A 57,671-nucleotide genomic window follows, 5' to 3' on the forward strand; every position below is an offset into this window, starting at 1 on the left:
GTGCTGAGGCCGAAGGTATTGATCGTGGCGTTGTTGGTGAGGTTGACGTCACCGGCATTGCTTGTGCTGTTGGCAGCAATGGTGGAGCCAAGGGTGAGGACATTGCCGGTTGTGCGTCCTGTGAAGCCACCACCACCGGCGATGGCCTGGGTAAGGATGCCAGTGGAATTGATGCCAGTGGTTTGGATGGCTGTGTAGTTGATCGCAGCATCAATGGAGCCAGCGTTGGTGGAGCCAATTTGTGTAGCGCCGAGGTTGGCATTGCCGCCGACATCACCAATCCAGCCGCCACCACCACCGACAGATTGGAGAAGGATTGCAGGGGCGTCATTGCCGGTGGTGACGACCTGATCACCGAAGCCTCTGAAGTTGATGGAGCCTGCATTGGCGGTGCCCGATGCCGAGCTGGTCATGCCGAGAGTGGCGTTGCCGATGACTTGAGCACCAAAGCCACCACCACCAGCGATGGATTGAATGACCAGAGCGGATGAGTTGTTGCCGGTTGTGGTGACGTTGCCGGTGAGAGAGGCCTTGACGTTTCCTGCGTTGAGGTTGCCGCTGACTTGGAGTGCGCCAAAGACGGCATCACCAAAGGCACTGCCGGTGTAACCACCACCACCACCGATGGATTGAGCGGTGAGAGCAGTGGAGAAATCGCCCTGAGTTTGGAGAAGAGAGTTAACGGTGAGATCAACGTTGCCGGCAGTGGAGGTGCCTGAGTTGTTTCTGCTGCCGAGTTGTGTTGTGCCTGTACCGCTACCAGTTAGTAGCGCGAAGCCACCGCCACCGCCGATGGATTGAGCGACGAGTGTGGGAGAGGAATTGGCGGTGGTGATGATCTGAGCACTGGTGTTTCTGAGGGTGACATCACCAGCGGCGGCATTGATACGTCCATTGCTGCCGTAAACGACGGCATATTCATTGTTCTCGCCTGTCTGTGATATGTAGCCGCCTCCCCCTGCAATTGACTGGGCGATTAGACCAGCGGAGCCCACCGAGCTCGTGTTGATGATTCCGCGATTGGTGACGGAAACAGCGCCGGATTGAATGATGGGCAGGCTGCTATTGGCTGCTGCCGTTGAGATCGTTCCGAGGCTGATTGTCTCACCTGTCTTGGTCGCCGATGCACCACCACCACCACTGATTGATTGGGCGATGATTCCTGCAGAGTTGATACCAGCAGTGTTATCAACACCTGCTGAAGTGATGATGACAGCTTCATTGGTGAGGTTGACATCACCGGCATTGCTTGTGCTGTTGCTTGCAATCGTGCCGCCAAGGGTGAGGCTATTGCCTGTGGTACTACCGGTGAAACCGCCACCACCAGCAATGGCTTGGGCCAAGATGCCTGTGGAGTTAGCACCAGTGGTTTGGATCGCTTGGTAATTCACCCTGGCATTGATTGATCCAGCGTTGGTGGATCCAATTTGTGTGGCGCCGAGGCTTGCATTTCCACCAACATTGCCAATCCAACCACCACCACCGCCGATGGATTGGATCACGAGCGCCGGTGCATCGATTCCCTTTGTTTGAGCGAGTTCACCATTGCCTGTGAAGGTCACGGAACCTGCGTCGGCGGTTCCTGCAGCAGCACTGGTCATGCCGAGTACCGCATCACCTGTTATTTCTGCGCCGAACCCACCACCACCGGCGATGCTTTGAACGACCATGCCTGCGGAGTTTTTACCTTCGGTGATGGCGTTCCCTGTGAGCGTGGCTCTGATCGATCCAGAACTGAGGTTGCCGCTGACTTTTGAAGCTCCGAGGCTGACGTTGCCGAGTGCATTGCCGGTGACGCCACCACCACCACCGACGGACTGAATCACCGCACCGGTGGAGTAATCAGCTGCGCTTCCGATCGTGCTCGTGCTTGTCAGGGTGACATTGCCGCCCTGGAGTGAGGAACCCGCTTCACTGCCGAGCTGTGCGTTGGGTGTGCTGCGTAGCAGAGACCAACCACCCCCACCACCGATGGATTGGACGACGAGTGCTGGGCTGTAGGCACCAACGGTGACAAGGGATGCGCCGAGGTTGGTGAGGTTGACGTCACCGGCATTGGCCTCGGTGAGATTGCTTCCAGCGAGCGTGACGTTGTAGCTCGAGAGTGCGTTGGTTTCTGCGATGTAGCCACCACCACCGGCGATGGATTGAACCATCAGAGCCGGTGAGCCGTTACCAGCGGTTTGTAAAACGCCGCGGTTGGCAACAGAGACAGAATCGGCGTTGGTGATGTTTCCAGCGCTTGCACCGAGGCGACTGAGGGTGCCTAAAGATTTGGCAGCTGCACCACCACCGCCACCGATGGATTGGGCGAGCAGTGCAGCGGCATTGATGCCCGTGGTTGTGATGTCACCTGTGTTGGTGACAGAGACCCTGCTACCCGAGGCATTGCCGATTAGGGAGCCGCCAAGGATGACGGCGTCACCCGCGGAGAGGCCGGCGACACCACCACCACCACCAATGGACTGAGCTAGCAGACCGATGGAGTTGTTGCCGGAGGTTTGGATCTTGCTGGAGTTGGTGACGCGCACCGAGCCGGCGTTGGCGATGCCAATGCCGCTGGCACCCATCGTCACGTTGCCGGTGACCTCAGCTACGGCACCGCCGCCACCACCGATGGATTGGGCGAGCAGTGCTGGAGAGCTGAGGCCTTGGCTGATCAAGCGGTCAGCGGTGTTGTTGACGGTGACATCACCGCCATTGGCCGATGCGCCAATGAGGTTGACGGCACCGAGGTTGAGGGTGGTGCCGATGTCGCCAGCGCGGCCACCACCACCACCGATGGATTGGACGTTGATCAGTGGGCTGAAGTTGCCGTTGGTTTGAACAGATCCGGAGTTGTTGAGAGAGACTCTGCCTGCGTTTTGGCTACCGGAGCTGCTGATGCTGCCGAATTGCGCGGAACCGTCGACCTGGCCGGTGTAACCACCACCACCACCAATGGACTGGAGGCTGATGCCAGGTGAGCTGTTGCCGGTGGTGAGAATGACGGCACGGTTCCTGACCGTGATGGCGCCACCATCCATCAGGGAAGCACTGTTTTGCGCCCCGAGGGTGAGAGTCCCCTCGATTGGACCGACCCAGCCACCGCCACCGCCGATGGATTGAGCGGACAGAGCTTGGCTGTAATCGCCTGTTGTGGAGAGGCTTGCTCCTAAAGAGGCGATGGAGATGCCACCACCTGAAAGATCTGCGCCAGCCTTGGCAGCGATGCTGCCGATGGTGACATTGCCGCCGGAGGTTTGGCCGACGCGGCCACCACCACCACCGATGGCTTGGGCAACGATTGCGGGCGAATAGCGACCGAGGGTGGCGAGGCTTCCTTGGTTGAGGAGCGTCATCGCCTGGGCGGACTGGAGTCCATTGGCATTGCGTGATCCGAGTTGGACCGTGCCATTGGCGCTGTCCGCGGAACCACCACCACCGCCGATGGCTTGATACAAGATCGCCGGTGAGAAGTCTGACTGGGACTGCAGAGTTCCGGTGTTGGTCAGCTTGGTAGTCCCCGAGCGACCGGTGGCGCCGTTGCTGCCAAGGGTTGCATCACCGAAACCGGATTGGACGTCACCACCACCACCACCAATGCTGTGGAGATAGACGGGGATGGACGAGCTACCACTGGTGATGATGTTTCCGGTGTTGCGGAGGGTGACGTCTCCGGAATCGCCGCCAGAACCTCCGGAACCTCCAAGGTTGAGGCTGCCTTGGTTGATGTTGACCGTGGCGCGACCACCACCACCGCCGATCGATTGGGCAACAACGCCGTAGGAACCGCTGCCGAAGGTGGTGATATTGCCGTTGTTGGTGACGGTGATCGTGCCGCTACGGCCACCTTCACCACCTGAAGCACCGAGGCTGAGGGCGCCTTGGCTGCTACCAATGTCACCACCGCCGCCGCCGATGGCGAGTGCATAGACACCGATGCCGTTGTCTCCGCGGGTGACGATCTCACCATCCACCGTGTTGTTGATGGTGATGTTGCCGGAATTACCTCCGGAGCCTCCTGAGCCCCCGAGGGACGCTTTCATAGCGGCGGTGCTGGAGAGGGAGCCACCACCACCGCCGACAGACTGGGCATAGATGCCATAGGCAGCAGCGCCGCTGATATCGATGACCCCTGAGTTAGTCACGGAAACATTGCCACCATTGCCTCCGTCGCCGCCGGATCCACCAAAGCTGATGAAGGCATCCGTGCCGGTCGTTCCGCTTGGAGTGGCAATGCTGATGCGACCACCCCCACCACCAATGGATTGGGAGAAGATCCCGTGAGATTGGCTTTTATTGGTGACGACGATGCCGTCGTTGCTGACGGAGACGTTCCCGGCGTTGCCGCCACTACCGCCTGTGCCACCGACTTGGAGGGTGCCGCCGATCGTGTTGCCTCCGCCGGATGAAGGCGTGGCCAGGGAGACCTCACCACCACCACCGCCGACCGACTGGGCGTAGATGCCGACAGCATTGTCGCCAAGGGTCTGGATGTCAGCGGCGTTGCTGATGGTGATGCGTCCGGAGTTGCCGCCGGAACCACCAGAGCCGCCGACCGTTCCATTGATTGTGATCGTGGAAGAGGAGGTGCCGCCAACAAAACTGCTGGAACTACCGCCACCACCGCCCACAGATTGAACGTAGAGGGCTGTGGCGTTATCGCCAGAGGTGAGGATGGTGCCGTCTTGGATGTTGAGGTTGACGGCACCGCTGTTGCCGCCGTTACCACCGCTGGCGCCAATGGCTGCATTGACGTTGACGTTCCCGGCTTGAACGTCGCTGACGTTGTTGACCACACTTCCGCCGCCACCCCCGACTGACTGAGCCATCAGAGCGATGGCGTTGTTGCCCGTGGTGGTGATGACGAGGTCTTCGGAAATCAGGCTCACTGAGCCGCTGTTTCCACCTCCACCGCCAGCGCCGGTCGCACCTGCAGTGAAGCCACCGAGGGTGGCATTGGTGGTGCTATTTGCTGCTTTGTTGTGGATGGCACCGGCTTGGCCACCCCCACCACCAATGGACTGAAGCAGGATGCCGGTGGCTGACTCACCTGCGGTGGCAACGCCCAGTGTCTTGGAGCCATTGGTCGTGAGAGACACGTCACCTGCGTTTGATCCGCCACCTCCCTTGCCACCCATCGCGAAGGTGGCAGAGGCGGAATAGGTGGTGTTGCCACTGTCGGTTGCTGTGGTGGTCATGGAGCCACCCGCACCACCGCCACCACCGATGGATTGGAGAAGAACACCCGTGGACTGGATCCCTGTGGTGAAGACGTTCCCTGACAGAAGAGCCGTGACGTTATCGGCTGCACCGCTTACGCCGTTGCCACCCCTCTGGGCGTCATTGGCACCAAAGGCAAAGGTGGAATTGACGTCTGTTGCAGAAGGAGATGCATTGGCGGTGATCGAGCCACCTTGGCCACCACCACCACTGATCGATTGGAGAAGCAGGCCGTAGGAACCAGCCCCTTCGGTGATGAAGGTGCCATCAGCAAAGAGCTTGACGGCGCCAGCGCGTCCGCCTGTGCCACCTGCACCACCCATCGTCATGGAGGTTGAAAGGTCGCCGCTAGCTGCGCCTTCATTGATGGCGCCAACAGCACCACCACCACCTCCAACGGACTGGAGGAAGAGTGCGTGGGCGCCATCACCACCAGTGGCGATAGAGAGATCAGCGACCTGCGAAGCGCTGCCAAGGGTGACTGAGGAGGCACGACCTCCATCGCCACCGTTCGTGGTGAGTGAGCCAGTTGCGCCAAGCGCGTAGTTGAAGGTTGAGGAGCTCGAGAGCAGGTTCGCACCGAATACGGATCCGCTTTGACCACCACCACCACCGATGGATTGGAGCAGAAGACCATGGGCACCAGCTCCGGCACCAGTTGTTGCATTGCCGGTGACGATGGTGAGGGGAGCGGGAACGCTGATGTTGATGGCTCCGCCTGAACCACCAGGCCCCCCAATTCCGCCCAAGTTGACCGCTGTTGAGACTGGAACTTGGACGGTGCCTGCTGATTGGTCTGTATTGGCAACAAAACTACCGATACCGCCGCCACCACCAATCGATTGGGCGAGATAGCCGATCGAGTTTTCTCCAGAAGTAAAGATGTTCCCTGAAATGCTGCCTTGAACGGTTTGCCCCCAGGAGCGGCTTGTACCCACAAGACTGCCCATGTTGAAGATTGCATTCCCCGTTTCAGCGGATGCCGAAGCATTGGAGATCAGCGCGCCGGCTTGACCACCACCACCGCCGATGGATTGAAGAAGAACGCCATAAGCGAGATCTCCTTGGGTGATGAAGGTGCCGTCGAGATACCCGGATACAACGCCCGCAGCTCCTGCCCTTCCACCTCGACTGCCCATGGAGAAGACTGCGCCAAGATTTCCTTCAGCTGAAGCTTTATTGATGATTTGACCGATGCCACCACCGCCACCAACGGACTGGAGGAAGACAGCATTGGCTCCATCACCAACTGTCTGAATTGCTAAATCTGCGACCTGACTGGACGATCCCAAAGCAACATTGCCGCCGGCGCCACCGCCACCTCCAAAACTCCTGGTAGCCGATCCACCTAATTCAAATGATGAGGCACTTGAGGACGTGTTGATCGCGCCATTGATGACGGAACTTGCCAATCCACCACCACCGCCAATGGATTGAAGTAGCAGACCGTGGGCTCCTGTGCCCTGCCCGAGTGAGACATTTCCAGTGCTGATTGTGAGTTGTTGGGGAACATTGAAAGTGATGGATCCACCGTTTCCACCATTGCCTCCATTGGCACCCATTTCGAGGAATGTGGATGAAGTGAGGGAAACTGATTGTGGTGAGTTGATGATTGAGCTTCCAGCGCCACCGCCACCACCAATGGTTTGGGCAAGGAAACCGACAGCGCCATCACCTTGGGTCAGGACGTTCCCGGAGAGGGAAACAGAAATGTCACCACCGCGACCACCTGAATACCCCGTCAACGGCGTTCCAATTGAGCCCAATGAAAATGAGGACTGGGCGGAGGAGGCAGAGGGTGAAGCATTACTGATGACTGCACTGGCTTGACCACCACCACTACCAATGGATTGGAGCAGGACGCCATAGGAAGAGACCCCAGAGGTGATGAAAGTACCCTTTGCGTTGAAATTCACCTTGGAAGCTGTACCTCCATTGCTACCGTCACCTCCGATCGCAAACGTGGAGGAAAGATTGCCGCCAGCATCAGCGTTGTTGACGTAACCCGCGATACCACCACCTCCACCAATGGATTGGAGGAATACTGCATTGGCGTTATCACCCAGAGTTTGGATTGCTAAATCGGCGATTTGATTGGGAGTTCCGAGTGAGACAGATCCAGCACTACCGCCGCCATTCCCTCCGCCTGAGGTAGCTGTAGCACCGAGGGAAAAGGAGGAGTTTGATAACGTTGTTGCCATATCTCCGCCGATCACGGAACTGGCGATACCACCACCACCTCCGATCGATTGAAGCAGCAGACCATGGGCACCGGTGCCTGTCGCTAGTGAACTATTCCCTGTTTTGATTGTGAGTTTTTCGGGTGTTGTTAATGAAATGGATTGACCATTTCCACCCTTGCCTCCTTCAGAGCCGAGATTGATGGAAGATTGAGCGCTCAAGGCGACGGAATCAGCTGCCGATTTAGTTCCGGTGACGGTGCTTGCTGCACCACCACCACCACCGATGGATTGCGCTAGGTAGCCAATCGATGCTTCACCCCAAGTCTCCACATTTCCGGAGAAGGACGAAGTTATCGCTCCACCGGAGCCGCCAGCGCTGCCGGTTTTTGCGTTGCCGGATGAGCCAAAGGAGAACAGTGAATCAGCAGTGGAAGCGGAAGTGGATGCATTGGCAATGGCTGTTCCAGCTTGACCACCACCACCACCAATGGATTGGAGAAGAACCGCATATGAATTTGTTCCAGATGTGAAGTAATTACCGTCTGCATAGAAGTTGATCGATGATGCGGAGCCTCCTTTTCCACCATCGCTGCCAAACAGGAATGATGAATTCAGATTGCCTCCGGCCTGACTCTCACTAACTGTGGCTCCGCTTCCACCCCCACCGCCGAGGGATTGGAGAAGAGCGCCAATCGAGTTAGCACCAGTGGTGGTAATCGAAAGATCAGCCGGATTGAGTGCAGATCCAAACGTGATTGATCCGCCAGATCCACCTGATCCAAAGGATCCATTTTCGCTTGAAAGTGTATTAACAGTTGATCCAAATGCCGCTGTCGTGTTGGCTGTTGCAGATTTGATATTTGCACCAATTACTGCTCCGCCTGATCCACCACCACCACCGATGGCTTGAAGCAACATTCCGTGTGAAGCACTTCCAGATGTTCGAATTGTGAGTTGATCTTGCGTCGTGAGGTTGATTGTTCCGGAATTTCCACCATTTCCGCCGTCTCCTCCCATGGAGATATTGGTCATGTTGGCGTAACCGATCACGCCTGCAGAGCTATCGGCTGCAGATTCAGTGACTGTGCCTCCGATGCCGCCACCACCACCAATGGATTGCGCGAATAGACCAACGGAGTTTTCCCCAAACGTGGTGATCGAACCTTGCAATTCACCAGATATGTCGCCGGCGGAACCTCCACCACCGCCGCTAGCGGCCTTCCCGTAGGAACCACCAAACGTAAGCTTGGTTACAGAGGAAATAAAACCAGTTGGAGACATATAGGTCCCCATTTTTGTGAACACATCCCGCGGGTTTGAGTTCGATGCGTCTGTTTTGACAGATCCGGCTTGGCCTCCACCTCCGCCAATGCTTTGCAGCGTAATTCCATCGGAGCTTTCCCCCTTGGTGACAATATTGACGCCGCCCAAAAATGTGACGTTACCTCCATCTCCTCCATTGCCGCCTTGGCTTCCAAACAACGATGAGACATCAAGAACCCCAGTCGCCTGACCGGTGGTGGTGTCATCACCAATACCGCCACCCCCACCAATTGACTGCAAGAAGATTCCAGTTGAATTATCTCCCGTCGTGGTGACTTTAAGTGGAGCTAACTTGTTGAATGAGCTTATCAGCTTTACGTTCCCTGCCTTTCCGCCCGATCCCCCGTCTCCAGCCTTGGCTGTTGCTGAACCAAGGTTTAACTTTGCATCGGTTCCTTCTGTTGTTGTTGTTTTGACAGCCCCTGCACGACCGCCGCCACCTCCAACACTTTGAAGAACGATTCCTTTAGATGCCACTCCTGAAGTCGTAACCGTGAGAGTGTCAAATACCCGTCCAGGACCTGTCATTGTGAGAGTGACATTTCCAGCATCTCCACCACCGCCACCAGTGCCACCAAGGCCTACGGCAACAGCGCCTGTAACGCTACCTCCGCCACTGGTTGAGGATGCACTTTCTGAAAGACCAGCGGCTCCACCGCCACCACCAACAGATTGAAGGAAAATTGCATCTGAGGAGTTACCCGTAGTCCTGACTGTTCCAGTGAAATCGACATTGACATCTCCCGAGTTGCCGCCGCCGCCACCTTCACCAGCTTTACTAACGCCAGCACCTAAAGCCATATTTTTTTGCTTCGCCCAAGATTGTGTACCACCCTTCAGCGTTCCCATCACAGATCTGCTGCCGGAATAATCAAATTGATTGGCGGATGGTGCTGAGGCACTCGTGCTGGATTTAGCTACACCTCCAAGCCCACCACCACCGCCGACAGATTGTGCAAAGAGACCAGCAGCGTTATTCCCGGATGTTGTGATATTTCCTGTTGCTTTAACAATCACCGATTTTGAATCGCCACCAGCACCACCTTTGGCTCCCATTGAGAAGCCAAGGTTCATTGCTCCACCACTATTATTATTTTGTGAAGCACCTCCCGCACCGCCACCGCCACCGACCGCTTGAGCTAGAAATCCTGTAGCGCTATCGCCCTTGGTTGTGATATCGAAATCATAAAGTTCAATTGTCACGTTGCCAGAATTACCTGCAGTTCCTCCCTCTCCACCGACCTGTGCCGCTGCACCAAAACTAAGTTCTGAACCAACCGAGTTGAAACTGGTATTGCTAGTGCTACCACCATTACCACCACCACCACCAACTGATTGGGCAATGAACCCCATCGCAAGATTGCCCTGGGTATTGATCTCTAGCTTTTCATTTGGAATGCTAAAGACTTCAACGTCACCAGCAACTCCGCCGGTGCCTCCCTTGCCACCAAAACCAAGGTTGACACTACCCATTAGTTTTGGACCTGCCTGAGCTCCCTTTTTTGCAGTTGTATCTTCAGCAGATTTGTAGTTGTAGTAGAGATTGACTGCGTTGTTGTAATAACTTCCGCATGATTCTGGAAGTGCACCAAAACATTTTGAGTCTTTTGTTGCTGCAGCCGCGAGGCTTCCGCTCAATTTGAGAGCGTTATTTGATGTGAAGTTAAAGGATGTTGTGCTGCCACCAGCACCACCACCGCCACCAACTGATTGAGCAAGAAAACCCGTCGCCGAATCACCAAAGGTATTGATTTTGCCAGAAACGCTGGCTTTCACATTGCCAGCTTTTCCTCCGTTGCCTCCAGCGCCTGCAATATTCCCTCCAAGCGACAGAGGTCGAGACTTGCCTGCTGTAGGTTTTTTGGGGTCCGTGCCAACGGATAGTGTTCCCTGATAGCTCACCGAGGAACCACCCGTACCACCGCCGCCGCCCACGGATTGGGCAATGATTCCGTAGGCGAAATCACCATAAGTAAGAATATCCGAGCTTGAATACAATTCAACATAACCGCCAGAATTTCCGCTTCCCCCTGTTCCGCCAATATTTAAGCCACCAGTAATTGTGTTGCTGTTTCCAGTTGATTTGGCCGCATCTTTGGAGCCGGTGAATTGCATATTTAATGTGCTGCCACCATCGCCGCCTCCGCCACCAACGGATTGAGCAAATATGCCTGTTGAGTAATTGCCTGACGTAATGATTGATGGAGCGGTATTCTCGACGTATACATTTGCTCCCTTCCCGCCTCCTGCACCTTGACCGCCGACGTTAATCCCTAGGTTATAAGTTGATTTTGCTGAAGAGACGGTGAATTGTGCATTGGTGCTGCTTCCACCAGCGCCGCCGCCGCCACCGACTGATTGGGCAAAGATTCCGTACGAAAAAGCTCCACCTGTTGTTAAAGGGGCGCTGTTTGTGACTGAGACATCACCAGCGTTAGCACCTGAGCCACCATTGCCGCCAACGCTTGCCCCCGCGCTGATGGCTTGGCCTTTGCTTGCTGCTAGCTGAACGGATACCGATTGACCACCACTGCCTCCTTTCCCTCCTAAAGACTGGGCGAAAATAGCGGAGCTTTTCCCGCCTACTGTTTTAATTGATCCAGTGTTGTTGACAGTGACATTTTTTGCTACTCCACCTTCACCGCCCTCACCACCAAGGCTTACCCCTAGATTTGCACCATTGGATGCCTGAATGTTTAGCACGTTGCCACCAGCGCCGCCGCCGCCGCCGACTGATTGGGCGAAGATGCCATAGGAATTATTTCCGTAAACGTTGTCATCTAGAATTTTCCCGGTATTAATTGTCGCGGAATTGGTGACCACTACATTTCCGGCCCTGTTCCCTTGTCCACCTTTTCCGCCAAGGCTTATGCCTCCATTGAACGCCTTTCCATCTTTTCCGATAGATAGCGCCCCTTGGATGTTATAAACGTTTCCTCCGGTGCCGCCTCCGCCGCCAAGCGATTGAGCTAAAATTCCAGTTGAGAAGTCTCCAATTGTTGTTATTGAAGTTGCAGTGTTGTTGACAGTCACATCACCACCAATGCCGCCTGTTCCACCACTTCCGCCGATATTGACTGCCGCATTTACTGCGGTTTTGGCACCCGAGCTTCCAGATACTTGAACGTTGATTGCGGCACCACCTGCGCCACCCGATCCTCCTACTGATTGAGCAAATATTCCGCGACTATGACTTCCGATGATGATCGAGCTACCGTCCTCTTTTTTGAGAATTGTTCCTGTCTTCAGGTCTCCAGAGTTTGTGATGTTGACAACTGAAGCACTACCACCTGAGTTGCCCGAGCCACCGATATTGACACCGCCATTGATCGAATTTCCTTTTGATCCACTGAGCTGGACGTTGATCACCCGCCCACCTACACCGCCGCCACCGCCAAGAGACTGGCCATAGATGGCACTCGCCTGGTCGCCAAGAGTCGTGATATTGCCGAAATTATTGATTGTGACGTTTCCAGCATTGCCGCCACTGCCACCTTTGCCCCCTAGGTTGACTCCGATGTTTGCAGACGTGCCTGTGGACAGTGCAAGATTTCCGCTAATTGCTTCTCCACCGGCTCCGCCACTGCCGCCTACGGATTGAGCAAAAATGCCATATGCATTCGATCCATAAACATTGAAGTCGTAAATTTTACCGGTCTTGATTGTTGCGTAGTTCGTTACCTCAACGGTGCTTGCGGTTGAGCCAGATCCTCCGCCTCCCCCGAGTGTTACTCCGGCTGAGACAGCGGTGCTGCCGCCCGATGCATTGACATTGACCGAACTTCCGCCGGTACCACCGCCACCACCGATGGATTGGGCAAGAATGCCCGCTGCATAATCTCCAAGGGTTGTGATGCTTGATCCATTGTTGTTGACTGTTACTGAGCCGGCTGAATTGCCGCTTCCTCCACCGCCACCGATGGCGACACCTGCAGTGACTGAAACACTATTACCGCCAGCTAGATTGGCTTGAATAACATTTCCTCCTGAACCACCGCCTCCGCCAACCGATTGCGCGAAAATTCCATAGGAATAAATGCCAGCAAGATATTCGCCAACATTGGAGTCCGTTCTTATTTCACCTGTTTCGATGGCTGCGCTGTTGGTGACGTTGACATTGCCTGCTGTGCCCCCGCTGCCACCCTTTCCGCCGACAGCGGCCTTTGCCCCGATGGCTGGTCCCCCAGAGCCAGACAATGAGACAGACAGAGCCGATCCGCCAGTACCGCCAGATCCACCCACCGACTGTGCAAGCAATGCAGCCGATTGATTGCCTGATGTGGTGATTTTTAGGCCAGTGTTGTTGACAGTGACACTGCCGGCGCGTGCTCCGCTTCCAGCTGTGCCGCCAACAGTCGCCCCGGCATTAATTGCACCACTTCCACCAACAGCGATTGAACCACTAATTGAATTGCCTCCGTTTCCACCTGATCCACCGACTGATTGGGCGAAGATACCCATCGCATTTTTGCCCGTTGTAATCAGCGTCGAGCTATTGGTCACTGAAACATTCGACCCTGAGCCGCCACGTCCACCGCTGCCACCCAGTGTCACTCCCAGGTTGACTGCACCACTGCCACCAGCGAGTTGGAAGTTCATGGCAGTACCACCAGCTCCACCGCCTCCACCGATGGATTGAGCCAGGATTGCGGATGCATTTTCGCCTGCTGTGGTGATCGAGGTACCCCTCGACGTAACATTCACAACTCCGCCAGTACCGCCGCCTGCGCCGCTCCCGCCCAGTACAAAGTTTGCGTTTACACCGGCACTTCCTCCGGCAATTGCTCCGCTGACGGCATTACCTCCAGCTCCACCGCCACCGCCAACAGATTGAGCAAAGATTCCGTACGACTGAAAACCTGTTGTTTGGATTGAGCTTGCAGCGTCAACCTTGACGGTGCTGGAACTGCCTCCACCTCCTCCAGACCCACCAATCGTGGCGCTTGCATTAACTCCAGCCGCAGATCCTCCTGCTCCTGTGATGCTTAAGACGGAGCCACCGGCACCACCCCCGCCTCCAACTGATTGGGCAAAAATACCGGCCGAATTATTGCCCTCGGTAATGATGCTTCCACCTGAGGTGTTGACAGTGACGGTTCCGCTATTTGCGCCTGAACCGCCGCTCCCGCCGACGCTTCCTCCCATGTTGACGGAGCCTCCGCCACTGCCAGAGAACTGAAGATTTAGAGTCGATCCGCCTTGACCGCCGCCGCCGCCGATGGATTGAGCAAGAATTCCCTGTGAAAAACTCCCTAGGGTTTTAATGACATCGGAACCTTCAAAGGTTGTGGTTACCGTGACAGATCCACTTTGAACGCCGCTTCCACCACTTCCTCCAATGCCGAAGTTGGCTGTCACCCCGGCAGAGCCACCTGCCGCAACGCTGGCCGTAGCCGCTGCACCACCATTTCCGCCGCCGCCGCCGATTGATTGCGCAAGGATTCCCGGGGAATAGCTAACAGGATTCGTTGTATAGAGCCCAGTTTTGATGGAACCACCGCCGTAGGTCAGATTAACGGAGCCACCACGGCCACCACTTCCACCGGAGCCACCAACAGCAACAGCTACGGAACCACTCGCAACAGGATTTGCACTGAAACTTCCGGTTATTGCGGAGCCTCCATTGCCCCCACCGCCACCAACTGACTGAATCACAACACCAGGAGAAAAGCTGCGATAGGTGTTGAGGTCTCCGCTGATGTTGCCAATGGCTGAGCCAGCAGAGCCACCTGAAGAGCCACGTCCGCCAACAGCAGCTCCAATGCTCACAGACGCTGATGCTGATAGTGATCCAGAGCTTCCACCTGATCCACCACCGCCTCCAATGCTGGTGATCGATACAGCAGGTGAGTATTCGTTCTTCGTGGTGATTGACGTTCCTCTAAACGTGGCAGACGCTGTGTTGCCACTACCACCGGCTTTGCCTGAACCGCCGACCGATGGAGCTATTGATGCTGCGCCAGCTGAGATCGACAGACTTGAACCACCTGAGCCACCGCCACCTCCAATCGAAGCAACATTGATACCTGGTGATTGAAACCCTTCGGTGACAATTGTTCCTTGGGCAATAACGGTTGCTGGTCCTGCATTGGCTCCTGATCCTCCCGTTCCACCAACGCTGGTTGCGATACTGGCCCCAGCACTAAGTGCAACACTTCCGCTACTACCACCTGAACCACCGCCTCCACCAATGCTTGTGGCCAGAATGCCCGGGGAATAATTGCCTGTCGTTGTGATATTTGCGGCGAATGGAGTGCCTCCTGTGCCTACAGAGACTGACCCACCGCTGTTTCCTGAGCCACCACCACCGCCTACAGCGACGCTGACTGATACACCAGCCCCCAAGGTCCCAGAGACTGAACCTCCGCCGTTTCCGCCACCGCCACCGATGGATTGCACGAGTAATCCGGGTGAAGCTTCACCTTGAGTGTTGATATTGACGGCACGATTGCCACCTGGAGTTGTCACCCTTGCGGTCCCACCTCGGCCACCGCTGGCTCCGCCACCACCAACCGACATCGAGAAACCTACCCCTGCTGAGGCAGCACTACCGCCGTTTCCACCACCACCACCGATGGCTTGCACAATGACGCCAGGTGCATAGTTTTGAAAGGTATTAATTGTTCCATTCGCTAATGATGCAGAAGCTGTACCTGCATTCCCCCCTGGTCCTCCTTGGGCGCCGAAGGCAATGATTCCTGAGCTCGTGCCTGCACTGCCACCACCACCACCGATGGACTGAACAAGAATTCCACTGGAGAGGATGTTGCTGGTGTTTCGTCCTGTCGAAATCGTCCCGCCAGTGAATGAGACCGATGCGTCCCCAGCATTGCCACCCGATCCTGCTTCCGATGAAGCGCCAAGGGTGATGAGGGATGTCATCGAGCCAATGGCACCACCACCACCACCAATGGATTGAACGATGATGCCCTGAGAGTTGTTGCCGTTGGTGGTGATGCTTCCAGACGTCATTGAGACGCTGGCAGAACCACCTGCACCGCCGGCTCCACCTTTCGCCGCACCAAGGTTTGTGAGGCTTACGGAAGACGGGACTGATCCCCCACCTCCACCAACGGATTGCGCATTAATGCCAGGCACACTATTTCCGCTCGTGGAGATTGTGCCTGCGTTGGAGACCTGAACTTGACCAGCGCTGCCTCCAGTACCACCTAGCCCTCCAAACGTCACAAAGAAGTTTCCACTTCCGGCTGCTCCGCCCTGACCACCAACGGACTGAGCCAGGATCCCTGCCCCCCCAGCATTCCCAGCTGAAGAGACAGTGATGGAGCCTGAGTTCGACGCACGAGCTAGGCCAGATTGACCTCCACCACCGCCGGCTCCACCACCGCCGAACAATCCAGCACCACCACCATCGGCGCCAACACCACCGGTGTTCTGGGCCAGAGCCCCTAGTGCTCCAGAATTTCCGGAATTTGAGATTGCAACTCTTCCGCCACTCGCAATCGTCAAACTTGCCGTTTTGCCGGTGGAGTTACCACCAACTCCGCCGCCGCCGCCACTTGCGAATGCACCGCCAGCACCGGGCCCGCCATCTCCTGCTTTTGCAACCGCTTGAACAGCCGTCGCAGCGGCACTTCCGTTCAGTCCAGTACGGATGTTGATTGATGAACCCCTGTTGATCGTGACTTGCACGTTGCCTGGTGCACCACCTTGGCCTCCAGGTCCTCCACTACCGATTGACGTACCACCAGTGCCGCCTTTGCCGCCGACGGAATTGGAGCCAGCGGGTGATCCGTAAGAGCCATTGACGGTTTGTGTGATTGAGGGGCCTGTACCCCCCGTACCCCCTGCCTTGCCCGTTGTGCTCCAGGGGTCGTAGCCAGGCGAGTTGCCTGGACTGCCTTCCCCTTGAAGTAATGGCTGGTAAGAGGGAGATGAATAGCTACCAGAGCCCACCTCTTGGGTTTGGGCGAGCACACTCGTCGTTTTTCCTGCCATCAGCAGGAATGCGGGCAGGAGAGCTAAAGCCGACGAGGTGCGACGTTTCATGACCTACTGCGACCGGGTGACCATAAGAGTCATCTGCTTGTCCAGCGACAGTTTTTGTGCAAATGCGGGTATCTGTCATTTCCGCTGGTGACCACTGCTTGAATCGCGCCAGTCATGGGTCCGGACATGTTCTTTCGATCGATAGCAGCCTCCCTGGTTCTGACCGGAACCTCCTTTTTTGGCTCTGGTGCGTTTGCGCTCGAACCGGCCGCTGTTGATGCGAAGTTCAACGACGTCACCGTGCTGACACCGGTCAGCAAAACCGGTGAGCTGATGCCTCTTGAGAAGGTGGGCATGTTGGCCTTCTTCTCCCCCCTCGCCGCCGAACTCTTCGCCGGTGAGTGGCGCAAGCGTCCAGGCAATACGGGAGAGTTTCGTGTGGCTCCGTTGTCGCTGACTCAGTTCGAAGCGGCTTTCCTTGCGGAGAAGGAGAAAGACTCAGATCTGACCAAGGCCTATGTGCCAGATCCAGCGCAGATCCCTGCAGTGGTTGGTCTCCAGCTTCAACAGGGTGTGAAATCTCAGGAGGCGCGCACCATGGCCCAGAGCCAGCCCTATGTGTTTTGCCCTGATCCCTTGGTTCGGATCACCCAAACGGAGGCTGGTAAGTCGTCGACTGTGGTGCCCTGCGCTTTTACGTTCACCTCAATGGCGTTGCTGGTCAATCGCAGCAATCAAGGCGCGAAGTCGCCGACTGTGCTTAAGGCCTACTCCCTCTCGGAGATGGTGCAATTCCTCACTGAGCAATCGGGAGACGATGCGCGCAACCTGGTGATTGCGTCTCCGATTGCCGCACCTGCCCCAGCGCCGTCCAAACCAGCCAAGTGAGCTTCAGCTGAAGTATTGGCAACACAAGGGGGGTCTTGATTCGTTCAAGGCCCCTTTTTTTGCAATCCTGCTGAGCGCGCTACTCAAACCAGGTTGTTGGGCCTGATCGGGCTTCATTCACTCGATTTTCACCAGCTCTTGCTCCCAGGGTCACCACGTCTCCCAAGTTCGGTCACCTCTGCAGCTGTGACGTTGAAGGAGTCGAAGACCACTGTTCCCCAAGCTGGAGTTTGATCATGATCACTTGCATCTACGACGCTCAAGGCATTCAGCTCTGCTGCTGCATCGGTTTGTCTGCGGCTCTGGCCTATCTCGAGCTTTTTCAGCTGGAGCAAAGCGAGGTCATTTTGGAGACCATTCCAGTGGATGCGCCCGACGTTTGAGCCGGCAAGGAGAACGACCAAGCAGAGCCAGGCTTCGTGGTGATCGTGGCTTTGATCGGTTGCTATCAGCACACTGGAGATGGCCGTGTGGGTGGTTTGGACTCCTTCCCTCCTGATCCGCTGCAACCGCTGCAAAAATTGGCGCCCTACGTGGTCGGGCGGGCGCGGCGTGGTGTGGTCGGCAGCAGTCGTTATGCCCGCAATCTGCGTGATGCCATCCGTCAAGCCGCTGCTGATCGTGAGCGTCAGCCGGTGCTGATCTTTGGGGAACCTGGACTTGAAAAAGACAATCTCGCGGCTCTGATCCATTTCGGATCTCCTGACCGCAAGCGGTTAATGCTGCGGCTTGATGGCGCCTTGCTGAAGCCGGATGGCAGCGACCTTTTTGGCAGTGCGGGCGATCCTCCCGGGTCTTCGCTGTTGGATTTGCTTGGCGATGGAGCGCTGTTGATCGATCAACTTGAACGCGTGCCCACGGAGCTCAAGAGGAGATTGTTGGCACTGGCTCGTGGGGAAGGTGGCTTTTGCGGCCGGCTGTTGTTCACCTCCGAAACCGTTAGTCCAGGGTTTGAGCGCTGCTGCACGTTGATCAGGGTGCCTCCTCTCAGGGTGCGCCGACAGGATTTGGGGGAGTGGTTGCGCTACGGCGTGCGGCAACGCAGCTTCAAGCTGGGTTGGGCCCAGGCTCCACTGGTGCCTGATGTGGTGGTCAAGCGGCTGCAGGCCTACGACTTCCCCAACAATCTGCGGGAGTTGGAAACCCTGATCTACAGGGCTCTGCAACAGATCCGGCGTCAGGAGGGCGGATCTGTTCCTTTGTTGATTCCGGAGGACGTGTTCTGGACGCCACCCCGTCAACAGCTCTATCGCTTCGACATCTGGCGTTGGAAGCCTCAGCTGAGGGAGTGGATGCGCGCTCCATGGCTCTGGAACACGTTGTTATTCGGTTTGGTGAGTTGGTTGTTCGTGCTGGTCAACGTGTGGCTCTGGGTTGGGCCGCAGGACCGGGACCACAGCGGTGCCCTCAATTTGTTTTGGGCCTGGTGGTGGCCGTTGATCCTGCTGGGCTTCCCCTTGGTGGGGCGGTTGTGGTGTTCGTTCTGTCCATTCATGGTGTGGGGGGAGATCGCTCAACGTCTCGCACGTCTGGTGGGGTGGCAGCCATCCCGTTGGCCCCGTGGGGATCACGACCACTGGGCCTCACCGCTGTTGGCGGCTGGATTTGCCTTGATCCTGATCTGGGAAGAGGTGTGGAATCTGCAGAACACGGCCTGGTTAAGCAGTTGCCTGCTGTTGGTGATCACCGCAGGAGCCGTGATTGGCTCACTTCGCTTCGAAAAGCGTTTCTGGTGCCGGTATCTCTGTCCGATCGGTGGAATGAACGGTTTGTTCGCCAAGCTTTCGGTGCTGGAGCTGCGGGCCCAGGTGGGCACCTGCAGCGGCAGTTGCAGCAGTTATGCCTGCTTCAAGGGCGGGCCTGCGGACGGAGAAGGCATGGCCACAACGGGTTGTCCGCTCGGGACCCATCCCGCCCACTTACAGGACAACCGCAACTGTGTGCTGTGCCTGACCTGCGCTCAGGCCTGTCCCCATCGCTCCGTTCAATTGGCCCTGAGGCCGCCGGCCGCGGATATCCAGCGCCAGATGGAAGCCCCTCGTGGCGAACCTGCCTTGATCCTGGTGCTCGCCGGTGATCTTTGTCTGCATCATTGGCACCGTCTTCTGGGCTGGTGGCCCTGGGCACCAGCCAGCTTGGTGGAGGGTCCGTTGTTGCCCCGTCTTGCGATCGCTTGTGTCGCGATTTCGATCCCAGCGGCGCTCTTTGGTGTCGCTCAGTTCCTGTTCAGTGCTCAGCGTCTGCGGCGCACTCTGTATGGCTTGCTCCCCTTGGTTTGGGGCCTCTTGCTGGCGCGCCATCTCCCCATTGGCATGGGGGAGGCAGGAGCCCTTTTGCCAGTCAGCCTTTCTCCTCTCGGCATGCCATGGCAAGGCGCTTTGCCCCAATGGCGTGCGGATCCCCATGTGATCGGTTTCTGCCAGACCTTGGTGGTGGTGTCGGGCTTGGCGATGAGCATGGTGCTCTTGCGCCGGCAGCTGGCGACCCATCGGAGCGCATGGCTGGGCGCTTCCGGTTTGGCGTTGGTGCTGGCTGCCGCGGGTCGATGGTTGGTGGCGGCATGACAGGTTGATTCGTCTGTTTCCAGCCATCGGCGTGCGGAACAACAGGTTTGCGTGCACCATGGGTGCCTCGCGTTGAATCCCATGCGTCGCATCGCACCGCTTCTGTTGGCGCTGTTCGCGGTCGGAGCTCCTGCTCAGGCTGGGCTGACGGAGATTCTCGAGAGCATGACTCCGCCCAAAGGGGCACATCGCCTTCAGCCCAAGTTGCCACCGATGCCGGTCAGGCGATCACGCGTTAAAAATTGGATTGGCACGACGCACCCAAAGGCTGACCTGCCCATCCTGGTGATGGCAGGCCATGCCGATTCCCAGAAGATGATGGGCTCTGGAACGCCTGGGCGTGCAGTGGATGTGGGGGGTGCGACGCCGATGCAAGCCGGAATGACGGATGAGCTCTATTGGAATCTGCTCACCGCCAAGGCCGTGGTTGCGGAAGGCAAGAGACAGGGTCTGAACATGCGTTTCTATGACCCGGGCGTGCGCACGATTCCCAACGAACAGGATCCCCGAACGAATTGGAGCGTGGGCAGTGAGCATGCGTCTCGTGGTGGGTATGCCTTGGAAATTCACTACGACGCCTATGCACCCCATGGCATCGGCCCCGGTGTGATCCCAGCGGTGGCCTATGGCTTCTCGGTGTTGGATGAAGCCCTTGCCGATGAATTCGGCGGGTATCCCTATCACTACAGAGGAATGCTCGGAGCACCGCGCCGTGGCATCTCGATGCTGGAAATTGGAATGCTGGAGGGGGCTCTAGAGACCGACTTGCGCAATCCACGCACGCGTCACGCCACGTTGCAGACCATTGCTCACCGGGTAGTGAATGCGCTGCAGGCGGGCCTGAAGAAGGAGGAGGCGGATCACACGGCGATGCGCAAATCGAACTGATTCACGCTGGTTGTGCCCAGGCGTCATCTCCCCAGCGTGATTGGCTCGGGATCAGCATCCACCCACCCTTCGCTGGACCGGCACGACACCAACGGCGTCAATCGAATCGTGAGCGGTCTCCCTTCCGAAATGTCGATGCGCAGTCCGCTGTAGGCATCGCCTGCCTTCGAACCATCCCAGTTCCGGCCAATAAAGAGTTGATTGCTGGCGATCACGCTCGTGCCTCCTTCATCGTTGTGTTCGATGAGTTCAGGTCCTTCACGCCGTTGTGGGCGCAGTCCATAGCCGCTACCTCCGCAAATCACCCAGTTGATGTGGCGATCGGCGTGCCCGGTGTCGTGGGTACGCAGCACCTCCATGCAGTGGGCATGGCCACTGAGAACAAGATTCACGAGAGGCGAATTCAGATCGTTTCCAAGGGCTGATGCCACATCGTCGAAGACATTTCTCAGGTGGTTGCGAATCGCCTTGGTATCGGATTGATTCCATTTTGTTTTTTCAGTCACATAGGCGGGGTGGTGCATCGTCAAAATGCGTCCACGTGTGGTCGGATCGCGATGCGATGCGATCAGGCCCTGCTTGAGCCAGCTCAGTTGTGCATGATCAAGCGATGCCTTGGGCCTGCTTCGCCGCTGAAGATCAAAGCAAGCTTCCTGCAGAGTTTCGAGTTCATCATGAAGGGCATCACGCTGTTCCTCACTGAGATTGCTATTGGCTAAATCTCTGTAGATCTTGGCTTGTTGTTGCTCAAGGGTGCGCAGTTCACTCCGGCAGTTGATGCTTTTTGGTTCGGCTTTGGTTGTGGTTAACAGCGTGTTCGAATCGATGGCAAACACGTCAACACCGGCATGCCGAAAGCGGTAATAGCGATTGGGGAGTCGCGTGATGATGCCTGGCTGGTAGCTCAGGCATCGCTCCCCATCCCATGGGGCGTTGTAGTGGCGATCGAGGTGCTCGCCCAGATGGGCGAGGGGGATGTCGGCGAGTACATCTAGGAATGCGTGGGCATAGGTTTCTCCCTGCCCTGATCCGCGCCAACCAGCATCAATGTCGTGCATCCACTGCAGATGGCGCCTCAACGGCAGAGTGAGGCCCGCGAGCAACGCCACAGGGATCGAAAGATCGTAGTAGTCATGATTTCCCGGGACGGGAAGAAATGGCTTGTTGAAGACCAGCCTTTGATGGCTGAGAGTCTTCCAATCCTCACCATGATGGAGCCACTCCCGGTAGGGCTTCAGAAAGTTGCCTCGGTACTGATCAGCTGCACCAACCAAATAGACCACATCTCCCGTGTGGAGCAAAAAGGCGGCGTCCTGTTTGTGGGGGAGAAGGCGCTCTGCAATGCGACGGGGTGGGCTATGGCGTCGATGACGGCCAGTGCCACTGTCGCCGAGCACCAGGAAGTGAAACGCGTCGTGCGTTGTGGGGTTGTCGTTGTTGTCGTTGTTGTCGTTGATCACAACACGGGTTTGATCAATGCCCCGTCGCGTCAGCTCTCGATGCATCCAGCGCACGCGCCTGCGCATCTGGCTGATCTTGCGCTCAATTGAGGGATCGCTCGCGAAATTCACGTGGTGAGGGGTATGGGCGCGACAACCTGCAAAGCACCAGGTTGTGCCTCAAAGCTCACGCTGTTCACGTCGATGATTTCTCCATCGACCACAAGCTTCTGTGATTCTTTGAGGTCGATCTTGATCTCTCGGGTTCGGAAACAGGCAAGATCACTGTTGTCCGCGCTGCTGTTTCTGATGGCAGACCACGCAAGGCTTGATATCACCGAAAAACCGCCCATGCGATCTTTGGGTGATGCGATGATCACTTCGAGAAGTCCATCGTCGGGAATCACCTCACCAAAGCCCTGGGCTGTCACCGACGTGGCTGGAGCGGCATTGGCCACGGTGATGGCACTCGCTTCCACATGGTGTTCCTGGCCGTCAATCTGCAAGGTCGCTTGGAAGGGTTGTTGATCCACAAGCTGGCGGGCCCCAGACAAGATGTAGGCCATGGGGCCAAGAATGTTTTTCAGCTCTCGGCTGGCTTTGTCGACCATTCCAGCTTCAAAGCCAAGACCCGCCAGCAAGATCATGGGGCGGTTATTGCATAACGCCACATCGACGCGTCGCAGATTGCCGAGTAGCAAATTGGTGCAGGCTGCTTTCACACCAGTGGGGATGCCCAGCGCCACCGAAAAGGCGTTGGCTGTGCCTCGAGGGATGATGCCCAGTGGAATATCACTGCCCTTGAGGGCACTGGCCACTGCTCCAACGGTTCCATCACCGCCCGAGGCAATGATGATCGAATCGCCTTCACCTTCGGCATTAATCGCGGTGATTTCTTTAATTAACTCCTGGGCTTGTTCGGCAGGATCGAGATCAGGTCGCGTTGTCCAGACCTGCAACATGAATTGTGGCTCAAGATAGCTGCGAATTTCTGCCAGTTCTTGATCAGGGTCCCCTTGGCCGGCGACTGGATTAAAGATCAAGTACCCCCGCCGACTCCGCTTGACTCCTTGAAGTAGGGCAGAGGCGGTCGCTGGGTTCAGGGCAATGGGGCGATCGCAGAGTAGGGCTGCACGAACAAGAGGCTCGGCAAGGACATCACGGCCCTGCTGATCCGCTGGCGCTGGAAAATGCACCAGGCCACTGATTTCTCCTTCCAGGATTCTTGCTGCAATTGCAATATCGCCACCCTCCCGAATTGCTCGGCAGGGGGTGATTGAGAGTCCGCCCAAGTCATGGCGCCGTTTGAGTTCCTCAATCACGTCTTCCCCGATCAGGAGTGAAAATCCTGATAGCAGTTGGGTGTTGTTGGTCATCCAGGTCCCAAGGGCGGGGCAGACCACTGGATCGGCGTTCAGGACGAGGGTCGAGGGCATGGCGGAGCCTGGTGGTGTTGGAGAGGGATTCGACAGGCTTCAGTAGTCGGAACGATGCATGGGCGTGTTGATCGCCGTCATCGCCATCACTCCTGCCTTCAGCTGGCTCAGCTCAATCCGATGCATTGGCGACCACCATGCTTTCTCCAGAGTTAGCGGCTCTGTTGGCGGGGAATCATCGCCAGCGTTGATTTGTGCACGAACAGGACCAACGCCCTGCAATTTTTGTCCGCCCGTTTTGCCTGAGCACGGTGCAGAACCCTGCACACGTTTGGAGGCTTGGTTGGCTGTGGCTATCAGTGGGGACAGTCCCTCTTTTCGTCGCAGCTGAAGGAGTTGCCATGCATGCCGTGATCTCGATCGCTCTGTTGCTGGCATCAGGCGCTGCTCCTGATTCCCTATCCCCTGATGGGCAGCGGACTTATACGTGTGGCCGTGAGCGTGAATCGGCCGCTGGTTGTTTCAACGCATGGACCAAACTGACCCACGAAGGGACATCTGGTGGGTGGGTTCCTGCCTATTGCCGCGATCAGCCTGATCAATACAGCAGTGGGAGCTGCTACGGAGGTGGCGTTCCCTGGTGGTGGTGGAACGGAAGCGGGACCATTGGCGACCAGGTGTTGAAGGACTTTTGGTTCCGTGACTATGCGGGGCCTGAAGTCAATGGTGTGTTTCGCAATGACAATGCTTATGGTGATGCCACTCGATTGCCAGGAAAGCAAAATTGCTACAAGGCCAAGCAAAGCACCTTTTGTATGGAGTTCATGCGCTAGCGATCGCTTTTCTTGCTGATGCTCTTCGTCGCTTTTGTTTCGGGAATCGTGATGAGTATCAATAAAAAAAGCCTCCCGAGCAGGTTCGGCAGGCTTCAGATTCAGGTCACAAAAGCAAGGTGGAGGAATCAGGCCCAGCCATTGACCGATTGTGATTCAACATATGCAGCAACATCAGCGATGTCGTCACTGCTCAGCTTTCCGCCAAATGCTGGCATGCCGTTTTTACCATTGGTGACCTGGTAAGCAATGGCTTCTTCGTGGCCATCATTGTAATTGGCCAGATAGGCTTTCAAGTCGTCCTGCTGAAGAGTTCGCTGACCGTTGACAACATTTCCTCCTCCGATGTGGCAGGCGGCGCAATTTGCGGAGAAAACTTGTGCTCCATGAGCGGCATCAGCAGCGAAAGCAATGCTGGGGCTCAGCAGGCTAATAAGAGCGGAAAGGCCAATGGCAAGCAGGGCTCGCATTTTTTGGTGGAATGACAACAGCATTTCTACTACGAATTGTGGTGCTTATTTTTTATCGTTAGTCGAAATTTACATTAGCCGTTGGTGATTAAGTTTTATGCGATTGATTTGACGCTAGCCTTTTGCTGTGTGGGGTTGAAATTCTGGCTCGTGACCATCCTTGCGCTACTGGGAGTGCTTGCAATGGCTTCGTTGCGAAGTTGATTCGCAGCGAACTTAAGAGCATCCAGTCAGGATGAGTCTTTATTTGCATGGATGGGCTGTGGTAGTCCAGAGAGCCTCTGCCAATCAATTCAGAGGCTCTCTGGAATCCTGTTGAACAGACTCAGAAGCTGAAGCTGGTCTTGATGAGGCCGCCCAGTTGCTGGAAGCTTTTCCCTTCAGGGGTGTTGGCTCCCAGGGGCCGGCTCAGGTAGAACAGCGCTGGCGTGACTCCGATGTTGTCTGTGAGTTGGAACTTGTACCACCACTCCCAAATGTAATTTCCGTCATTGGGAGTGACGCCCCCTTTCAGGCTTGTGGCAAAGGGAGCCTGGCCCACAGCCATACCAAGTGCGTTCCCTTGAAGGAATGCATCCTCCCATTCCAGACCCACGCTCCAGGACTGACTGGTGTTCACCAATCCTCGATCCTTCACCATGGTGTTGTAGTTGGTGGAATTAATTCCCCAACCAGAACTGATTGAAGGAATCCAACCGGTTTGTTGCGGTTGCCAATAACCACTCAGGCCGAATGCTGAGGTTTCGCCGGGTTGGCTGTAGCTGTCAAGTGTGAAGTTTGTGGCGTAAACAAACAGGTCGTTGGCATTTTCGATGGCGGAATAGGTGGCAGCAATGCCCCACTGCTCAGCGACATAACCGATCTGCACGGTTCCTGTGCCTCCTGCTCCATCAGTGGCGAGACCACCGTTTTGGACGTCGCTTGTAGAGCCGTTGGCTGCAACGTAATTGGCGCTGATGGCAAAGCCGTTCTTTTCCCACCACAAGCCTGCACCGGCCCCCAAATTTTTGTTGTAGGCACCAGGGGCTCCTGCAACGGTGAAGACGTCGAGAACGCTGCTGGCTGGGTACACGCTGGGCCAGATGGCGAGCATGTCTTCTTGGCCGACAAGGCCTCCCAGCGTGATGGTGAAGTCTCCGATTGGAACTTGATAGAAGAGCCTGTCGATGACCAGGTTGTTCGGGTCTGGACCTTCTTGAAACGCTGCTTCCAGTTGCGACAGGTTGCTGGGCCCCGCTCCTCCAAAACTGTTGGAATCTCCGTCAAAGTTGCCGCCGCGCAGTGTGGTGAAGAGCAGGTCTTTTCCTGTGAAGCTGGTGCTCAGGTTCAGCTGCAGGTCGTAGTTGAAGGTTGCAGCACCAAAGTCTTGTTTGTTGTCACGCACCAAGGTTCTGCTGTTTCCGGTGAACGTGTTGGCACCGAGCACAAAAGTGGCCAAGCCTTCCAGCTTGGTGGTGGTGGAGAACTGGGTTGCTTCCAGTTCGCCCACGCGAGCTTCCAGACCGTCCACGCGGCCCTTGAGGATGGCGAGTTCCTTTTCGAACTCCTTCATCAGGCGCTTCAGCTCGTCGGTCACTTCAGTGATCCGGTCGAGGCAAGCGTTCAGCAGTGCGGCCGCTTCATAGCGGGTCATCGCACGGTTGCCGCGGTAGGTGCCGTTGGGGTAACCGGCGACGCAGCCGTAGCGCTCGATCAGGTTGCTCAGTGCCTGGTAGGCCCAGTCGGTCGGAACCACATCCGAGAACTGGCTGATGCTGGTGACCTGCTCGAAGCTGCTGCCTGACGATCTAGCGGCGTAGTCAGACACACCACTGACATTCAGAGCCTGCGCGTTCAGCTCAGCAGTGTTGCCCGGCCTGCTTGCATCAACAGAAACAGTCGCCAGAAGTCCGAGGGCAGCAGGAGCCACCAGCACTTTGTGCAAACAATTCATTGGTTTTAGGTATTAAAAAACTCCGGAGAATGGACCCCCCGGAGTTTAAGGTTTCAGGAAAAAATTGTTCTGATCAATCGATCAGTGCGACCCAGGCGAAAGCCATTCCAATACCGATCCAGATGCCAGCACCAAGGCGTTGCCCCTGTGATCCGAGCCGCTCCAGCAACGACTGTGACCAGCTGGTGACGAGCAGAAGGAGGGCACCCTGGCCGATCAGGAGGCCAAGGAAGTAGGTGAGCAGAGGTGTGGGTTCTGCGCCCACGATTGTGCTGCCCAGCAGGAAACCGTGAATTCCAATCAGGGGGAGAAGCCATGCGTTGGATGCCACGGTGAGGGCAATCAATCCCTCTGCAGCGAGGCTGAGAGAGACCAGAGCTTCAGCCCAGGGTGCAATCGCATCAGGCAGAGGAATGAATTGAGAGAGGACGCTTCCTCCAAGACCAACGGCAAGCAAGGGAATCACCCAAGCGCGCGGTTGGCGCAGGCCGATAAAGGTAATGGCCAGCAGAAATAGAAGGTGGTCTGGACCCAGCAGTGGGTGGCCGATCCCGCTCAGCAAGCCTTGCCAAGCGGTGAGATTTGTGCTGTCTCCCATCCCAAAGGGATGGTGAGCGTAGGCGGGGGCAAACAGAGAAATGGCCACCAATCCGATGGTGGTCATTACACCTACCGGAAGCAGGGTTCTGGACTTGGTCAAAGCGTTCATACGATCCGCGTCGTTTGGAGACCTGGCGGGCGTTCTGACTGACCCCGAGAAGCTCGGGGGGTTACAGCTGCGGGACAGCGACGGATTTCCACCGTTCTTTCCCCGTTTCCTTCAGCGGCTGACCCCCGCTGAAACCAGTCCTCCACACTACACATGTGAGAATGGTTTTCAATTGGACCTCTCACTTCCCTTGATTCGGAACGCTCTTGGCCTTTCTCTTGTGCTTTTGGCGTTGATCAGTGGAGGTTGTCGGAGCAGAAGCGCGGATCAAGATCCGGTCGATGCCAGCAAACCTGAGGTGCTGACCACCTTCACGGTGTTGGCGGATCTGGCCAGGAACGTGGCCGGTGATCGGCTGACGGTTCGCTCGATCGTGAAGCCGGGATCAGAAATTCACGGTTACCAGCCCACACCAAGTGATGTTCAGCGTGCAAGCAGTGCAGACCTGATCGTTGAAAACGGGTTTGGATTGGAGCTCTGGGCGCGCAAATTCACCTCCAGTGCTGGAAACATCCCCACCCTGACGCTTTCAGAAGGGATGGAACCGCTTCTGATTGAGGAAGATGCTTACGCCGGCAAGCCCAACCCCCATGCCTGGATGTCGCCCCAGCGCACGATGGCTTATGTGGACCAGCTTCAGCGAGCGTTCACTGAGCTGGATCCTGATGGGGCTGATCAGTTTGCGTCTAACGCGCTTGCCTACAAAAAGGAATTGAAACGGCTTGATCAGGAGCTTCGTTCTGCGTTGGAGGCCATTCCACCGGAACGTCGAGTGCTGGTGAGCTGCGAAGGGGCTTTCAGTTATCTGGCAAGCGACTATGGCCTCGAAGAGGCCTACCTCTGGCCGGTGAATGCAGAGAGCCAGGTCACGCCTCGTCGTATGGCACGCCTGATTGATACCGTGCGCGATCGCAAGATCCCAACAATTTTCTGCGAGAGCACTGTGAGCGACAAAGTGCAGCGACAAGTTGCCTCCGAAGCCGGCGCACGCTTTGGCGGCACGTTTTATGTCGACTCCCTATCGACAGCAGATGGACCTGCTCCAACACTGCTCAAGCTGCAACGGCACAACGTTGCCCTGCTGATTCAAGGCTTATCGGCTGGTGCACCAGTAGGCAACTGAGGCCAGAGCCAACACAATGTGATGAATTCAGGCCGTTGGATGAGATTGATTGTTTGGCTCCGGCGCGCTCTGATCAGTGCTTGTTTGGGCGTGTTGTTGCTTGCTGCTCCTTCAGCAGTGCATGCGTGTGTGGAGGGCTTGGCCTGGGGCATGCCACTCGAGCAGGTCAGGAACCATCTAGGCGCTAACCAACGTGTGTCTGAAGACCAAGCCGGCCGTTTTATCGCCAGCAATGTGTTGCTGGATCGATTGCCTGTCTCCAAGGCCATCTTTGAAGTTGATCCTCACGAGGGGCTGACCCATCTCGCCTATGAATTCTCGATCGACGACATGACTGAGGTGTTGGCTGGCCTCCGTGCACGGCATGGGCGACCCTTGAGCACCACCTTCGAACACGATCGCCACAATGATCAAGTTTGGGTTTGGAACACTGGCGAAGACTTGATTACAGCAGTGAGGCAGGATGTACCGGGGCAGCAAGCCTTCTTGATTTCTTATCGACCCAGTCGCTTGCGACCTGAAATTCTTTGATTTGATTGAGAACTTAAGTCTCAGCCAAATCCTCTTGAGCGGCCACTGGCTCTGTTGCTTGCGCTGAGGAATTCAAGGTGATCACTTGCGGGGTCGTAGAGGGTGTAGTTTTTTCCGCCGCCGATGCCAATCACACTTCTTTTGGGAACTGCCTGGTCATGTTCTTGATCGTTGCTGTGATCTTTGACTTTGGAGTGAATCGTTCCACCGGTCAGTTCCAGTCGAAACTGCTGGTCGCATCGAGCGGTGAACAGTCGATTCACATCCAAGCGTGTCAGTCGATCGAGCAGGATGAGTGGTGATGTGTCAGGGGTGAGTTGGTCACCGACATCAGCAGAACTGCCGTGAATCAAGGCACAATCCAGTTCAATAAAGCCAAACTGAAGCGATGCAAGCCAGTCGAGATGGCTTCCATCGACAGCGGCCAGCAGTTGATTCACGCGTTGGTCACCCTGTTGTTGTCGAAGGCTGTCTGCGCGTCGATCACCTCGGTAGCCGCACTCGGCTAACAGTTGTTCTTCCCACCAGCCATAGATGCATTCGGGCTCCAGATCGCTGGGTTTTGGTTGTTTCAGCCGTTGAAGTAAGGGGTTGCAGTCCCGATCAGGACCCACGAGATCACCCAGCACAAACAGATTGGCAACACCACGATGCCGTTTCAGATCCGCCTGAATCTGTTCGTAAAGATTGAGGTCTCCTTGGAGACCACTCACCAATGCCCAGCGTTCCATCAGCGCTCACACACATGACTTGCGTCGTCCGCCCGTTCGGCGTACTCAAATCCATGGCTCAATCGCCAGGCGAAAACTTCAGGCAAACCTGCTTCAACAATGGCTTGGCAGGTTTTGTTGACGTCGTAGTCCACCTCGCGAATGGTGACTTCATTTGTTTCTTCGTTGTGCACGACGTAGGTGGCTTTAGTGCTGCCATGACGAGGCTCACCGACGGATCCAGCATTCACGATCCGACGCATCGGTAGTTCGAGCTCTTGTTCGCTGGGTGTGTCGTTCCCTCGCTGTTGGACGCGTACGCGGATGCTCCCTCCACTGAGCTCGCGCAGGTAGGGCTGATGGGTATGGCCACAAAACAATGTTTCTGCGCCAGCCGTTTCCACCCGCTCAAGGGCGGCAAAGGCATTCATGTCTGGTAAGAGATATTCGTGCTGGCTATTCGGGCTGCCATGCACGAACAGCAACTTGTTGCGTCGCAGAGTCATGGGAAGCTCGGCGAGGAAGTTTTTATTCTCATCCGTCAGTGTTTTGTCCGTCCAGTGGTGGGCCCGATGCCCCCGTCGTTCCGCCAGCTGGGAGGGATAACTGCATTCACAGGCATTGAGGCCGTCAATAATGTCTTCATCCCAGCAACCCTGACAGGTGGGGATGTTGCGTTGGCGTATGAGTTCCACCACTTCATTGGGTTGTGGTCCATAGCCAACCAGGTCACCCAGGCAAGTGATCGTTTTGATCCCTTGGGCGTCAATGTCGTCGAGGACTGCCTCAACTGCCGCCAGGTTGGCGTGCAGGCAGGAGATCACAGCGTGGTTCATCGTCATCAGGCTGGTTGGGGGATGGCTTGTTGGTTGCGAAGCTGCTGCTGCTGCAGTTCCAGAACATCGTCTGCAAGCAAGCAGTCATGAATGGTGGATTGAATGCCTGCAGGGTTCAGGGCCCTTCCTTGAACAACCAGTTCAGAGCATCGGCTGGGACGACCTTGTGGTGCGGCAACGGTTTCCAGGGGTAGAAATTGGGATCCTTGTTGGCTCACCATCCAATTGCAGAAAAACGATCGACCATCAGGAAGGTTCATCAATGCTTTGGCGCGGTACACATCGCCATAAGCACCATTCACGAGCTCGAACCAAAAACTACTCAGGCTGTCTGGATCCCAGACATGGCCCTGAAGGCTCATGTTCCAGGCTTCAAGCCTGGAGAATTCGAGAGTGTCTTGTGTTGGTAGCTCAGGATCTTGCCCAAAATGCAAGAACCGGTCGGGCTTGAGACCGAGTTGCTCAAGTATTGCCTTGATCTCTGATCCAAAACCATCAACGGCTTTGGACGTTGGCGGCTGAAATTGTTGCACTTCAATTACCAGGAGCTCATCTTCCGCGCTGGTGATGGTGTCTCCCGGTTCCGTCGTCAGTGGTGATCGCAGGTCTGGGATCTGATCTTGAAGCCACGCCAGGTCGATTCCGCTGTCCTGGCCCTGCTGCAGTGATTCGTGCCTGTCCCCGGCCAAACGCAAATAGGCGCAGGGACCTGCGTGGGCATTGAGGGCTTGTCGTGCCCAGGAGGTTTTCCCGCATCCTGGGGGGCCCGAAACCAGGGTCACCTGCTGCATGAGCGCCTTGCTCCGCGGTGCAATGGGAATCATTCTCATTATGCCCTGCCTTGGTGCTCTGTCTTGGCTTCGCTGGGTAGGGAGCCTTGTTTCCTTGTGCCGGTTCGGTTCGACCCCTCCTGTCTTTGTGGCTAAGGTTGCAGCGCGCCGGTTGATGCTTGATGCATGCATTGGAGTACGTCGCCTTAGTTTTGGTGAACGTTGCCCTGGTGATTCACCTCGGTGAGAAGGGCTTTCGGTTCTGGCGCGAACGTCGCAGACTGCAGCGGCTGGTGAATCGGCATCCAGAGATGCAGGGTGTGCATCCTGATGAAGACAGTTTGTTCGTCTTCGAGAGCGATGATTCCTTAAAGGCTCTTGTTTTGAATAACGAAGAGCCCGGAGCAAGTGAACCGTTTTATGGCTCTGAGGAAGATTTGGATTAGGTGGGGCGGATGCTCTCGTGACTCACTGCGCTGACTGAGGCTGATGCAGGAATGGACAGGCGAATTTATTGAGCACTCTCAAAGAGAGCTCAAAGCAATGGTGGGTGATTGGAAATACGACTTTGGTGCTGATGACCGCGAATGCTCGATGATGTTGCTTTGGATGGCCATTAAGTTGAATCCTGATCTTGCGAAACAGGTTGACCTTGATTCGCTTAATTCTTAGGTCAGTTATTGAGATGTTTCAGGTCTCCTTGTTCGATTTTTAATCGCATTCCTGCGCGTCATTCTGGTTCTCTGTCTGCGCGCGTGGATAGCCGTTATGGTTATGCGTTGCTTTTTGTTGAGAGTCTGTTGAGAAAGTTTTCGCGGCGGCTGCATGGTGCTGAGAAGTGTGTTCTCACTTTTTGTTTCCTGAAGGAATACCGAATTTATTGATTTCTGCCCCGATAGTGGCGTCCTGTCCATTGGGGTACGTGATGACAACGGATTCGCAGAGTGGTGCTGAGGATCGATTGCCATTCAAGGACCCGCAAGAATCGGTTCCTGCGCAAGCAGAACCGATCAAGATGGCATCAGAACCCGCTGAACTGAGTCTTCAGTCCCCTACGCCTGGTCTTGAGGAGCCGTCACGTCAGAGTCTTGAGGAGCTGCTGGGATATCTCAGTAAGGGTCTTGATGTTCTGAAGGGGCTGAACCTTCAAGGTTTTCAGCAGATCTATCCGGCCTTCCTGGCCATTCTTGCTGCGGTAGTAACGGGCGTACTGCTGATCCTTGCCGCCAATGTGCTGACGTCGATGAATCATCTCCCGCTGGTTGGCGGCTTGCTCGGTGGTCTGTTTGAGTTATGTGGATTGGTTGTGGTGGCCAAATTCGCGGTCTCCAATCTGTTGCTTCAGAAAAAAAGAGCAGATTTGTTTCTGAGAATCGCTGAACTTAAGAAAGAGCTGATTGGTCAGTAGCCGACGACTTTGCTGACGCTGACGTTGTTGATGTTTTTTCTGATGTTGGCGAGTTGTCAACGGCTGTAGGCACATTGTTGATTGGCGTCATCGGAGGTTCGTCTCGCTCCGGGGCAATCAACCAGTGCTTGCGTTGTTCGCATTCCTTGTGTGGATACCACCGGCGGAGTTTGGTCCGCTGGAGATCTGCATGCGCTTCCTGACCCAGCTCAATGGTCAGCAGATTTCTCCCGCAGGAGCAGGCTGAAAGCGTCTGCGCTCCCAAGCCTTGAGCTGGGCCGATGCATCGAAATGGATGCTGATCTGCTGAAACGTTTCAGTGCCCAGACGCCCACCGATCTCGAGGCTGAAGGGCGCTTCCGGTATCTCGCTGGGCACTGAAAACACTAAGCCGTCAGGCATCACGGCTGAGCAGTCGTTGTGCAGCAATTGACTCGGCTCGAACACAATTGGGGCGGCATTTTTGGCTCTGCCGTTCACCCCCACTTGAGGACGGAGTATCTGCCGTTCACCACTCCATCCCTGCATCGTTGCCAGTAGGGCATCGGGTGTCTCGTATTCGGGACGGTCGGGTTCCGGATCGGAACTGTTCAAACAACGGAAGCCCACTGCCCCAACCCGCTGCAAACGCCAATGGCCGTCGCGAGGTTCCCAGAGCAGCACCAGCATCGAGCGGGAACGACCACAGAACAGGTTGATCTCATGGCCGAAGCGAGGTCGGTCGGGATTGAGCCCAAGGCTGGACTGACCTCCCGCTCCAGGAAACTGCCAACAGCCCCCACCACCGTTGTAGGTGGCTCGGCTGATGGGGTAGGTGGCTCGGCCACCGGGGGCAAAGGCCAAACCCGAGCCATCCCATTCCCCATGGTCCTCGTCGGAAAAAGAAATCACGTAGGTGGTGGGGTCGATCCGACGGGATGGCACCTGCAGATCGAGTTGATCGCTGTCGTCTCGCTCAAACCAATGGCCACAGCCTTGCCAATGGCCTTCGAAATTGCGGCGGTTGAGGGTCCATTGATCAGTCATGTCGGTGACGGCATGGAACGGTCGATCGCCTTAGGGTCGCTCCAACAGCCATTCCAGTCATGGATCTGACGATTGTTGGCTGCGGTTATGTGGGGCTCGCTCTGGCGGAGCGGCTGCAACCGAGACGGCCACAGCTGAGGCTGACGCTCACTAGTACCAGTAGCGAACGGCTGGAACAACTCAGCCCTTTGGCGGATCACGTGCAGATCTGCGATGCCACTGAGCCAACCCAGTTGTTGGAAGCCCTACGGCAGAGCAACAGCGCCGTCTTCTGCCTTGGGCCGAAGGGAGATCGCCAGGTGGATGCCAACGGCTACCGCCACACTTTCGTCGACAGCTTTCGTTGCCTGAAGTTGCTATTGCCACAACTGCCGGAACTGCGGCAGATCGTTTACACGGGCAGTTGCTCGGTGTATGGCGATGCCCAGGGTGAATGGGTGGATGAGCAAACTCCCCCCGAGCCAAGCCGTGGCCATGGCGATGTGTTGCTCGAAAGCGAGCGATTGCTTAGCGGCATCGGCGACCGGCAGGTGTGCATCTTGCGCTTGGGGGCGTTGTATGGACCGGGCCGCGATCTTGATCGACGCCTGCGCGGGCTCGCCGGGCTGGAACGCCCTGGCAGCGGAGCTGCCTTCAGCAACTGGTTGCATGTGGCGGATGCCGCCGGTGCATTGGAAGCAGCTCTCGATGCTGAATGGACTGGCGTGGTGAATGTGGTCAACGACGAACCGATTCGGCTGCGGGATTTGGTGGGCCGCAGTCTCCAGAGGCAGGGTCTGGCTCCTGTGCGCTGGCTTGGTCAGGACGAATCTGGTTCAGAAGGTCGCCGCATACGCAATACCCGACTCAAACAACTGGGCTACCAACTTCAACATCCAAGCGTTGATCAGAGCGATGTCTGTGCCGCCAGTCAGGTGAACTGAGCCCTGGCCCATTCGCGTTTGAGCTGATCTCATGTCTTGAACGTCTTCATGTTGTCTTCGAGGGCCTGAGGGAGCCGCTGGTTTACGAATGGACAGATGTCGTCGACCAAGGGATCGTCGCCATGAGAGGTGAACCATTTCCCTTCACCTCGCTCGTCGTTGTTTGATTCGCTCTTCGTTCGAATTGTCAGGCTTGGTTGCTTCCAACAATCGTTGCTAGCAATCGTGTGGTCAGGCTTTGGGGAGGTGCTTTTGAAACCGTTGTCTTTGGCTCTTGGTTTGTCTGCGGTTGTGGCCTCGATCATTCCAGCCTGGGCGGCCCCTGGCCATGAGCATTTCAGCGCTAGTGATGTGATGCTGATTTAACGCATTGCTGGGCTTGCGTAAGGCTCAGCGCGCGGTTCCATGGTTCAAGTCTGTTTGCGTCTGATGTCCCAGCTTTTGAAGCGTCAGATTGAGCGTCTGGAGGCTGCCATTGAGCGATCAACCGATTGGCTCGAGATTCATTATCTGAAGGCTGAGCTGGATCAGATCAAAGACTTGTATGACGAGCGCGATGTAGATGCTGCCTGATCACTTGGGTTGTCAGTGATTGAAGCCGATCGGCCTGTGAGTTCTAGTGTTGCACTGCGAAATTCTGTTGTGGTGCTGAGATTTTGCTCAAGGCACGTCAAAGCAGTCTTCGCTAATCACTGGTCAGCCAATTGGCTAATTTTTACTGGTTCGGCGTTCTGCTAAGCACGGCTCATGACGAGGAGCTGGGCTTTTCGCTTTCAAGTCAAGGGTCAGCACCATGGCACAAGGCTGGTTTGGTGGTCGCTGCTGCCACTTAGCTCCCAGTTGCAGGAATAGGTCTGCGGGGCTTGTCCCTGATATCTCCCTGGAATTTTGTGCAACCGAATTCGATGGTGTGCAACTGATATTGCTCTTCTCAGCTTGTGAAACCCCTCAATCAGCAGAAATCGCTAGAGGGACGCGGTGTCATCGCGATGGTTTCAAGAGCATCGCTGCACCCGAGACTGTAACGATGACGGTGAGCCCACCTAAAAGCATCGGATAGACGGGCTGAAGGTTCAGAACACTAAAGTTCCCGGTGTGGATCTTGAGCAGCCAAAAGGCATCAATGTCTTGCTCCAGTAGCAAGCTGTAGAGCGATCCCGTGCCGGCGGTGATCAGCAACGGCAGAGCGGCTATTGGAACCAGCCAACGGTGAACTTTGCGTGCTCGTCTTGAAAGTTTTCGTTGGCTCATTGCTGGCGTAATTGGCGGTGGAGTTCACGCTCATCCGCGCAGGGCATCCACTTCCCGTTGTTCTGATGCACCGACTTGCAACCAATCTCATCGGCACGTTGTTCTGCATCGGTTTTGGATTGATAGATGCCTTTGCTGTGTCCCAGGCTGGCCATGGGATACAGCGCGAATGCAATGACCACGGCGAATGGAATTGAGGCCCAGCTCATCATCGGCCTGGGATTTGGATGGTACACGATTCTAGAAAGCTCAAGCCCGGCTTGGAGCAGGATCCTTGGTTCTTTATTCGCATGTGGACATGCGTAGAAAGCCTTATTGAAGCCTGCTGTCTTCTTTTGAGGATTGTATTGCTATATCTACCAGCTTCTTGAGTTCTTTGCAAATCAGTCTTGGTTGATCGAATTGTAAAAAGTGACCCCCCTGGGCCTGGAGAATCATGCTCTCTGGATTCTGGTTTAGCCATTGTTTTTGCAGAGTATGCCAGTCTCCTTTGATTGGAGCATTCTTGCCCATGTCAGAGGAAGATAGAATTGTGATTGGAAAATTGCTTGTCATTTCCGGTAGCTTGGAAACCTGCTCCTTGGTTGTTTCGAAACCTAGTTGTTGGTAAAACGCATCGGCGGTCATCGTATTGCCTTCACTTGGGCTGTCGAGATTGTCTAATTTGTAGGCTTCTTTGCTTGATTTGCCCTTGAGTTTGGCCTGGGTTATTCTGAATTTTTCCATGACTGTACTTGAGTACTGGTAGTCGGGAGGGACGGGGGCTACCATTAGCATTCCGGCAATTGAGTCGGGGTATTTGCGTGCGAAATATCCTGAATACATGCCGCCATGGGAGTGCGAGACAAGAATGTAGGGGGCTGTTATTTGGTTTGCTTTTAGCAGGCTGATTAGCTTTGAATTGACGAGCTTTGCGGTGATGGGATTCTCAGTTGAGATGCTGAAATCTGGTGGGCTTTTGCCGAGGCCGCTTCTGTCGTACATCAACGCGCTACCATTTCGTTTGACGCAATCAAAGAATTTTTTATTGTTAGTCCATTCTTCGAGGGACGTTCCGGATCCGTTTTGAAATAGGAAAGTTCCTTTGAATTCTGATTTGGGGTTGGGGAAGTGCTTGAAATGTAAGGTTGTTTTGTCAGTTTCTGCGAATGCAGTTTGGGTATTGGCCTGTATTGGTAAGAAAAGTGCGGCTAGTATGAGGATGTTTTTTGGGATAATTTTCGTCATTGTTGCTTTTGCTTTGCTTTATTTTATCTCGAACCCGCTGCGAAGACCTTTCTCTTGGTTCCGCCAGTGCGCGGCCTCTCCTGACTTTGATCTGTAGCATGGGCTTAAGGGTATCGCCGGTTCTGCGATAGCACTCATTGCCCTCTTTTTTTCCTCGTTCTTGTTGATTAGCAGGCTCTTGCCCTTTTGGAGCGACCTGTGCCGATTGGTTCAGATGCGTCGAGCCCTGCTTGGCATCAACGCAACGGTGGTGGGAATCCTGATGGCGGCGTTGTGTCAACCCGTCTGGCAGACAGGCATCCGCGGAGGTGCTGAGTTCAGCCTGGCGTTGGTGGCGTTTGTGTTGTTGGTGAGCTGGCGACCGCCGGCGTGGGTGGTTTGCCCCTGGCCTGACTCAAACCTGCCTCTTCATGGCATCACCCCTGGGAAGAATCGTAGGTTGGGGCATGTTGGATCAGCAGAGCTGTTATTCACAGGCCTGCACAGACTGTTGATTTTCCTGGGCAAATTTCTGCACTTCCTTCTCAAAAAACTTTAGATAAGCAGCAGGCTTGATCGTCTGGCCATAGGCATCCTTTAGAAATTGCTCATAACTACGCCAACCAGTCTCGGTGATAAAGTAATTGATTCCTTGAACACAAATATCCTCGAAGGAAAAGTCATTCCTTCCGGTTTTCAATTCAGGTAAGGGCCTGTCTGGTAGGCCAGAAGAATAAGCCTGCGCAAGGCCGATCAGATCCCCCTCCCGATATTGATACCCAATTAACTCAAAGCCGATCGGCATTACTGGTTTTGCCGATGTCCAACCAGCAATCAAAGCAATTGCCGGTAATCCGGAGTTTGATGAAACCGGCGATTCTGTTGTGGCGGTGCGATACATATCATCGTAATAACTTGGGGGTTGCCAGGAGCTGAGAGGCATCAGCAAAGCATCAATGCCTTTTTCTCGCATTAATCGCTCTAGATAGTTTTTGTTATTCTCAAAAGTGTTCAGCGCTGAATAGTATTGATCGCTGTACTTTGGAGCAATGCTCTCCATATAACCTAAGCAGGCTTTCTCCCCTAGTCGTGTGCGACCAGATAAACATATGTCCTGAAGGCTCCTTCTCGTCGATGCAAAAGAACCTAGGTATTGATCAATATCTTCTGCCTCGCCCGCCATGTTATTTCCTCTGTTCGTGTCGAATAAGGGCAGATGAATTTCAATAAGTGACGCACCCTTCCTCTCAAGCCTGTCTTTGACTTGATTGAACACAGTCATTGAACCCTTTTCGCTAGCGTCAAAGACCTCATTGCCTGCAACACTCCGAATTATGCCAATTCGTCTTCCATCAAGGGATGCATTTTTTAAATTCTTTGCATAAGAATCTGTTCGCGGTACTTGCTTCGTAAACGGATCATTGGGATCAGATTTGTTTGCTATCGCAGCAAGGCCAACAGCCAGATCAGGAATCGACCTGGCCATCACACCAACGACTCCATCCAGGTTTCCTCTCGGGAGAATTCCTGAATGACTGATTAGACCTGTGCTTGGGCGAATGCCATAAACCCCGTTGAAGGCTGCAGGCACTCTGACCGAGCCACTGTTGTCCGTACCGATCCCCAAAACAGCAAAGTTTGCGCTTACTGCAACTGCAGAGCCTCCACTGGAACCACCAGAATTTTGATTGGGATCATAAGCATTGCCAATCCTTCCGCTGCGGCCACTAATCCCTTCTCCGCCGGAAGCAAATTCATCCATGGCGGCTTTACCAATAATGATCCCTCCAGCTCCTCTTAATTGATTAACTAAAAAGGCATTTCTGATTGGCTGAGAGCCAAGCAGAGCCAACGATCCGGAAGTGGAAGGAGTGTCAACTGTATCGATGTTGTCTTTGACAGCAATTGGGATGCAATGAAGAGGGCCAACCAATTGATTGTTTTGTTTGAAACTTCTGTCAAGAACCCTTGCCTGTTTGACTGCATTCGGATTAAGCGCAACAAATGCATTCAGAGGTGCCCCTCTTTCGAGGCTGAAATTATACTTCTTGATTCGATGTAAATAGCTATTAATTAATTTCTCGCAAGTTGTTCTTCCCTCTGTTAGTTCCTCGTGAATGGATTCAATTGTCGCCTCCTCGATCCGGTGATTATCGCTATCAATTTGTTTGGCTATAGTCTTCTCGGTTAAAAGGAGTGCCGCACTAATCGTTAGGGCAAGGCTTGTGGCTTGCTTGAATGTCTTTGGAATCTTTGAGTGGTTCATGGCTAATGCCTAGCTAGCGAATATGGTTTTCATAATTCTATGCAAAGCGATCTTTATGACAACCTTTCGTTAAGGGTGCGGTTGTCTTCATCCCACCTGTTCTTTGATTGATGATCTATCGCTTCGATTTCTATATGGTTACTTGATTGGGGGATTTACATTCAGCGGAGATCAACGGATCCGATGAGCAAGCCAGGGGCTTGAGGCTCCAGCTCAGCCGCGATCGATTGCCGCAACCGGCGTGGCGGTGGTGTTGTCTTGCGCCGGCGTGGGTGGTTTGATTCTGGTCTGATCCGTTCCTCTGCAGAATCACTGCATTGACAGGGAGTGTGGTGGCTGGAGCTGGTGTGAATCCTGCGGATCAGCGCTGGCCCTGGTGGCCGCTGCTGCCTCTTTAGTCCTTGTTGATGCAATGGATTTGATGCGCTTGTCCCTGAGTTGACCCTGGATTTTTGTGCAACTGGGCTGAATGGAGTGCAACTGGGTCGGATGAATGGCAATGACCCTTCTTGGCTCAGCCTGGGTTGAGGGCGTTTGTGGTTGTTAGGTGTGGATGGGGATCGACTTTGGTGTTCCTTTAAAGATTGCCAGTGATCCAGTACTCGACACGTTTGGGTTGGTTGGCCAGATACGTCGTTACCGCATCGTCTGGACTCGTGGTCTGGGCCTGCAATAGCAACTGATCCAGATCCTCACTTGGCAGGTGAAATCTGCTGAGAAAGTCGGTGACATCAGGGACCTGCTGATCCAACCCCAGCCGTGCCAGCGCGTGAATGCGTTCTGTTCCTCCAAACACCCTCTCGGGATCCTCGAGAAAACGAAGCTTGAAGCGGGCGAACATCCAATGGGGCGTCCAGCTGGTGGCAATCAGCCAACGCTCTTGTTCGATCGCTTGTGCCAAGACAGCAGCCATGGCTGCACTGCTGGAGGGCACCAGCTCCATGTTGTTCAGTCTGTAGCGCTTTAAGGCGTCCAGGGATGCTTGGTTCAGTCCTGAACCGGGATCAATCCCCTGCACGCGATTGTCAAACTGAGACGCCAGAGCAGGATCGCTCAGCTGGCGAATGCTGGAGATAACGTCGTCCGGCACGTAATCGGGAACAATCCAGCCCAACGTGCCGGAGTAGATTGGGCCCAGATCCAGCACCTGATCGCGAATGCGGGTCCAGTAGTCGCGATGGGTGGCAGGTAACCAGGCCATCAGCATCAGATCGAGATCACCACGGGCGACTGATTGGTACTGAATTCCGATATCGGCCATCACGCGTTCTACCGGTTGGTTCAGGGCCGATCGGATCAGCTCCGCTGCCATCAGACTGACCACTTCCGCATCACTCCACGCTGACCAGCCCAAGCGCAGCGGCTGGTTGCGGTCGTCCACCGTTTTAGGTGCGGCGTTTTGCGATGGCTCGTTGTTGGTTTGATCCCCGCTGCTTTGGCGCGCAATGGAGACCAATGAACTACCTGCCAGGCCAAGACCAGCCATGAGCAGAGAACGCCGCTGCCAAAGGTGCTGTTTCGTCATCGTCCTCTCCAGAGCAGGCGTAGGCGTTGTCTGAGCGGCACTGCAGGAGGGGAACTCAAGCTCTGGGAGAGACGATCAAGGATCACCGCCAGAATCACTACTGCCAACCCCCCTTCAAAGCCAAGGCCGATGTTGAGTTGCTGAATGCCGCGCAGCACCACATCACCCAGGCCACCCCCACCAATCATCGATGCGATGACCACCATCGATAACGACAGCATGATCGTCTGATTGACACCGGTCATCACTGTGGGCAGGGCGTTGGGCCATTGCACCTTGAACAGCAATTGACGTTCGGAGCAGCCAAAGGAACGCCCTGCTTCGATCAGGTCACTTGGGACCTGTTGAATCCCCAGAACGGTGAGCCGCACCACCGGTGGCATTGAAAACACAACCGTGGCGATGATCGCGGGAACGGCCCCGGTGCTGAAGAGCATCACTGCGGGAATCAGATAGACGAATGCCGGCATGGTCTGCATGAGATCCAGCAGGGGCCTTGTCAACTTCCAGGCCAAGGGTTGGCGTGCAGCCAGCACACCCAATGGCAACCCAATGGCCAGAGCCACGATTGCTGACGCCACCACGAGGGCGAGGGTATCCAGCATTGGATCCCAAAGCTGCATGACCACCACCAGGTTGAGGCCCAGCAAGCTGACTAAGGCGAAAGTGGCACTGACGCGCCAAAGGCCCAGCAGGGCGATGATCAGCGCCAACAGCCAAGGGCTGGGTTGTTCAAGCACCGTTCTGCAGGCATCGGCGAGGCCAAGAATCACGGTATTCAGCCCATCGAAGACTGCTTGACCGTTGTTCAGGAGCCATGCCACCACGGCATCGGCAAGGCTTCCAACCACCCCGGTGCTCGTTGTGCAGATCACAGGAATCGAAGTCATGGTCGCGCGATGGCCTTGAGCAGGCCTTGGGGTGACACCGCACCGATCACTTGGTCCTCATCGTTGATGACGTCAACAGGACCGTTGACGTCTGCGATGTACGGAATGGCGTCGCTTAACAGTGTGGAGGCCTTAAGGCTGGGACGTTGCTGATTGGGGTGCTCTTCGTTCGCAGCGACGATGGATTCCGTTGTTTGGTTCGCGAGTATCGCCTCAAGGTTGAGGACTGAAGCGCGATCCACACCCTCAAAAAACTCACTCACGGCATCGCCCGCTGGATGCAGCAACAACGCCTCGGCGCTGTCGCATTGCAACATTTGGCCTTCCTTCATCAGGGCAATTCGGTCTCCCAGGCGTACGGCTTCATCGAGATCGTGGGAGACAAACACAACCGTGCGTTGTTGTTCCTTTTGAAGATCGAGCAACAGGTCTTGCATGTCGCGACGAATCAATGGATCGAGCGCAGAAAAAGCCTCATCCATCAACAGAATCGGTGGGTCGAGGGCTAACGCTCTGGCTAAACCGACCCGTTGACGCATCCCCCCAGACAACTGCGATGGTTTCCTGTGGAGGTCATTGCCAAGACCGACCCGTTCCAGGGCTTCCTTGGCCCGGCAAACCCGTTTGCCCTTTGGCATTCCCGCAACCTCGAGGCCAAACTCGGCGTTCTCGAGGGCACTGCGGTGGGGAAAAAGAGCGAAGGATTGAAACACCATCGCCATGGTTTGGCGACGCAACAATATCCACTCTTTTCTGCTCAAACTCGCTAGGTCTTGCCCAAGAACTTCTACGCTGCCACTCGTTGGCTCGATCAGGCCATTGAGCATGCGCAAGAGGGTGGACTTCCCAGATCCGGAAAGCCCCATGATGATAAAAATTTCTCCCTCTTTAACCGACAAAGAAACATCTTCAACAGCAATGCGAACGGAATGGTCGTGACGCCTGCGCTCAACATTCAGGCTTGGATTGCCGCCAAATAACTTCCAAAGATTTCGAATGCGAATCGTGTCTTGCATCGCATTTGGCTCGTGCATCCATGCTTACACTAGTAATTTATAGAAAATATGGTGTCGCTTCATCTGAAGACATCGTGAGTTTTGAGAAAGCCAAAGCCTCTTCTTTGGCGTTTGTTGACGTCAACCTTTGGTTTGACTAGCGTTGGGTGGAGTCGACATGCCTGAGAAGCCCCTTGAGCCTTGCCTCACAAGTTGTGAGGCGTATCATTCTCGTGGCAGGTGATTGTGGGTTTAGCAGGCATTTCTAGATTCCCTGCCTTCGTCAATTCTTTTTTGTATGACAACGATTCAGCGTCAGTCTGCACGATCGAGCGATTGGCAAAGTTTTGGTGATGTTCCTGAGTCTGTTCGTGAAACAGACCACTATCAGCAAGAATATATTGAAGATTTTGCTGATCGTTGGGATCGCCTCATTGATTGGAATGCTCGTGCTCAAGCAGAAGGTGACTTTTTTATCCGTTTATTAAAACAGCATGGAGCTCGCTCCATCCTTGATGTGGCTACGGGCACCGGGTTCCACTCCGTACGCTTGCTTGAAGAAGGGTTTGATGTCGTCAGCGCTGATGGCAGCCCCAACATGTTGGCTAGGGCCTTCCGCAATGCCCGCGATCGTGATCAACTCTTAAGGACGGCTCAAGCCGATTGGCGGTTCCTCAATCGTGACATTCACGGAAGTTTTGATGCTGTGATTTGCTTGGGTAATTCATTCACCCATCTTTTTAAAGAGCGCGATCGTCGTAAGTCGCTCGCTGAGTATTACGCCGTTTTGAAGCACAATGGCATTCTCATTCTTGATCATCGGAATTATGACCGTTTGCTCGAGGGCGGTGATGCAGTGCGTCAAGGCAAAGGCAATGTCTATTGCGGTGAGGATGTAAGAGTGGCTCCCGCCCATGTGGACGATGGCCTGGCACGGTTCCAGTATGACTTCAGTGATGGCAGTACCTATCACCTGAACATGTTCCCCTTGCGTTACGGCTACGTTCGTCGTTTGATGTCAGAGGTTGGTTTTCAAAAAATCTCAAGTTTTGGTGATTACAAAAAAGATATTGAGAATCCTGACTTCTTTGTGCATGTAGCAGAAAAGGAATATTGCTTTGATGCCGATTCCGCTGCACGCTGATCCATGCTTGATGAAACAATTAACGCGGCAGGTGCTGTCGCTGCCAACTACTACGATAGTTCAGATGCGGATCGGTTTTATGAACTGATATGGGGGGGAGAAGATATCCATATCGGTTTGTACGAAACGTCCGATGAACACATTTCCGTCGCCAGTGATCGTACAGTTCATGCCCTAATGGATTTGGCGACACCGCTTCCGAGTGGGGGTTGCATTGTTGATCTGGGGGCTGGCTACGGTGGTGCTTCCAGGAGGCTGGCGCGCTGGAGTGAACGGTCTGTTGAAGCGATCAATATTTCAACAGTCGAAAATGATCGACACCGAAGGCTGAATGCTGAGGCTGGTCTTGAAAGTCAGATCACGGTGCATGATGCATCGTTCGAGAATGTTCCACTGAACGATGGTTGCGCTGATCTGATCTGGAGCCAAGACGCGATTCTCCATGCGGGAGACCGCCCCCGTGTGTTGCAAGAAGTGGCGCGTCTGTTGAAGCCTGGGGGTTGTTTTGTCTTTACCGACCCCATGGCTGCCGATGGCGTTGAGATGACGCAACTTCAGCCGATCCTGGATCGTATTCACCTACCGGATCTTGCATCGCCGGAGCGGTATCGCCGTTGGGGGGAGTCCGTTGGTTTGGTTCGAGAGATTTGGGATGACCGCACGGCGATGTTGAGGTGCCATTACGCGAGGGTGCGCGAGGAAACGCGTTCACGGCGTGCGGAACTCGAACAATCCATTAGTGCTGCCTACCTCGATCGCATGGATGTTGGCTTGGGTCATTGGGTCGACGGAGGCGACCAGGGTCGCCTCAGCTGGGGATTGATGCGTCTGCGTAAGCCTGCTTCTTGAATCTTGTTGCTGCAGAATCACTGCATTGATGGTGAGTGTGGTGGCTGGAGCTGGTTTGAATCCTGCGGATCAGCGCTGGGGTTTCTGGCCGCTGCTGCCACCTATTTGTCTTTGATTGCAGTGGGTTTGAGGGGGTGGTCCCTAAGTTGTCCCTGGATTTTTGTGCAAGTGGAGCGGATGGTGTGCAACTGGAGCCGATGATTGTTCGCTCCCAAGAGCAAGAGCAAGGTTTTTGCAGCTCAGTGGTGTGATCTGCTCTGCCGCGACGTTTGGGTGCCTTGTTGAGGTCTGATCAGGCAGAGCACCCGTGGCTGTTGCCCTGCTTGTGCTGTGAGCGTGGTTTAGATGACTTGAAAGAGGATGGAGACGTCGTTGTAATCGAAGTCTGAGCTGTTGTTTTGGTGGGTGTCCTCAAAGCTAAAGAAGTTGCAGCCGAGGATTTTGACGTAGCTAGAGCCGTAGGTGTAGAGCTCACCGTTGGGGTTGATCAGAACGGGCGAGTAGAAGCCGGCATCTGCTGAGGAGAGGGTCCAGTCAATGGTTTGGGTTTGTACCCCAGTGGCCGTGATGGAGGTGCCATTGGGGTTGATGAGGTGGTCTTTGACGGCTTGATCAAAGGCTTTGGCATCGGCATTGGTCTTTCCGTTGACGGAGAAGCTGCCGTCTGTTTCCTCTGTGAGTTTGACCATGGCGATGCTGTTTTTAAAGGAGCAATCGCTGTTGATGGTGAGTTGGAGTGTTTCGCCAGCTGCGGGGATGGAGGAGAGATCCAGGATGGAGTCATGGATGCCGGTTTGCTCTTTTGCGATGGAGGTTGCGCTTGCGTTGGGAGAGCTTGTGAATGAGGTGATGTCGATGGTGAGATCGTCGTGATCGCTGTCATCGACTCCATCGTTGAGTTTTAGCTGGAAGCTGCCGTCAGCTTGCTCGATGATGTTGAGCTGCGGCGAGCTGTTGATGGCTTGGTTGTTGCTGAATTGATGGAAGGCAATGGTTGAGCCTTCTGGGATAAAGATGGCGTGGCTACCGAGGTTTTTGGAGTCTTGCGTGGCGCCAATGGCGCCGAGGACGGAACCATGTTGATCGATGATTTTGAGGCAGTTTTGGCGTTTGGTGCTGGCTGCCTTGACGTTGAATTTGAGCCAGAGGCCTTTGGTGTCACCAGCGGTGACGTTGAAGGAGTTGTCGCTGTTGAGAACGAGGGTGTTGGTGTCTGATGGATTTGAGCCACTGTCTGAAGAGCCACTGTCTGAAGAGCCACTGTCTGAGGAGTCAGAGGCAACGGTGGAGTTGTTGGTGACAGAGGTGCTGCTCAGGGATGCGGCGTCATTGCCAGTGGAATCTTGGATGGCATTGGCATCGTCGGAGCTGGATGGGTCTGTGTAAGCGACGGTGACGGCTTGACCGCTTTTGATGGTGTTCGTGAGTGTGAGCTCAGCGGTGGAGCCAGCGATGGCAACGTCGGTGATGGGGTTGTCTTTGGACGCAGTGTTGACCGAGAAGGTGCCGATAGCAGCGGTTGTGGAAGAGAGTGTTTCGCTGTAGGTGAGGATGATTTTGGTGCCGACAGTGTTGGAGGCAGCGGATTGGAAAGTGGGCCTGACGGTGTCGACGGAGAGGCTGACGGAATTATTGGCATCAGAGCCATCGGCGTTGGTGTTGCCAGCTGCATCCGAGAACTTGGAACTGGCAACGGAGATTGAGCCGTCTGTTGTGCTGTCGGCTGTTGGTGTGAAGGTGGCGGAATAGGAGGTTCCAGACCCAGAGAAATTGGAGAGGGTGCCTCCGGAGACGGTGAGGTCGTTGGCCTCAAAGTTGGTTGATGATTCCGAAAGCGTGAAGCTCAGGGTTGCGGTTTCGCCAGCTTTTAAAGAGGAGACATCAGAGCTAACCGCGATGGTGGGAGCAGCACCATCGATAACGAGTGCGCTGTTGCCGGCGAGGGAATCGCTGCCATCAACGGCGGGGAGTGTGAGGGTGGCGCTATTGCCGGCGGCATCTTTGATGGTGCCGCCATTGAGTGCGAGAGAGGAGGTGGCCTTGTAGTTGAGATCGGAAGCGGTGTCGCCTGCTTGAACGGTGTAGGAGAAGGCGAGTGTGGTGGTGCCAGATCCAGAGGAGTAGGAAGCGTTCTGGTCTGAGGAACCGGTTTCGAGGGTGAGTTGCGGGGTGCCACCAGTTGTGGTGACGGTGACGGCTTCTGAGAAGACGACGTTGATGGTGATGACGTCACCAGCTTTGTAGGTGCCATCAGCGGTGGAACTACTGACGGATTGCACCGTTGGCGCAGTGGTGTCGAGACTGAAGACTCTTACGTGCCCAGCGTTTTCTGCACTCCCATCGTTTAATGTGGCACCAATGGCGACGGTGCTGCCATCGCTGGAGAGAGAAACGCTGCGGCCGCTTCTATCACCAGCGGCTTCTCCATCGATATCGCTACCGACTTGATTCCAGGAAGAGGAGGCTGAATCCCATTGGTAGATGCGCGTATGGCCCGATTCTGAGCCATTGCCATCGTTTAGGTAGGCACCAATGGCAACGGTGCTGCCATCGCTGGAGAGAGAAACGCTGCGGCCGCTGTAATCAAGAGCGGCTTCTCCATCGATATCGCTACCGCGTTGATTCCAGCTGGAGCCGTCCCATTTGTAGATGCGCGTATGGCCCGAATTTGAGCCATTGCCATCGTTTAGGTAGGCACCAATGGCGATGATGCTGCCATCGCTGGAAAGAGAAACGTTGCCGCTGTAATCACCAGCGGCTTCTCCATCGATATCGCTACCGAGTTGATTCCAGCTGGAGCCGTCCCATTGGTAGATGCGCGTATGGCCAGCATCAGATCCATTGCCATCGTTGAAGACGGCACCGATGGCAAGGACGCTGCCATCGCTGGAGAGAGAAACGCTGTAGCCGCTGTAATCAAAAGCGGCTTCTCCATCGATATCGCTACCGCGTTGATTCCAGCTGGAGCCGTCCCATTTGTAGATGCGCGTATGGCCCGAATCTGAGCCATTGCCATGGTTGTTGAGGGCACCAATGGCAACGGTGCTGCCATCGCTGGAGAGAGAAACGCTGTAGCCGCTGTAATCCCAAAAGGCTTCTCCATCGATATCGCTACCGAGTTGATTCCAGCTGGAGCCGTCCCATTTGTAGATGCGCGTATGGCCCGAATCTGAGCGATTGCCATCGTTTCTGTGCGCACCAATGGCAACGACGCTGCCATCGCTGGAGAGAGAAACGCTGTAGCCGCTGTTATCACCAGCGGCTTCTGCATCGATATCGCTACCGAGTTGATTCCAGGAAGAGGAGGCTGAATCCCACTGGTAGATGCGCGTATGGCCCGAAGCTGTGCCATTGCCATCGTTGTAGCGGGCACCGATAGCAACGATGCTGCCATCGCTGGAGAGAGAAACGCTGAAGCCGCTTTGATCGTCGCCAGCCTCTCCATCGATGTCGCTGCCCCGCTGAACAATTTGAACGGTGGAGTTGTTGGTGACCGAGGTGCTGCTCAGATCTGCAGCGTCATTGCCTTGGCTGTCTTGAACGGCATTGGTGTCGTTGGAGCCGGATGGATCGGCGTAGGCAACGGTGAGTGCGTGCCAGCTGGGAATGGTCCTGGTGACTGTCAGCTCAACGGTGGAGCCAGAGACAGCAACAGCGGTGACGGCATTGGCAACCCCGCCTGAGGTGACTGTGAAGGCGTTAGCCGCTGCAGTGGTTGCCGAGAGCGCCTCGTTGTAAGTGAGGATGACCTTGGTGCCGTCGGTGTTGGTGGCGGCGGATTGGAAGGCAGGCGGTGTGCCATCGAGCTGGGTGAATGACATCGCTACGCCTCCTCAGGGCGTGCGTCCTGATCTCCCAAATCGAGCCAGCTACTAGGCTTCACCGGAAATGCCCAGACGCCAGCGTTGAGCTCCCTGTTCCAAGGGAGTCGCCTTGTCAATGAGTGAAAGGGTATAGCCAAGTGGTGGCTTGATCTATTGATGATTATCGAAGCTTCAACGCAATGCTGCGACTGGCATGTGGTCCGATTCGTGCACGATTTGATGAGGCCACCGCTCGCTTGGGCTGAGAAGCGTTCAATTGCGTTTGCGGCTTGTTTTGGCCTTAGAGGTCTGGTCGATGCCACTGGCTGCTGGGCGGTTTCAACTCGACCCCTGCACAGACCGCCTCTAGGCAGAATCGTGGGCAGGGAACCTCAGCTGAGTGGCGTTAAACAGCATCCAACCTGAGGATCAGAGCTGGCCCTGGTGGCCGCTGCTGCCACTCGGGTTTCAGTTGCGGGAACGGGTCTGAGGGGCTTGTCCCTGAGTTGTCCCCGGAAATTTGTGCAACTGAGTTTGTTGGTGTGCAACTGGGATGGAACAGATGGGCGCTGATGGAAGAGCTCGTGAGCATCCCTGCTAAGCCGTTCGCCTTGCTTGGTTTCAACGACGAGTGATCGGAAATCTGGGTTCAGGCCTCTGTGAGTGGATTGAAACTGAAACCGATGATGAGATCGTCGTAATCGAGGTCACCACCCAAGAGTGTGTCTTCCAGTCCAAAGAGGTTGTCGCCTAAGGCTTGGAAGTGGGGGAGTTGATCGGGATTGGCTGCGGCATAGGCAAAGAAGGTATTGGTCTGATTGGTTTCTGTGTTTGTGACTTTCGCGTAGGGAGCGAGAAAACAGAATTCGGTGAGTGAGAAGGAGGTCTCTTTGGTTTGGTTGTCGGGAAGGGAGAGATTGTCGAGTGCTGTGACGCGATTGGAGTCGAGTAAGGCAGCTTTGGTGTAGCCGTCTTCCCCAGGAGCGATGAGGGAGCCATCAGCAGCGACCACGTTGCCTTGACTGTCGACAGCGCGGTAGAAGCCGGTAACTGAATCAAAGCTTGCTTCTCTGGCGGTGTAGAGGGTGCCTGAGACGGTTTGCCCTTCTGTGAAGGCGGTGAAATCGAGGCTGGCAGCGATGTGCTGATGCTGAGCGATGAGAGCAGCTAACCCTGGATCGGTGACTTGCTGGGAGAGGGAGAAGGCGATGTTGTTGTTGCCTGAGATGGCGAGGCTGCCATCGGTGTTGATGGTGTGATCGAGCCAGGAGAAGCGTTGATCACTGAGGCTGGTTAGATCGCTGAGGCGTGAATCTGCTGTTGAGAAGAAGCGAATGGATTGGCCGTTGAGCAGTTGGAGTAAACGGCTAAAGCGAAAGGCATCGTGGAGGGTGACATCGGAGGCCTCGAGGCTGGAGAAGAGAGTGACGGCACGTTGCTTGAGCTGATCAAGGTCCTTGAGGATGGTGTCTGCCTCAGCGGCTTCCTCGGCGGAGAGGATGATGTAGCCGATGGAGTGAGAGTTTTTGCCGTTGGATGTGAGTGTGGCCTTGAAATTCACTGCCGCTGCAGTGGTGCTGTCCGTTGGATCAGCGAGAGTGAGTAAACCGTTGTCTTGGCCTGAGAAGACAGGATTGAGGTCAATGGTTGCAGCGGTGGTTTTCAGGCTGAGGGAACCATTGGTCTGAGCGTCGTTATCACCAGTGTTGCCATCGCGGTAGGCGATCGAGATGAGATCACCGAGGCCATCACCATCGGTGTCGAAAAGGCGAGCCCCAGTTCTGGTGATGGGGTTGTAGAGAAAGTAGGAAAGAGCGCCTTGATCGTCGATGTTGTAGTAGAGGAATTTCTTGGCTGCGCTGCGTTTGCCATTGCTGCCGGCAAGGTTGAGGTTGGGCGCGACGGTGGCGAGGTTGAGGTTGAGGTTGGTTTCTGTTTGTTTCTCGGGAAGGCTGTGGGTTAGTTCAAGAACTTTGCTGGCAGGACTGATGCCTTTGCTGTTGAGGTTTGAGCGTATGGATTGGGAGAGGGTGTCAGCAGCGAGGGTGAGAGAGGCCGTCACCTGCGTTTTTTTGAGCTTGGATTGGATGTAGAGAAGGAGGTCTTCTGTGGCCACTACGTTGGAGACGGTGATGGCGTTACCGGTGAGATCGGCAATGTCGGTGCTGCTGTCTGCACCGGGTGCCCAGTCATCTGCAGCGGCGATGTTGTATGTGGTGCCTTGGCTGGAGGCAGTGCCGTTTTTATTGAGCAGGGAGTCGAGATTGCTCTGGTCGGTGCTGTTGAGGGTGATGCTCGCAGCCGTCGCCGATGTCAGTTCAACGTCACCAGTGGTGAGGGTGTAGGTGCTGCCGGAGCCACCGGTGATGGTGAGCTTGGAGACGTCGATGTCGTTGCTGGAGCCGGGATAGGCGGGCAGGTTGCTGCCGGTGAGAGCGAGAACCCCTGTTGAGTTGTTGTACGTGGCGGAGCTGAGGGTTGGAGTGGCGACATTGGAGACGGTGATCGCATTGCCGGTGAGGTCGGCTGGAGAAAGGAAATGGATGGCTCGATTCCAGTTCAGAGCAGCAGCGATGTTGTAAGTAGTGCCATCGCTGGAGGAGGTGCCATTGTTATTCAGTAGGCTGGCAAGTTGTAGTTCATCGGAGGCGTTAAGGGTGATGGAGAAGGTGCTGGCTGAGGTGAGTTCAACGTCACCGCTGGTGAGGGTGTAGGTGTTGCTGCCTTCTCCGGTGATGGTGAGTTTTGAAACGTCGATATCGTTGTCAGTGCCTGAATTGGCGATGAGATCGGCGCCGGTGACTGCGAGGGTTCCGGAGGAGGCGTTGTAGGTGGCCGATGTCAGTATCGTTGTTGCCCCTGCCCCCCCGAAGTTGAAAGGGTTGCCCGAAGCATCGGTCCGCGATATGTATTGATCCTCATCCCAGTCTCCAGAGTTGAAATTTTTCAGCCGGATTGATCCCACTGACGCGACTGTGATCAGCGCATCATCCCCGACCTGGGAGATCACGTAGTTCTGCCAAACTTCGATGCCGACGGTATCGCCTGATGGTATGGAGAAGTCGGTGACCTGGTCATCGCCGCCACCGAGCTGAAATTGATCGGCGCCGGTACCACCGGTGAGGGTGTCGTTTCCATCGCCGCCGATCAGGAGGTTGCTACCGCTGTTGCCGATGAGCGTGTTATCGAGGGCATTGCCAGTGGCATCGATGTGGTCAGAACCCGTCAGGGTGATTTTGACAACGCCGTCGCTGGCGATGTAACTAACGGAGCTTGTGATTGATGAGGCTTCTATTTTTATTCTCTGCCCTGAAATATAAAGTTCTGAATGATCATTTTGGTTGAGTTCTTGTAGGTCGACTGCTCGGTTTTGAACCAATGCCGAGAAGATGGCGCCTTCGTCACCGGTTGTGTCATTGTCCTGATTCAGTCTGTGATCAATGGCATGGCCTAATTCCTCGAGCAGAACGGCTTGGATTGCATCGGCGTTTGCCGTTGCTAACCAGTCTTGATTGATATAGATGCGCTCATTGCCATCTGGTGCAACCGGGGCATAGGCGCCAGATAGGCCAGCCATGGCCTGCCCGTTGAGGATCTCAATCGTGATGCCGCTGAGATCAAGTGGTGCTGAGCGGCCAAAGACTTTCTGCAGCAGTTGGTTCCATTCGGCCGGATTGTTCTGCCATCTCAACAGCAGCTTGTCGGTGGCGTGTCGTGCAGCTATGAACTCTTCTGATAATGCCGCAGCAAAAGAAGTGGTCTCATCAAGGCAGAACAGTGCCATCGTGGATGAAAGTTGGATCGACTCAACAACAGAAGGCGTCGGCTTAAGTCAGCATGGCTTGATATTTTGTATGCAGTCACGCACTCGATGCGTAGCGATTGATACGTTTTGGTATTAATGTGTTGTTTGGATGGATTGGTAATTGTATAGCGTTGGGGTGCTTTGCTTGTTGATAGTTTTTCCATCATTTCAGTTGGCTTTAAGTGATTTTCTGGATAACACATTGAGGGCACTTTCTTGTTTGAGGGTTTTGCGTTGGCTGATCAATGTTTCTGTTCTGTCCTTCGCCTATTTCATTGTTAATTAACTGAAGGCCTCATGGCTTTCCTTGAAAGGTCTTGGCCGGTTACACATGCAGAGATGTGCCGGGCTGGGTATTGGTGTCTCTGATGTAGGGATGCCGTTTGCTGCGTTGTTGTTATCCCTTCTGGCAAGCGGGTGGTCAGGTTGTCGCTGAGTGCAGCCTGGCTGTGGTGGCGTGTGATGCTTTTTTTGCCCGCGGTGCCTGGATCGACCCTGGCGTGAACCATTCCGCTACAGAATCACTGCATTGATGGGGAGCGTGGTGGCTGGAGCTGGTGTGAATCCTGAGGATCAGCGCTGGCCTTGGTGGCTGCTGCTGCCACTTGGCTATCAGTTGCAGGAAGAGTTCTGAGGGGCTTGTCCCTGAGTTGTCCCTGGAATTTTGTGCAAATGGGATTGATTGTGTGCAACTGGTCGTGATTGTGTGCAACCGCTGGATTCAGCAACTGAATCCAGTTTTCGAATGGCGTGATGGTGCTGCTCGATCAGTCGTTATTGAAGAAGCTGGTATCCCAACATCGCTTTTCGCTATTGCCGCTTGACCTTCACTTTCATGATTGCGCCGGGTGCTGGCACATACGCACGAAGGATTCCATAGAAGTCTTTGCCAGTGGGAATTCCGTTTTTTCCACTCCCATTCGGACTGAGTGTGATGGTTGTTGTTCCGTCTTGGTTCGGCTCTGAAGAGAACGTGGTTCGGTCGTAGATCTTCAGATCGTTTGGGATCAGCAGTTTGTTATCGGTTCCGTAGAGGGTCACCGAGAAGTAGCCGCCCGGTTTGTAGAGCCCTGCAGGCACAGTCACGACATACGTCGCATCACCGCGCAAGGGTGCACCGGTGTCGTCGACCATGATGGTGGCGTAACGGACTGTGTCTGAAGGCGTTCCTAGCTGGCCCAACTTCACCCCGGCTGCGAGGTCGAGGAAGCTGACGTCACCGCTGACTCGACCGAAGGCGTCATCGGGGTTGACATAGGTGATCACAGTGTCGATCACGGCCTGGGCGTTCTTTTCCGTCTCTGGGCTGAATTGCTTGACCTCACGCTGCATATCTCCCTTCCCGCCCTGCATCTGGAATTGGCTACGGGAGGCGACGACTGCGTCCAGGTTTTCGACAACGACCATCCTGGTCAGCACCAGACCTTGATCTGTTTCAAGCTCAACCACCTCAAAGTCGCCCTCGGGCATTGCTTGGCTAGGTCGTTTGAGCAGGATCGGCTTTGTTGGGTTGGTGATCACAGCCGGCACATTGTGCTTCATATCGAAGACCGACACCGACAGGAATTTGTCGTAAGTCGGCGTGGTCAGGATCGCGGGGCCGTCTGAGATCGAGAACCAGTTGTAGCCGTAGTCGACAGTGGCTTGTGGCGTGACCACTGTGGTGTCGCTGGGATCCACCAAACCGGTGAACTGGAAGCTCCCCTTTTCGTTCTTCTCCAGCCAAGTGTTCATCATCTTGACCTGTTCCTGATTCGGAAATTCCCTCAAGTAGGACTCGACAGTTTCCTGAGCTGCTGCCATTGGACTCAGAGCCAGCAGAGGCAGGAGACAGAGGAAACGACGAAGGCGGTGAGACATCTCAGAAATTCTGAAGGGAGTACGTGGTCTTGATCCCTGCAAGGGAGGTTTTTGCGGCAATCCGACTAATGCAGACTTGCTCAACCCATTTACCGATGACTCGCAGCAGATTGCATTTCGGGAACTTTCCAACTTCCATCAAAATAAGGCTTTTGCGGAGAGTAGATGCGTAGCGTTGCGTTGGAGCCTGGGTAAATTTCTAAGAAATTTTCTTTGGCTGAATCCTTTCCAAAATTAAGCACATAGTTGCCATCTTTATCCTGCTTCGCAAAGGAGCTATTAACATTGTAATTCTCTCCTTGGGCGAATCCATCTTTGTCGTAGACAGTTACCGACCAAAAAGCATTGCTTGCCATAGGGACATCCTTCAGTACGAGTATAAATTCTTCGTCAGAAGCAGGAATACTAATGGAAGGATAGACAGCTCCTTCCTTCGTCAGAGCACCCCATCCGAAGGCGACCCCAATATTTCTCATCTCCGAACTGATTTCTCCCTTATCGCCAAAGATTTCTTCGCTACTAATGCCCTTTGCCTCTTTTTCTTTTTGATACTCAGATCGCATTGAAAGCATTTGACTTCTATCCCAATCTTTGGTTTGCACGAATTTGCCGCGATTCTTTTGGCGAATTGTTATTTCATCTTGAATCTCGCTAACCCGCTCAATGTCAGCGGGATCCTGCATGTTTACTTGGGTGCGAATAATGACAAATGCGAAGCGACTGCCTACCATTTCTTCCGTTATCTCGTAGGCGCCGGGCTTGCTCGTTACCAATGGAATCCAGTGATAAGCGCTAACGACTTCCAGGATTTGCAGCCGATCGGAGGCTGGCAGGGTAATTGTTGCTGGACTTTTCAAGTCGACAACAGCTGCTGAGTACAGTGTATCGAAGTTTGGCCTCAATATAGTTCTATCTTTTGGATCCATTGCCTTTCGAAAATGCATGAACACACCCATCCCGTCTGAACAGGTTGCCTTGGCAATTTTTTGAACATAATCACCGAGAATTATTTCAGTTTCAGCAAACGCGTAGTTGTCTGCATTGACGATGGCTTTCGTCGTTGAACTTTCTTTTTTGAGAGCAGGCTTGATGTCGTCGCACTCTGATGGCTTGCTGCTGGCAAAACCAGAAGTATTGGCACTCATCGCCAAGGTTGCTGCGATGACAGCCGCAAGACAAAAAGCAGGCTTGATCCGATTCACTATTTAAGCTTCAAAGGCTGTTGTAACTTTAGTCAAGATTTCGGGCTTAGCATTAATCTTAGGGAAATCAGAGCGCTCCCAACACCAGCTAGAGCAGTCATGAAGGGCGATCTGAGTGCAACTGAGGGCGTCTCGGCAGAAGGCCAGCGCTGGCCCTGGTGGCCGCTGCTGCCTTTGTATCCCTATGGCCGTCGTGCCACCCATGTTGAAGAGCTGATCCCTGGGCAGGTGTGGAGCTTTGAGCAGCTCCAGGGCGTCTATTACGTGGCGGTGCCGATTCGGCTCACGGTGGTGAAGGTGCCGGGCGGCTTGATGCTGGTGAACCCGCTGCCGCCCACCGCTGAACTCAAGGCGCAACTAAAAGTGCTGGAGGCCGCCCATGGCCCGGTACGCACGATTGTCTTGCCCACCGCTTCAGGGCTGGAGCACAAGCTGCCGCTTGGTCCCCTCGCCCGTGCCTATCCCCAGGCGGAGGTTTGGGTGTGCCCGGGTCAATGGAGTTTCCCCGTGCAGTTGCCGCTTGCATGGCTTGGAGTCCCAGCGGCGCGCACCAAGGTGCTGCTCGACGATGGCGTTCCCCATCCCGATGTGTGCGATTGGATCTCGCTTGGGCCCTTGGATCTGGGTGTGGGGTGCTTTCAGGAGATCAGTTGTGTGCACCGTCCTTCCGGTTCCTTATTGGTGACCGATGCTCTGGTGGGAATTTCGTCAACACCACCCGCGGTGTTTGATCACGATCCCGCACCGCTTCTGTTCCACTCCCGTGAACGGGGTGATCAGCCGTTTAACGACACGCCGGCGAATCGTCGCCGCGGTTGGGCGCGCCTTGTGCTGTTTGCGTCCTATCTACGACCCGAACCACTGGAGGTGCCGGGCATCGCTGATGTGATTCGCCAGGCATTCAAACCAGGCTTGCGTTCACTGCGCACCCACTTCGGGATCTATCCCTTTGCGTGGAAGCCGGGATGGCAATCCGCCGCCGAAGCCCTGATGGGTGATGACACCCCCCGACTGCAGGTGGCTCCTGTGCTTGAGCGCCTTGTGCTGCCGCGAGCCAAAGGTGCGCTGCTGGCTTGGTTGGATCGTGTGGCGGAGCACACCGAATTGCGCTGGCTCGTGCCTGCGCATTACTCAGCCCCAGTGCCGTTCACATCAGAGATGGCACGTGCACTCAAAGCGTCTCTGCTCAACCGCGATTGGGCCCCCAGCACAGGCAACTGGGAATTTCTCGGCAGCATTGATCAGCGTTTGCTAGATCTTGGCGTTGTGCCAGAAACGCCCTGAACGTTCAGAGTTCGTCGGGTGTCACCGACATTTCATCGTCGGCAAACAGGGTCTCTTCCAATTCCTTGCGCTGTTCCATCTGGCGCAGGAAGTAGCCCGTCATCATTGCTGAGGCCAGCAGGTTGGCCAGGTTGTCGCGGTTGGCGGTGACTTTGACTTCGAAGTGCTCGCCAGGAAGCATGCCGAGCAGGCCCTGCACGTTGTGGCGAATGATGTCTTGGATGTCGTTGCTGGCCGATTTGGCCACGCGCTGCATCACTTCGGGAGACTGGTCTTGGAGGTACTGAATCAGCCCATTCACCGGCTGGCCGTCCTGGCTATCAGTTGTCAGGAACTCCGGGTTAAACATCCCGCCCGCTCTCCGTCAAGAACCCGACCCTAACGCAGCTGCCTGATCTGGCTCTGCAGCCACTTGGAGGGGGAACCGTATCGGACCGAACCGGTTGAGGGGCCAGTAGCGCCACACGGCCGTGCCGATCACGCGCTCTTGATCCAGCGGCCCC

47 protein-coding genes and 1 riboswitch (1 of these 48 only partly in view) are annotated in these 57,671 nt (G+C 55.2%); of the genes, 20 read left to right on the forward strand and 27 right to left on the reverse strand.

From position 1 onward, the window contains the following. A partial coding sequence (locus RS9916_RS14715) for a hypothetical protein (RefSeq protein WP_038023102.1) occupies positions 1–7,718 on the reverse strand: 7,718 nt, incomplete at its 3' end. 20 nt (positions 7,719–7,738) lie between these two features. Further along, positions 7,739–7,975, reverse strand: coding sequence for a hypothetical protein (locus RS9916_RS14735; protein WP_198003381.1), 237 nt, complete (start codon positions 7,973–7,975; stop codon positions 7,739–7,741). 146 nt (positions 7,976–8,121) lie between these two features. On the opposite strand from RS9916_RS14735, the gene RS9916_RS14740 reads away from it, so the two are divergent. Together RS9916_RS14740 and RS9916_RS15060 are read left to right on the forward strand one after the other, a co-directional pair. Next, positions 8,122–8,298, forward strand: coding sequence for a hypothetical protein (locus RS9916_RS14740; protein WP_198003382.1), 177 nt, complete (start codon positions 8,122–8,124; stop codon positions 8,296–8,298). Between the two features lie 440 nt (positions 8,299–8,738). Beyond that, the gene (locus RS9916_RS15060; RefSeq protein ID WP_232199503.1) at positions 8,739–8,876 is read left to right on the forward strand and encodes a hypothetical protein; all 138 of its coding nucleotides are present in this window, start codon (positions 8,739–8,741) and stop codon (positions 8,874–8,876) included. Between the two features lie 416 nt (positions 8,877–9,292). Here the strand turns inward: RS9916_RS15060 and RS9916_RS14745 are convergent, their stop codons facing one another. The 3 genes from RS9916_RS14745 to RS9916_RS15235 all read right to left on the reverse strand — a co-directional run bounded on the left by RS9916_RS14745 (position 9,293) and on the right by RS9916_RS15235 (position 13,600). Then, the gene (locus tag RS9916_RS14745; protein ID WP_198003383.1) at positions 9,293–9,502 is read right to left on the reverse strand and encodes a hypothetical protein; all 210 of its coding nucleotides are present in this window, start codon (positions 9,500–9,502) and stop codon (positions 9,293–9,295) included. Between the two features lie 3,498 nt (positions 9,503–13,000). Beyond that, entirely contained in the window at positions 13,001–13,147 is a 147-nt protein-coding gene (locus RS9916_RS14750) for a hypothetical protein (RefSeq protein ID WP_007097596.1), read from the reverse strand. Between the two features lie 321 nt (positions 13,148–13,468). Beyond that, positions 13,469–13,600 carry a hypothetical protein gene (locus tag RS9916_RS15235; RefSeq protein WP_255346322.1) on the reverse strand — a complete coding sequence of 44 codons (132 nt, stop codon included), beginning with the start codon at positions 13,598–13,600 and terminating at the stop codon, positions 13,469–13,471. A gap of 935 nt (positions 13,601–14,535) precedes the next feature. On the opposite strand from RS9916_RS15235, the gene RS9916_RS14755 reads away from it, so the two are divergent. From RS9916_RS14755 to RS9916_RS02385, 5 genes are all read left to right on the forward strand, one after another. Next, positions 14,536–14,748 carry a hypothetical protein gene (locus RS9916_RS14755; RefSeq protein WP_198003385.1) on the forward strand — a complete coding sequence of 71 codons (213 nt, stop codon included), beginning with the start codon at positions 14,536–14,538 and terminating at the stop codon, positions 14,746–14,748. Between the two features lie 2,087 nt (positions 14,749–16,835). Continuing rightward, positions 16,836–17,549 carry a hypothetical protein gene (locus RS9916_RS02375; RefSeq protein ID WP_007097599.1) on the forward strand — a complete coding sequence of 238 codons (714 nt, stop codon included), beginning with the start codon at positions 16,836–16,838 and terminating at the stop codon, positions 17,547–17,549. A 236-nt stretch (positions 17,550–17,785) separates the two neighbouring features. Continuing rightward, positions 17,786–17,932, forward strand: coding sequence for a hypothetical protein (locus RS9916_RS14290; protein WP_156777454.1), 147 nt, complete (start codon positions 17,786–17,788; stop codon positions 17,930–17,932). A gap of 96 nt (positions 17,933–18,028) precedes the next feature. Beyond that, complete coding sequence (locus tag RS9916_RS02380) at positions 18,029–20,113, forward strand: 4Fe-4S binding protein (RefSeq protein ID WP_038024060.1); 2,085 nt, start codon at positions 18,029–18,031, stop codon at positions 20,111–20,113. An 81-nt stretch (positions 20,114–20,194) separates the two neighbouring features. Next, positions 20,195–21,001 (forward strand): hypothetical protein, encoded by an 807-nt coding sequence (locus tag RS9916_RS02385; RefSeq protein ID WP_007097602.1) that lies wholly within the window; start codon positions 20,195–20,197, stop codon positions 20,999–21,001. Between the two features lie 23 nt (positions 21,002–21,024). On the opposite strand, the gene RS9916_RS02390 is transcribed toward RS9916_RS02385, so the two are convergent. Beyond that, complete coding sequence (locus RS9916_RS02390; protein ID WP_071961591.1) at positions 21,025–22,527, reverse strand: metallophosphoesterase; 1,503 nt, start codon at positions 22,525–22,527, stop codon at positions 21,025–21,027. Between the two features lie 41 nt (positions 22,528–22,568). Next, complete coding sequence (locus RS9916_RS02395; protein ID WP_007097604.1) at positions 22,569–23,876, reverse strand: diacylglycerol kinase family protein; 1,308 nt, start codon at positions 23,874–23,876, stop codon at positions 22,569–22,571. 341 nt (positions 23,877–24,217) lie between these two features. On the opposite strand from RS9916_RS02395, the gene RS9916_RS02400 reads away from it, so the two are divergent. Next, positions 24,218–24,649: a hypothetical protein gene (locus RS9916_RS02400; RefSeq protein ID WP_007097605.1), complete on the forward strand. Its 432-nt coding sequence runs from the start codon at positions 24,218–24,220 to the stop codon at positions 24,647–24,649. A gap of 128 nt (positions 24,650–24,777) precedes the next feature. Here the strand turns inward: RS9916_RS02400 and RS9916_RS02405 are convergent, their stop codons facing one another. The 3 genes from RS9916_RS02405 to RS9916_RS02415 form a co-directional block, all read right to left on the reverse strand. Then, positions 24,778–25,119: a c-type cytochrome gene (locus RS9916_RS02405; RefSeq protein ID WP_038024062.1), complete on the reverse strand. Its 342-nt coding sequence runs from the start codon at positions 25,117–25,119 to the stop codon at positions 24,778–24,780. 325 nt (positions 25,120–25,444) lie between these two features. After that, positions 25,445–27,052, reverse strand: a complete 1,608-nt coding sequence (locus RS9916_RS02410) for an iron uptake porin (protein WP_038023109.1) — start codon at positions 27,050–27,052, stop codon at positions 25,445–25,447. A 73-nt stretch (positions 27,053–27,125) separates the two neighbouring features. Continuing rightward, positions 27,126–27,716 (reverse strand): HupE/UreJ family protein, encoded by a 591-nt coding sequence (locus RS9916_RS02415; RefSeq protein ID WP_007097608.1) that lies wholly within the window; start codon positions 27,714–27,716, stop codon positions 27,126–27,128. Between the two features lie 51 nt (positions 27,717–27,767). Further along, a riboswitch (cobalamin riboswitch) is annotated at positions 27,768–27,915 on the reverse strand. A 78-nt stretch (positions 27,916–27,993) separates the two neighbouring features. Between RS9916_RS02415 and RS9916_RS02420 the strand changes: the two genes are divergently transcribed. Both RS9916_RS02420 and RS9916_RS02425 read left to right on the forward strand, forming a co-directional pair. Next, positions 27,994–28,884 carry a metal ABC transporter substrate-binding protein gene (locus RS9916_RS02420; protein WP_232199608.1) on the forward strand — a complete coding sequence of 297 codons (891 nt, stop codon included), beginning with the start codon at positions 27,994–27,996 and terminating at the stop codon, positions 28,882–28,884. 39 nt (positions 28,885–28,923) lie between these two features. Further along, positions 28,924–29,415 carry a hypothetical protein gene (locus RS9916_RS02425; RefSeq protein WP_007097610.1) on the forward strand — a complete coding sequence of 164 codons (492 nt, stop codon included), beginning with the start codon at positions 28,924–28,926 and terminating at the stop codon, positions 29,413–29,415. 20 nt (positions 29,416–29,435) lie between these two features. On the opposite strand, the gene RS9916_RS02430 is transcribed toward RS9916_RS02425, so the two are convergent. From RS9916_RS02430 to RS9916_RS02440, 3 genes are read right to left on the reverse strand one after another with little or no spacing between them, the layout of a single operon-like run. Then, positions 29,436–30,146 carry a hypothetical protein gene (locus tag RS9916_RS02430; protein ID WP_007097611.1) on the reverse strand — a complete coding sequence of 237 codons (711 nt, stop codon included), beginning with the start codon at positions 30,144–30,146 and terminating at the stop codon, positions 29,436–29,438. Next, positions 30,146–30,961, reverse strand: a complete 816-nt coding sequence (locus RS9916_RS02435; RefSeq protein WP_038024066.1) for a metallophosphoesterase — start codon at positions 30,959–30,961, stop codon at positions 30,146–30,148. Before RS9916_RS02435 ends, RS9916_RS02430 begins: the two co-directional genes overlap by 1 nt. A 5-nt stretch (positions 30,962–30,966) precedes the next feature. Continuing rightward, positions 30,967–31,752: a GTP-binding protein gene (locus RS9916_RS02440; protein WP_038024068.1), complete on the reverse strand. Its 786-nt coding sequence runs from the start codon at positions 31,750–31,752 to the stop codon at positions 30,967–30,969. Between the two features lie 194 nt (positions 31,753–31,946). Between RS9916_RS02440 and RS9916_RS02445 the strand changes: the two genes are divergently transcribed. From RS9916_RS02445 to RS9916_RS02455, 3 genes are all read left to right on the forward strand, one after another. Beyond that, complete coding sequence (locus RS9916_RS02445) at positions 31,947–32,177, forward strand: hypothetical protein (RefSeq protein ID WP_232199504.1); 231 nt, start codon at positions 31,947–31,949, stop codon at positions 32,175–32,177. A gap of 43 nt (positions 32,178–32,220) precedes the next feature. After that, on the forward strand, positions 32,221–32,403 hold the full coding sequence (locus RS9916_RS02450; RefSeq protein WP_007097615.1) for a hypothetical protein: 183 nt from the start codon (positions 32,221–32,223) through the stop codon (positions 32,401–32,403). A gap of 208 nt (positions 32,404–32,611) precedes the next feature. Beyond that, the gene (locus RS9916_RS02455; RefSeq protein ID WP_198003387.1) at positions 32,612–33,139 is read left to right on the forward strand and encodes a CAAD domain-containing protein; all 528 of its coding nucleotides are present in this window, start codon (positions 32,612–32,614) and stop codon (positions 33,137–33,139) included. Positions 33,140–33,355: 216 nt separating this feature from the next. Here RS9916_RS02455 and RS9916_RS02460 read toward each other — a convergent pair whose 3' ends face one another. Next, on the reverse strand, positions 33,356–34,165 hold the full coding sequence (locus tag RS9916_RS02460) for a hypothetical protein (protein WP_007097618.1): 810 nt from the start codon (positions 34,163–34,165) through the stop codon (positions 33,356–33,358). A gap of 59 nt (positions 34,166–34,224) precedes the next feature. On the opposite strand from RS9916_RS02460, the gene RS9916_RS02465 reads away from it, so the two are divergent. Beyond that, on the forward strand, positions 34,225–35,088 hold the full coding sequence (locus RS9916_RS02465; protein ID WP_007097619.1) for an NAD-dependent epimerase/dehydratase family protein: 864 nt from the start codon (positions 34,225–34,227) through the stop codon (positions 35,086–35,088). Positions 35,089–35,517: 429 nt separating this feature from the next. Continuing rightward, complete coding sequence (locus RS9916_RS14760) at positions 35,518–35,661, forward strand: hypothetical protein (protein WP_198003388.1); 144 nt, start codon at positions 35,518–35,520, stop codon at positions 35,659–35,661. Between the two features lie 408 nt (positions 35,662–36,069). Here RS9916_RS14760 and RS9916_RS02470 read toward each other — a convergent pair whose 3' ends face one another. The 3 genes from RS9916_RS02470 to RS9916_RS02480 all read right to left on the reverse strand — a co-directional run bounded on the left by RS9916_RS02470 (position 36,070) and on the right by RS9916_RS02480 (position 37,566). After that, positions 36,070–36,339 (reverse strand): hypothetical protein, encoded by a 270-nt coding sequence (locus RS9916_RS02470; RefSeq protein ID WP_038023113.1) that lies wholly within the window; start codon positions 36,337–36,339, stop codon positions 36,070–36,072. Then, entirely contained in the window at positions 36,336–36,548 is a 213-nt protein-coding gene (locus tag RS9916_RS02475) for a DUF3721 domain-containing protein (protein ID WP_007097624.1), read from the reverse strand. The genes RS9916_RS02470 and RS9916_RS02475 overlap by 4 nt, the downstream gene beginning before the upstream one ends. Before the next feature lie 103 nt (positions 36,549–36,651). Further along, positions 36,652–37,566 carry an alpha/beta fold hydrolase gene (locus tag RS9916_RS02480; protein ID WP_007097625.1) on the reverse strand — a complete coding sequence of 305 codons (915 nt, stop codon included), beginning with the start codon at positions 37,564–37,566 and terminating at the stop codon, positions 36,652–36,654. 112 nt (positions 37,567–37,678) lie between these two features. Between RS9916_RS02480 and RS9916_RS15375 the strand changes: the two genes are divergently transcribed. Beyond that, entirely contained in the window at positions 37,679–38,104 is a 426-nt protein-coding gene (locus RS9916_RS15375; RefSeq protein ID WP_369791599.1) for a chromate transporter, read from the forward strand. On the opposite strand, the gene RS9916_RS13700 is transcribed toward RS9916_RS15375, so the two are convergent. The 4 genes from RS9916_RS13700 to RS9916_RS02500 form a co-directional block, all read right to left on the reverse strand. Beyond that, positions 38,033–39,811 carry an amidase gene (locus RS9916_RS13700; protein ID WP_007097627.1) on the reverse strand — a complete coding sequence of 593 codons (1,779 nt, stop codon included), beginning with the start codon at positions 39,809–39,811 and terminating at the stop codon, positions 38,033–38,035. The two genes, RS9916_RS15375 and RS9916_RS13700, sit on opposite strands and share 72 nt — an antisense overlap. A gap of 577 nt (positions 39,812–40,388) precedes the next feature. Then, entirely contained in the window at positions 40,389–41,336 is a 948-nt protein-coding gene (locus RS9916_RS02490) for a glycine betaine ABC transporter substrate-binding protein (RefSeq protein WP_007097628.1), read from the reverse strand. After that, complete coding sequence (locus RS9916_RS02495) at positions 41,333–42,226, reverse strand: proline/glycine betaine ABC transporter permease (protein WP_007097629.1); 894 nt, start codon at positions 42,224–42,226, stop codon at positions 41,333–41,335. The genes RS9916_RS02490 and RS9916_RS02495 overlap by 4 nt, the downstream gene beginning before the upstream one ends. Continuing rightward, a complete protein-coding gene (locus RS9916_RS02500) occupies positions 42,223–43,260 on the reverse strand; it encodes a glycine betaine/L-proline ABC transporter ATP-binding protein (protein ID WP_369791588.1) in 1,038 nt (345 codons plus the stop codon). Before RS9916_RS02500 ends, RS9916_RS02495 begins: the two co-directional genes overlap by 4 nt. Before the next feature lie 259 nt (positions 43,261–43,519). On the opposite strand from RS9916_RS02500, the gene RS9916_RS02505 reads away from it, so the two are divergent. Together RS9916_RS02505 and bsmB are read left to right on the forward strand one after the other, a co-directional pair. Then, positions 43,520–44,365 carry a class I SAM-dependent methyltransferase gene (locus RS9916_RS02505; RefSeq protein WP_007097632.1) on the forward strand — a complete coding sequence of 282 codons (846 nt, stop codon included), beginning with the start codon at positions 43,520–43,522 and terminating at the stop codon, positions 44,363–44,365. Between the two features lie 3 nt (positions 44,366–44,368). Then, on the forward strand, positions 44,369–45,214 hold the full coding sequence (gene bsmB, locus RS9916_RS02510; protein WP_007097633.1) for a dimethylglycine N-methyltransferase: 846 nt from the start codon (positions 44,369–44,371) through the stop codon (positions 45,212–45,214). A 341-nt stretch (positions 45,215–45,555) separates the two neighbouring features. On the opposite strand, the gene RS9916_RS13475 is transcribed toward bsmB, so the two are convergent. Together RS9916_RS13475 and RS9916_RS02525 are read right to left on the reverse strand one after the other, a co-directional pair. Next, a complete protein-coding gene (locus RS9916_RS13475; RefSeq protein ID WP_007097634.1) occupies positions 45,556–49,035 on the reverse strand; it encodes an Ig-like domain-containing protein in 3,480 nt (1,159 codons plus the stop codon). Positions 49,036–49,666: 631 nt separating this feature from the next. Further along, positions 49,667–52,708: a DUF4114 domain-containing protein gene (locus RS9916_RS02525; RefSeq protein WP_198003389.1), complete on the reverse strand. Its 3,042-nt coding sequence runs from the start codon at positions 52,706–52,708 to the stop codon at positions 49,667–49,669. Between the two features lie 764 nt (positions 52,709–53,472). Here RS9916_RS02525 and RS9916_RS15075 point away from each other — a divergent pair. Further along, positions 53,473–53,646, forward strand: coding sequence for a hypothetical protein (locus tag RS9916_RS15075; RefSeq protein ID WP_232199506.1), 174 nt, complete (start codon positions 53,473–53,475; stop codon positions 53,644–53,646). Here RS9916_RS15075 and RS9916_RS02530 read toward each other — a convergent pair. Both RS9916_RS02530 and RS9916_RS02535 read right to left on the reverse strand, forming a co-directional pair. After that, positions 53,633–54,682, reverse strand: coding sequence for a DUF1214 domain-containing protein (locus RS9916_RS02530; RefSeq protein WP_232199507.1), 1,050 nt, complete (start codon positions 54,680–54,682; stop codon positions 53,633–53,635). The two genes, RS9916_RS15075 and RS9916_RS02530, sit on opposite strands and share 14 nt — an antisense overlap. Positions 54,683–54,771: 89 nt before the next feature. Continuing rightward, positions 54,772–55,884, reverse strand: coding sequence for a DUF1254 domain-containing protein (locus RS9916_RS02535; protein WP_007097641.1), 1,113 nt, complete (start codon positions 55,882–55,884; stop codon positions 54,772–54,774). Positions 55,885–55,983: 99 nt separating this feature from the next. Between RS9916_RS02535 and RS9916_RS02540 the strand changes: the two genes are divergently transcribed. Beyond that, complete coding sequence (locus tag RS9916_RS02540; RefSeq protein ID WP_007097642.1) at positions 55,984–57,168, forward strand: DUF4336 domain-containing protein; 1,185 nt, start codon at positions 55,984–55,986, stop codon at positions 57,166–57,168. A gap of 4 nt (positions 57,169–57,172) precedes the next feature. Here RS9916_RS02540 and RS9916_RS02545 read toward each other — a convergent pair whose 3' ends face one another. Both RS9916_RS02545 and lepB read right to left on the reverse strand, forming a co-directional pair. Further along, complete coding sequence (locus RS9916_RS02545) at positions 57,173–57,517, reverse strand: DUF760 domain-containing protein (RefSeq protein ID WP_007097643.1); 345 nt, start codon at positions 57,515–57,517, stop codon at positions 57,173–57,175. Between the two features lie 15 nt (positions 57,518–57,532). Continuing rightward, positions 57,533–57,671 carry the 3' end of a signal peptidase I gene (gene lepB / locus RS9916_RS02550; protein ID WP_369791589.1) on the reverse strand. The gene runs 515 nt beyond the window's last position, so only the last 139 of its 654 coding nucleotides appear in the window; its start codon lies beyond the right edge, outside the window — the gene reads right to left on this strand; its stop codon occupies positions 57,533–57,535.

It is taken from the genome of Synechococcus sp. RS9916, from assembly GCF_000153825.1.
Lineage (GTDB): Bacteria > Cyanobacteriota > Cyanobacteriia > PCC-6307 > Cyanobiaceae > Synechococcus_C.

What these genes read in the sequence shown, in the direction of transcription:
- RS9916_RS02440 (WP_038024068.1), bottom strand. Translation starts at nt 31,752, where the DNA reads ATGCAGCAGGTGACCCTGGTTTCGGGCCCCCCAGGATGCGGGAAAACC.
- RS9916_RS02395 (WP_007097604.1), bottom strand. Translation starts at nt 23,876, where the DNA reads ATGCCCTCGACCCTCGTCCTGAACGCCGATCCAGTGGTCTGCCCCGCC.
- RS9916_RS02465 (WP_007097619.1), top strand. Translation starts at nt 34,225, where the DNA reads ATGGATCTGACGATTGTTGGCTGCGGTTATGTGGGGCTCGCTCTGGCG.
- RS9916_RS02530 (WP_232199507.1), bottom strand. Translation starts at nt 54,682, where the DNA reads ATGTCTCACCGCCTTCGTCGTTTCCTCTGTCTCCTGCCTCTGCTGGCT.
- RS9916_RS14755 (WP_198003385.1), top strand. Translation starts at nt 14,536, where the DNA reads ATGCTGGTGATCGATACAGCAGGTGAGTATTCGTTCTTCGTGGTGATT.
- RS9916_RS14290 (WP_156777454.1), top strand. Translation starts at nt 17,786, where the DNA reads ATGATCACTTGCATCTACGACGCTCAAGGCATTCAGCTCTGCTGCTGC.
- RS9916_RS13475 (WP_007097634.1), bottom strand. Translation starts at nt 49,035, where the DNA reads ATGTCATTCACCCAGCTCGATGGCACACCGCCTGCCTTCCAATCCGCC.
- RS9916_RS14735 (WP_198003381.1), bottom strand. Translation starts at nt 7,975, where the DNA reads ATGGTGGAAAAGGAGGCTCCGCATCATCGATCAACTTCTATGCAGACG.
- RS9916_RS14760 (WP_198003388.1), top strand. Translation starts at nt 35,518, where the DNA reads ATGTCCCAGCTTTTGAAGCGTCAGATTGAGCGTCTGGAGGCTGCCATT.
- RS9916_RS02480 (WP_007097625.1), bottom strand. Translation starts at nt 37,566, where the DNA reads ATGACGAAAATTATCCCAAAAAACATCCTCATACTAGCCGCACTTTTC.
- RS9916_RS02490 (WP_007097628.1), bottom strand. Translation starts at nt 41,336, where the DNA reads ATGACGAAACAGCACCTTTGGCAGCGGCGTTCTCTGCTCATGGCTGGT.
- RS9916_RS02410 (WP_038023109.1), bottom strand. Translation starts at nt 27,052, where the DNA reads ATGAATTGTTTGCACAAAGTGCTGGTGGCTCCTGCTGCCCTCGGACTT.
- RS9916_RS02460 (WP_007097618.1), bottom strand. Translation starts at nt 34,165, where the DNA reads ATGACTGATCAATGGACCCTCAACCGCCGCAATTTCGAAGGCCATTGG.
- RS9916_RS13700 (WP_007097627.1), bottom strand. Translation starts at nt 39,811, where the DNA reads ATGAACCACTCAAAGATTCCAAAGACATTCAAGCAAGCCACAAGCCTT.
- RS9916_RS02375 (WP_007097599.1), top strand. Translation starts at nt 16,836, where the DNA reads ATGGGTCCGGACATGTTCTTTCGATCGATAGCAGCCTCCCTGGTTCTG.
- RS9916_RS02545 (WP_007097643.1), bottom strand. Translation starts at nt 57,517, where the DNA reads ATGTTTAACCCGGAGTTCCTGACAACTGATAGCCAGGACGGCCAGCCG.
- RS9916_RS02540 (WP_007097642.1), top strand. Translation starts at nt 55,984, where the DNA reads ATGAAGGGCGATCTGAGTGCAACTGAGGGCGTCTCGGCAGAAGGCCAG.
- RS9916_RS02425 (WP_007097610.1), top strand. Translation starts at nt 28,924, where the DNA reads ATGAGATTGATTGTTTGGCTCCGGCGCGCTCTGATCAGTGCTTGTTTG.
- RS9916_RS02495 (WP_007097629.1), bottom strand. Translation starts at nt 42,226, where the DNA reads ATGACTTCGATTCCTGTGATCTGCACAACGAGCACCGGGGTGGTTGGA.
- RS9916_RS02390 (WP_071961591.1), bottom strand. Translation starts at nt 22,527, where the DNA reads ATGCGCAGGCGCGTGCGCTGGATGCATCGAGAGCTGACGCGACGGGGC.
- RS9916_RS02400 (WP_007097605.1), top strand. Translation starts at nt 24,218, where the DNA reads ATGCATGCCGTGATCTCGATCGCTCTGTTGCTGGCATCAGGCGCTGCT.
- RS9916_RS02430 (WP_007097611.1), bottom strand. Translation starts at nt 30,146, where the DNA reads ATGGAACGCTGGGCATTGGTGAGTGGTCTCCAAGGAGACCTCAATCTT.
- RS9916_RS02415 (WP_007097608.1), bottom strand. Translation starts at nt 27,716, where the DNA reads ATGACCACCATCGGATTGGTGGCCATTTCTCTGTTTGCCCCCGCCTAC.
- RS9916_RS02475 (WP_007097624.1), bottom strand. Translation starts at nt 36,548, where the DNA reads ATGAGCTGGGCCTCAATTCCATTCGCCGTGGTCATTGCATTCGCGCTG.
- RS9916_RS02450 (WP_007097615.1), top strand. Translation starts at nt 32,221, where the DNA reads ATGCAGGAATGGACAGGCGAATTTATTGAGCACTCTCAAAGAGAGCTC.
- bsmB (WP_007097633.1), top strand. Translation starts at nt 44,369, where the DNA reads ATGCTTGATGAAACAATTAACGCGGCAGGTGCTGTCGCTGCCAACTAC.
- RS9916_RS02470 (WP_038023113.1), bottom strand. Translation starts at nt 36,339, where the DNA reads ATGAGCCAACGAAAACTTTCAAGACGAGCACGCAAAGTTCACCGTTGG.
- RS9916_RS02505 (WP_007097632.1), top strand. Translation starts at nt 43,520, where the DNA reads ATGACAACGATTCAGCGTCAGTCTGCACGATCGAGCGATTGGCAAAGT.
- RS9916_RS02385 (WP_007097602.1), top strand. Translation starts at nt 20,195, where the DNA reads ATGCGTCGCATCGCACCGCTTCTGTTGGCGCTGTTCGCGGTCGGAGCT.
- RS9916_RS02500 (WP_369791588.1), bottom strand. Translation starts at nt 43,260, where the DNA reads ATGCACGAGCCAAATGCGATGCAAGACACGATTCGCATTCGAAATCTT.
- RS9916_RS02435 (WP_038024066.1), bottom strand. Translation starts at nt 30,961, where the DNA reads ATGAACCACGCTGTGATCTCCTGCCTGCACGCCAACCTGGCGGCAGTT.
- RS9916_RS02405 (WP_038024062.1), bottom strand. Translation starts at nt 25,119, where the DNA reads ATGCGAGCCCTGCTTGCCATTGGCCTTTCCGCTCTTATTAGCCTGCTG.